The sequence below is a fragment of the Allostigmatella hybrida genome (assembly GCF_020103775.1).
Lineage (GTDB): Bacteria > Myxococcota > Myxococcia > Myxococcales > Myxococcaceae > Hyalangium > Hyalangium aurantiaca.
This window is the reverse complement of record NZ_JAHXBH010000013.1, coordinates 115,343-172,870: the sequence shown is the minus strand read 5'-3', so window position 1 is coordinate 172,870 and position 57,528 is coordinate 115,343. Positions and strand designations below refer to the sequence as shown.

Sequence of the window (57,528 nt, the reverse complement as noted above, 5' to 3'; positions counted from 1 at the left end):
AGCGTCACGAGCGCATCGAGGCTCTGGGGCACTTCGCCCCCGAACCGGGCGAGCAGCTCCCGGCTCATGGTCTGCACCGCCTTCGCCTTCTGCTTGTAGAAGCCCGTGGGCCGGAGGTCCTCTTCGAGCGCCGCGGTGTCCGCCTGGGCGAAGGCCTGGGGCCCCGGGTACTTCTGGAAGAGGGTGGCGGTCACCCGGTTCACGCGCTCGTCCGTGCACTGCGCGGCCAGGATCGTGGCCACGAGCAGCTCGAACGGGGTGCTCCAGTTCAGCTCGTAGCGCGCTTCGGGATGGGCCTGCCGGAGCTGCTGGAGCAGGGGGGGAATGAGGGAGGCTGCGGACATGCCGTGGCACGTATCAGCAAGCGGATGGCGCCTCCAGGACATCGCTGAACCTTCTGTTCCGGCCGGGTTTGTGCAAAGCCTGGGGCGGGGCCGGAAAGAGGAACATCATGAAGTTCGTGAAGCATGTTCGTGTGTGGGTTGCTCTGGGGGTGGTTTCCATGTCGATGGGGTGCGCGGGCGAGGCGGATGTCCCCGCCGAGCCCAGACCGCAAGCCCAGCAGACCGTTCAGGCACTGGAAATCCTGGAGCCCACGGTCGATCTCTCCACCTACACGGTTTACACGGTGGCAGAGCGCCAGGGCCATCCGGAGGCGGGCGAGCCGGAGTACGCCTTCCTCGCGACGGGCTTGGATGCCTTGAAGGTGGACGGGCCTCTCCTCGCGGCGGACAGCGGACTGTTCGTGCTCGACGGGGCGGGGATCCAGAAGCACCCGGAGGCGAAGATGGAGGACTCTCCCTACACCTTCCGCGTCACGGTGAACCCGCGGCTGTCCTTCGACGTGAAGATGTATGACTACGACCATGAGGTGGCGCTGGCCGCGGTGAAGCTGATCCCTCAGGGGGCTTCGTTCCAGAGCGTGTTTGTCTTCAGCACCTCGCAGGTGGATGAAGGCGTCGCGCACGATCTGGTCATCACGCCCTTCATCGACGGCGTGGCGGGGACGCCCACCGCTCCGGTGTCCATCGAGTCCCGCTTCGTGGCCAGCGCTCCGCTGGAGATCTTCAACCCCTCGGTCGATCTATCGGCCTACACGCAATACGAGCCATGGGAACTCACGGGCCACCCCGATGCGGAGAACCCCTGGGAGCCCTACCTTCAGGGGGGCGTGCAGGCCGTGAAGGTGGATGGCCCCGGTCTGGAGCCGGTGGGGTTGTTCGTGCTCGATGGGGCGGAGATCCAGAAGCACCCGGCAGCGGGCTCTGGGGGCGCGCCCTATGCCTTCCGCGTTACGGTGAACCCGCGGCTCTCCTTCGAGGTGAAGTTCAGCGCCTACGGCCATGAGGTAGAACTGGCGGGCGTGAAGCTCTTCACGCGGGGCCCCTATCTCCAGAGCGTGTTCATCTTCAGTGGCTCGCCCGTGGCGGAAGGCGTTGCGCGCAAGCTGGTCATCACGCCCTTCATCGATGGGGTGGCCGACATGCCCACCACGCCCATGACCATCGAGTCCCGCCTCTAGAAAACGGACGCCCACGGGCGAGGCCGCTCAGGGCGACCAGGGGTCCGTCAGGAGGAAGGTGGCGTCCTCCTCGAAGGCCCAGCCGCTGCCCTCGCCGACGTACAGGAAGTCATCGGTGTGGTGGAGGTACATGCCCGGCAGGGCGCAGGACTCGAAGCTGAGCGCGTGCAGGTCCGCCAGTCCCTGCCGGGGGCAGAAGGTGGCGTCTTCCAGGAAGCGCGGATGGGAGCTGCCTTCGTCCAGCCACACCTCGGCGTTCTCCTGCCGCAGGAAGGAGCCCGGGTAGAGGCTCGACTCGAACGAGACACAGCGGTCATCCGCCAGCCCCGGCACCATCCGGAACGTGGCCTCGTCCATGTCCCACCCCGTCCGGATGAGGGAGATCATCCCCCGGCCCTCGGCGGTGCGGACGTAGTAGTCCGCGTAGGTGTACGACTCCATGGAGAAGAAGCCCCCCATTTCGTTGTGCAGGGAGACGCTGCCGTGGATGCCGGAGCCTTCCAGGGCGGGGCACCCCACGTAGGGCCCTGGCTCGTACGGATCATCCGAGTCTTCGATGATACAGCCGGGGAGGGCCGCGACGGCGGCGAGGGTCAGGAAGCGCTTGAACCAGCGAGAGGGCGTGGGGGGCATCATGGGTTTCCTGATGACGCCCCCCCGGCTTGGATATTCACCAGCCGTCCGTGCACGGGGCTTCTGTTCCCGCCTCCGGTGGCCGGAGGGTATAGGGTAGGGGGCGAAAGCCCCCATGAAACTCTACGCCCTCAGCGACCTTCACCTGCGTTACGAGCACAACCGGCAGGCGCTCGAGTCCATCGCCCCGCACCCGGAGGATTGGCTCATCGCCGCCGGGGACATCGGGGAGACGCCGGAGCACATGGACTTCGCGTGGCGCACGCTGACGGCGCGCTTCCGGAAGGTCATCTGGGTGCCCGGCAACCACGAGCTGTGGACGGTGTCCCGTGAGCCTGGCGCGCTCCGGGGCGAGGCGCTCTACCAGCAGCGCGTGGCCGAGTGCCGCGCCCACGGGGTGCTCACCCCGGAGGATCCCTATCCACGCTGGCCAGGAGAGGGGCCGCACCGGGTGCTGGTGCCGATGTTCCTGCTCTACGACTACTCGTTCCGGCCGGACCACGTCGCCGAACAGGACGCCATTCAGTGGGCCATGGACTCCGACGTGCTCTGCACCGACGAGGCCCTGCTGCACCCGGATCCGTACCCCTCGCGCGCCGCCTGGTGCGCCGCGCGCGTGGAGCAGACGATCGCCCGGCTGGAGGCGCTGCCCGCCGATTGCTCCACGCTGCTCATCAACCACTTTCCGCTGCGCTACGAGCACGTCCGCCTGCCGCGCATCCCCCGGTTCTCCCTCTGGTGCGGCACGAAGAAGACGGAGGACTGGCACCGGCGCTTCCGGGCCGAGGTCGTCATCTCCGGGCACCTCCACATGCCCGCCACGCTCTGGCGGGATGGGGTCCGCTTCGAGGAAGTCTCCCTGGGGTACCCCAAGCAGTGGACCTGGCGGGGAGACATCTCGCACCTGCTCCGGGAGATCCTGCCCGGTCCCTTGCCCTGAGCCGCCTGCCGTGAGCAGGCACCTTGGGCGGGGAGGGGGCGCGTCCGGCAGTGGGTAGATGCCTTGGGTGCCAGGGCGAATGGTCGGGAAATCCCGGGTCATTAGGTTCTCCTTGCTTGCGGAGTAGAGGGGGAATCCATGGCTGAAGGGCAATCCAAGGGGACGTGGAAGGCTGTGTTGGGGGTGTGCTTCGGGCTGCTGGGAGGGCCCGCCGTGGCGCAATCGCCGGAGGTGGAGGGCAAGTGGTCCCCCCCGCTGGCGTGGCCGTTGTCCGCCCAGCACGTTCACCGGCGCCACCACAGCACAACGCTGCTGCCCGATGGCACGGTGCTCGTGACGGGAGGCACCCGGGCAGGCGGGTTCGATGACCGCGCGGGCGCCGTGCTCCATGCCGAGCTCTTTGATCCGGAGACCGGCCAGTGGACCTCGCTCGCCAGCGAGCGCATCTATCGCGGCTATCACTCCACCGCGCTCCTGCTGCCGGATGGGCGGGTGCTGAGCGCCGGCGGTAACGGGGAGTCCTCCGCGGAGATCTTCGAGCCGCCCTACCTCTTCAAGGGGCCACGTCCCACCCTCACCGAGGCGCCGGACGAGCTGCTGCCGGGCACGGCCTTCCAGGTGCGCACCCCCGAGGCGGCGCAGATCAAGAAGGTGACCCTGCTGGCCCTGGGCTCCTCCACGCACGCCTTCGATCAGAACCAGCGGCTGCTCACGCTGTCGCACTCCGTGAACGAGGACGGGCTGCGCGTGAGCGCCCCCGAGAGCAACCTCCTGGCGCCCCCGGGGCCGTACATGCTCTTCCTGGTGAGCGAGGCGGGGGTGCCCTCCGTGGCCAAGCGGGTGCAGGTGGGCAAGGTGGCCTCCCGGTTCTCGAGCGTCATCTCCTTCAGCGGCGCGTGGAAGTACGACGACAGCAACGTGGACCGGGGCACGTCCTGGCTCGCCGCGCACTATGACGACTCGGCGTGGAAGTCCGGGCTCGGTCAGTTCGGCCACGGCGATGGCGCCGAGGCCACCGTGCTGGCCGCCACCCGGCCCGCCCGGTCCTCCACCTACTTCTTCGTGGTGGGGGAGAACACCCTCGCCGTGGTGGTGAAACAGGTGGGCGCCACGTCTCCGGATCTCTCGTTTGATCTCGCCCTGGACGTGGGAATCCAAACCCAGACGCCCTAGGCGGCGGCTCGCACGGGAGGCCCGGTCCCCCACGGGCCTCCCTCCGCGCTGGTAGTAGAACTAACTGTCCAATGTTGTGCGATTAGATCGCTTTTAAAGAGTCTGGCACCAAGAAGATCTACGGTGCGGCCCGCTATGGCGCGCATTCGTCCTGTCGATCAACCCCTCCGCCGCGATGTCCGGCTCCTGGGCCGGCTGCTAGGTGAAGTCCTCATCGAGCAGCACGGGCAACCGCTCTTCGAGCTGGAAGAGCAGGTCCGCCATCTGGCCATCCAGCGCCGCCGGGGCCCCAAACCGGGACGCCGGGCGGCGGCCGCGGAGCTGGCGGCGCTCCTGGAGAAGCTGCCGCTGGACCAGGCCGAGCTGGTGCTCCGGGCCTTCTCCGTCTACTTCCAGCTGGCCAACCTCGCCGAGCAGCACCACCGCATCCGCCGCACGCGCGGACACGCCAGCGCTGCGGAGGCCACGGCCCAGCGGGGCTCGATGGAGGCCGCCTTCCGGACCCTGAAAGAGGCCGGAGTCCCCGCCGAGAAAGTCCGCGAGGCCCTGGGCGCCCTGGACGTGACGCTGACGCTCACCGCGCACCCCACCCAGGCCGCGCGGCGCACGCTGCTGGAGAAGCTCTACCGCATCGAGCGGTTGATGGAGGAGCGCGACCGCTGCCAGCTCACGCCCTTGGAGCTGGCCGACAACCTGGAGTCCGTCCGCGAGGAGCTCACCGCCCTGTGGCAGTCGGACGAGCTGCGGCGCATGCGCCCCACCGTGGGCGACGAGGTGAAGAACGCCCTCTGGTACGTGGAGGAGGTGCTGGCCGACCAGCTCTCCCGGCTCCCGGAGCTGTTCGCCTGGGCGTTCGACCGCGTCTATGGCGAGCCCCTGGGGCCCATCGCCTCGCCCGTGCGCGTGCACTCGTGGGTGGGCGGGGACATGGATGGCAACCCGCTGGTGACGCCCGAGGTGCTGGCGGACACCCTGCGCGCCCACCGCGCCCGTGGCCTGCGCCTGCTGCTGCGCGATGTGGAGGCGCTGGGCGCCGCGCTGTCCCAGTCGGACCGGCACACGTCCCCGCCCGAGGCCCTGCGGCAATCTCTGGAGAAGGATGGGGCGGAGCTGCCCGAGGTGGCCGAGCGCCAGGGGTCTCGCACCGCGGGCGAGCCGTGGCGGCGCAAGCTGCGCTTCATGGAGGCCCGGCTCCAGCTCGCGCTCCAGCATGTGGAGGGCCGGCGCGGGGGCCGCACGGGGCCCATGGCCGCCGGGGCCTACCGTTCCCCCTCGGCCTTCCTGGAGGACCTGGGGCTCATCGAGCGCACCCTGCTGGAGGTGAAGGCCTCCCGCGCGGGCGTGCGGCAGGTGCGCCGGGTGATGGAGCGCGTGCGCTCGCTGGGCTTCCACCTGGCGGAGCTGGAGTTCCGCGTGCCCGCGGAGGATGTGCTCAGCGCCCGGGCCTCGTTGAACGGCGGCCCCGCGCCGACGGAGGGCGGGGCGCGGCTGCTCGCGGTGCTGGAGCGGGTGAAGGAGGCCCAGAGCGAGTCGGGCGAGGAGTGCTGCCGCACGTTCATCATGTCCATGGCCAGCACCGCCGAGGACGTGTTGGCCGCATTCGAGTGCGCCAAGCACGCCGGGCTCTGGGATGAGGCGCGGGGCTGCGCCACGGTGGACATCGTCCCCCTGTTCGAGCAGCTCGGCGCGCTGGACGGTGGGCCCGCGGTGCTCCAGACGCTCTTCACGAACCCTGCCTACCGGCGCCACCTGGATGCCCGGGGCGTGCAGGAGGTGATGGTGGGCTACAGCGACTCGGGCAAGGAGGTGGGGCTCTTGGCCGCCTCCGCCGCGCTCCAGCGGGCGCAGGTCGCGCTGTCCCGGGTGGCCAAGGAGGCGGGGGTTCCGCTGCGCCTCTTCCACGGCCGGGGCGAGTCGGTGGCCCGCGGCGGCGGGCCCGCGCAGCAGGCCATTCTCGCCTTGCCCGCGGGCAGCCTCGCCGGAGGGTACAAGGCGACGGAGCAGGGCGAGGCGTTGGACCACAAGTACTCGCGGCCGGACCTGGCGCGGCGCTCGCTGGAGCTGGTGCTGGCCGGGGTGCTCTTGCACCGGATGGATGCCCAGCCCCGGCCCACCGAGGAGGACGAGGCGGCGTTCCGCCAGGTCTTCGACACGCTGGCGGAGAAGGGGCGGCGCGAGTACCGCGCCCTGGTGTGGGAGGATCCCCGCTTCATCGAGTTCTTCACGGCGGCCACGCCCGTGGAGGAGATCTCCGCGCTGCCCATCGGCTCGCGTCCGAGCAAGCGCAAGGCGGGAGGGCTCGAGTCGCTGCGCGCCATCCCCTGGGTGTTCGCCTGGACGCAGAACCGCGCCATCCTGCCCGGCTGGTTCGGCGTGGGCTCGGCGCTGGAGGAGTACGCGGCCAAGCCCGAGGGGCTGGCCATGCTCAAGCGCATGTACCGGGAGTGGCCCTTCTTCCGCACCGTCATCGACAACGTGACGATGGTGCTGGCCAAGAGCGACATCGCCATCGCCTCGCGCTACGCGACGCTGGCCCCGGCCTCCACCCGGCCGCTGTGGCGGCTCATCCGGGCCGAGCACGTCCGGACGCGCCGCCAGGTGAAGCGGCTGACGGGCGAGGAGCGGCTGTTGGACCACAACCCGCGGCTCCAGCGCTCCATTGCCCTGCGCAACCCCTACGTGGACCCCATGTCCTTCCTGCAGGTGGAGCTGCTGCGGCGCAAGCGGGCAGGGGAGCCGGATTGTGACCGGCCCCTGCTGCTCACGCTCAACGGCATCGCCGCCGGGCTGCGCAACACCGGGTGAGGCGGGGCGCACTCCCGCGCCGTCACAGCCCCTTCGCGCGCAGCACGCGGACCGCTTCTTCGGCCATCACCTGATGGCCTTGCTGGCTGGGGTGGATGCCGTCCACGTCGAGCCCGGTGATGAACTGGTGCACGTCCGAGGGGGAGCGCGTCACGGCCTCCAGGTCGATAACTTCGGCCTGGGTCTGCTGGCGCAGCCAGGTGTTGAAGACGATCCGGCTGGCCTTCACGGTCTCGAAGTCGGCGTACTTGCTCCGCTCCCGGGGGATGAGCGTGCTGACCCAGAGCTTGCAGTGGGGCTTGAGCCGGTCGAGCATGAGCGTCATCCGCTCTTTCAGCTGCGCATCCGACGAGGCCCCCAAGTCATTGGTGCCCAGGAGGATGATGCAGTCGGTGACGCCCGTGAGCGCGAGCGCCTCGCGATCCAGGTACTGCAGCGCATCGTAGAAGCCCTGGCCGGACACGCCCGCGTTGACGATGGGCACCCCCAGCGCCTTGCCCGCCAGCGCCGGCCAGGCGTTGCGCGTATCATTATAAGTGGAGATGTAGCCCTCGGTGATGCTGTCCCCGAGCGCCACGAAGCTCCGGCCCGTCTCCGCCTCGGTGTGGATCGCGGTGACGCCGATGGCGCGCTGCCAGGAGGAGCCGCCAAAGGCGGCCGTGCTCCCCGCGTACGCCCCCTCTCTCATGAAGCCGCCGGGGAAGGCATCGATGTCGGAGATGGAGAGCGAGCCCTTCACCTCGAAGGACACGGCCAGCTCCTCCTGGAGGTTCACCGCGAAGGGCACCGGATCCGACACGGCATGGGTCCGCGCCGCCACGGTGAAGCCCGGCTGGCCCCCGAAGGTGAGGGCGATGGGCGCCGAGGCCAGCGCACCGTTCGCGCCCGCGAGGGCCACGGTGGCCTTCTGGAGCGTCAGGCTGCCATCGCCGGCGCGGAAGGTGACGCTCAGCCGCTCTCCCGCGCGGGCCACCGGAAGGCGCAGCCGGAACGTCGTCACGGTGCTGATGCTGCGGGACCAGCGCAGCGCCTGGTAGAAGGCGGGCTGGAAGGACACGGCGGGGGCCAGCGGCGGCGTGGGCCGCACCTCGTCCGCGCCATGAAGGATGAGCGCAGGGGCCACCTCCAGCGGGGCAGGGGGGAGCACCGGCTCACTCACCTCCTGGCCTTGGGAGGGGGCGCTCCCGGACGCCAGGGCCTCCGTGGGCCCCTCCGTCCCTTCACCGCACCCCGCGAGGGCCCCCACTCCCAGCAACGCCCACGCGCACATCCAACGCCCGAGCAGCGAACGTCCGCCCATCCCATCCCTCCCATTCCACCCTGGCTGCAACCTAGGCATTCCTTCCCCGTCTGGGGAGCGCACCCTCCCGGGTGAACTCCCCATTTCTCCGGCACTTACATTCCCGCTTCAGGGAACGCAGGCCCCCACATCCGGATGGCCCTGGAGGGCCTGGCAGCTCCCCTGCACGCAGGAGGGCTGTCCGTCCGGGAGGCGGCAGAGCGGGCGGCAGGCCTTCTGGCTGCCCGTGCCGACACAGGCGCTGCCAGATGGGCACTGGTTGGAGAATTCGCAACCGGCTCCGTCCACCAGGGTCCCCTGGATCGCACAGCTGGGGGTGCCCGTGGTGGGGTAGCACCCCAGGGGGCTCTCGCAGTCCTGGGCGAGCAAGTCGCACGGCTTCGCCTGGCCGCCGCACACGAGGGGCGTCTCCTCCGTGCCGTTCAGCCAGAGCACCTCGTTGCACTGGAGCGAGGCGCCACACTGCTGCGTGCCGTGGCAGAGCTTCGCGCACTGGAACGCGGTGCCCCCGTCCTCCTGGAGGACATCCGTGCAGAACAGCCCCTTCTTGCAGTTGTCGACCCCCTGGCCTTCGGCCGGGCCGCTCAGCCGGCACGGGTTCCCCTCGTCCGCGGTGCCGTCCTCCACGCACGCCCGCTCGGTCTTGTCCGCCGTGCGCACGTAGGTGCACCGCTGTCCGGAGGGGCAGTCCTGCTGGACCGGATCACACGCGCCCGTCAGGCACCGGCTGCCCAGGACGCCGTTCTCCCATCGGTAGAAGAGGCAAAGCTCTCCCGGATTACACCCCGATTGTCGAGGTACATCACAGGTGAAGGCCGACGGGCCCCCATCGGGCCCCGCGTCGCCTCCATCCCCCGGGCCCCCGTCGAGGCCCGCGTCGGGACGCCCGGAAGAGCCGCCCTCACAGCCCAGACTTCCCACCAACACCCCCGCGACGAGGGCGCTCCACAGCCAGATCGGGTGCGCGCGCATCGAAGCTGCCTCCCAAGAAAGAACCTGGCGGGCTTACACGATGCGGCAGATGACAGGGAGCCCTTGAACCTGGGCTGGAAGACAGCCGACACTTGCGCCTCCCCGCGCGGCGGCAGAGGCCCGGTGGCGCACAGTCGCCACGAGGGCCGTTTGATTCGAAGCGCTTTTGCCTGGGAGTGTCCGGTCCGTATGAACACCCATCGCGTAGATGCCCCTGATCTGGACGATGAAGCGCTGGTGAACCGCCGTTCCGAGGAGCGGATCCCCGCGAAGTTCGAGGTCCGGTTCTCCCACAAGCAGGAGGCGGCCCGGGCGCTGCGCGCCTACTCGCTGAACATCTCGGCGGGTGGGTTGTGCCTGCGCACCCAGAAGGCCCACGACGTGGGCTCGCCGGTGTCGCTGGAGATGATCATCGACGGGGAGGCCTTCCAGCTCCAGGGCGTCATCGCCTGGGTGCGCGACGAGTCCGAGGCCATCGGCGTGCGCTTCACGGACGTGAGCGAGGGCGACCGCCTCCGGCTCCAGCGCGTGGTGCAGAACATCAAGCGCTAGGGGCGCGGGCGCTAGGCGCCGCCGTGGTGGAACACCATGCAGTCCTCGACGAAGCCGCAGGCCTGGTAGAAGCGCGCCAGGCCGTCGCCCTGGGTGGAGCGCGCCGCCAACTCCAGCCGCTTCACGCTCAGCACGCGCGTGCGCTCGATGGCATGCAGCAGCAGCGCCCGGCCCACGCCGCGCCGGCGCCAGGTCTCGGTCACCACCAGCTCGTCCACCGTGGCGATGCGGCCCTTGAGCCGCAGCTGGGGCCGGTGCGAGAGGCTGATCATCCCCACGGGCCGGTCCTGGGCATCACACGCCACGAAGATTTCGATCTCCGGGTGGCTGGTGACCCAGTGCACCGTCTGGGTGTCCGAGCCCTCGGGGAAGCCCAGCTCGCGCAGAAGCGAGGCAAGCGCTTCGGCATCGCCCCGGCGGGCGCGGCGGATGCGGAATCCAGGGGCGGTCGCCGTGGGGGGCGATGAAGTCGGGCTGGCGGCGGGGGACGGCGGCATGGCGGCCCGGAGTCTACCGAAAGGGCCGCCGCTCCTCCAACCCGGAGACGGCGGCCTCATGCGAAACAGGGGGTTGGCGGCTCAGGGCTGCTCGGCGGCGAGCGCGCGGAGGGCCTGGGTGATGTCGGAGAGCTGCGGCACGGAGGCCATCTCCAGCGGGTCGGCCAGGCCGATGCCGGGCAGGAACTTGCCCGCGAGCAGCCGGGGCGGGGCGAGCAGCTTGTAGAACAGCTCCTCCACGGTGCGGCGCACCAGGTGCTCGCCGAAGTTCGTCACCTCGGTGTCCTCGTTCACGAACAGCACGCGCCCCGTCTTCTCGATGGAGCGGCGGATGAGCTCCCAGTCGTAGGGCCACAGCGAGCGCAGGTCGATGACCTCCGCGCTCACCCCCTCCTCGCGCAGGGTGTCGGCGGCCTTCGCGCACAGGGGCAGGGTGCGCCCGTAGCTGACCACCGTGAGCTGGGTGCCCTCGCGCACCACCTTGCCCTGGCCGATGGGCACCGCGTACGGCTCCAGCGCGGGCCACTGCGGCTTCCACGCCGAGCGGTCCCCCAGCGGCGCGTCGATCATCTTCGACAGCTGCCGCTCATCCTCGGGCTCTCCGGGGATGCGCTCCTCGCCCTTGACGCGCAGGAGCGCCTTGGGCTCCAGGAACATGACGGGGTTGATCTCCTGGCAGGCGGAGATCATCAGCCCGTAGGCATCCAGCGGGTTGGAGGGGATGACGATCTTCCAGCCCGGGATGTGGGTGGCCGTCGCATCGAACGAGTGCGAGTGGTAGATGGAGCCGCGGATGCCGCTGCCCACGGGCGTCTTCACCACCATGGGCAGGTTCCAGTCGCCGTTGCTGGCCCAGCACGTGTTGCCGGCGACCTTCAGCAGGTCGATGGTGTTGAAGATGTAGTCGGCGAACTGGATCTCCGCCACGGGCCGCTGGCCCGCCATGGCCAGGCCAATGGCGGTGCCGATGATGCCGCGCTCGTCCAGCGGGGTGTTCCAGGCGTTCTTCAGGCCCTGGGTCGCCGTGAAGACGCCGCCCAGGGGCGCGCCCACGTCCTCGCCGAAAATGTCCATCACGCCGAGGTTCTCCTCGGCGTAGTGCAGGGCCATCCGGATGGCCTGTGCCATGTTGGCCATGGTTATTTCTTCTCCGCGTAGACGTGGTTCCAGAGGGTTTCGGGACCGGGCAGGGGCTCGTCCCGGACGAGGCGCGCCGCGGCGGCGAGCTCCTCGGTGTAGCGGTTGCGCAGCGCGTCCATCTGTTCCCGGGTCAGCACGCCTTCGCCTTCCAGCCGGGTCTCGAACTCCTTGAGGCAGTCCACCTCGTGGGTGACGAAGTTGGCCCCGGAGGCGGAGGAGTGGCCGTACAGGCGCGACACCTGGGCCTCCAGCAGGAACGGCTTGCGCTCCTGGCGCACGTACTCCATCGCCTCCTTCAGCTCGCGGTAGGCGGTGACGGGATCATTGCCGTTGATGGTCTTGCTGCGGATGTTGAAGGCGCGCCCGCGGTCGGCGACGTGCGTCTCGCCGTGCTGGTCCTCCGCCGAGGTGGAGATGCCCCAGTGGTTGTTGGTGACGATGATGAGGATGGGCAGCGGGTTGGCGGGGCGGCTGCTCCAGATGAGGCAGGAGGCGAAGTCTCCCTCGGCCGTGCCGGCGTCGCCGCCGGTGACGATGGTGATGCCGTCGCCGCCGTGCCGCTTCTGGGCCATGGCCGTGCCGGGGGCGATGGCGTACTGCACCTCGATGGGGGAGGAGACGGGGGCGATGTTCCACTCCCGCTTGGAGAAGTGGCCCGCGAAGTTGCGCCCGCCCGAGTACGGGTCCGAGGCGGTGTTCTTCATCTGCCGCAGGGCCCCGATGGGGTCCTCGCCCAGCGCTAGCATGGTGGCCGACTGCCGGTAGTGCGCGTGCAGGTAGTCGAAGGCGGGCCCCTGGCCCTTCTTCATCAGCAGCCCGAGCGGGACGTTGAAGGCTTCCTCGCCGGGGCCGCCGATCCAGAAGAACCCATGGCCCTGCTTGTACATCTGGATGAGGCGCTCCTCGAGGACGCGCGCCTTCACCATCAGATCATGGATGCGGACGAGCAGCTCCCGGTCGAGCGTGAGGGCGGAGGCTTCTTCGCGATTGAGCAGGCGGGGTCGTGACACGCGCGGCTTCCTCTCGAATGGGAGAGCGCTCCCTATAACCCAAAGCCGGCCGGTGCACTCAAGCGCCGCGCGCACGGAGATGTTTTTGGATCGACGGAGCCCGGTGCCGCGTTGCGGCAAGCGGCACGGCCCCGTCAAGCCCTGCCCGTAGGGCCCGCGAGGCCCGCCCGGACAGCAGGCAGGCGGAGGCCCTCCCCTGCGGGAGAGGCCCGGGATCTGTGACAATTCCGTGGGGGAACCGGTGAATCCGGGGGAGAGGCCCCTGTCTGCGAGCCTGGAAAGCCCGGGGACTCGCACTTGTGAACAAGTGCGCTAGAGTCACGCAAACTTTTTCTTCAGATGGGCCGCGTTCCCCTCCCGCGGCCTGCAGCCAGGTGGGTCCTTGAAGACGAATACACGCCTTGCCCCTGTCCCTGAGGACACCGCTTCCGAGCCGCTGCCATCCCGGGCGACGGGCACCGTCCCCCGCTACGAGCCCACCGGCACGCATCAGCACGCGCAGTTCACCAGCACGACCGTCGCCGCGCCGGTGGCCGGAGAGATGACGGGCACCATCGTGGCGCCGCTCGAGGCGGGCGAGCTGCCCGATGTCGCCTCCATCCGCGGGTTGCGGCTGGATCAGATCCTCCTGCTCACCACCGCGGCGCTCGTGCTCGTCATCGTCGGCCTGCTGACGGCGCTCTCGGCGGTGTCCACCACGTCCCAGTTCGAGGAGGCCTCGGCCACCTTCACCGAGCGGACCCAGAACCACGCGCGCGAGCTGGGCCAGACGGTGAGTCACACCCTGGCGCTCACCTCCGCCACGTCCCTGCGCGACAACAACTACGCGTTCCTGACGGACGTGGCGCGCGCCATCATCGCCGCCAACCGCAACATCCTCCGCGTGCAGATGTTCGACGCGGACAGCCTGCTGGTGGCCGACTCGGATCCGGACGCCAAGCTGGGCACGGCCTCGGGCGGCCGCAAGGCCGAGCGGGCCATCCAGGGCGCGGTCTTCAAGAACCGGCCCGTCTACGAGTTCCAGGAACCCCTCGACTACGGCTCCCAGAGCGGCAAGGGGCTCATCGTCATCAGCTACTCGCTCGACGAGCTCCAGCACCAGCTCCACGTGCTCAAGGAGAACAAGGACGACGCGCTGCGCACCACGATTCGCAACGCGCTCATCCTGGGGCTGGGCTTCGTGCTGCTGGCCAGCGTGGTGGCCGCCATCCAGAGCCGCCGCATCACCCGCCCGCTGGGCGTGCTGACGCGGCGGGTGATGCAGCTGGCCGCGGGTGACTTGAGCGCCCGCGCCGGCCAGGCCACGGGCGCCGGGCGCGAGGTGCGCACCCTGAGCCTCGTGTTCAACCACATGGCCGAGCGCATCAAGGTCCTCCTGGAGGACGTGCGCTCCAAGGCGCAGCTGGAGCGCGAGGTGTCGCTGGCGCGCACCGTCCAGGAGACGCTGCTGCCGGGCCGCGAGGCGTTCCAGATGGGCACCATGCGCATGGCGGGCGTCGTCGTCACCGCGGATGCGTGCGGCGGTGACTGGTGGTTCCGTGCGCCCCTGGACGAGCAGCGCGTGGTGGTGGGCGTCGGAGACGTCACCGGCCACGGCCTGTCCACGGCGCTGGTGGCCACCAGCGCCACCAGCGGCTTCGCCTCGGCCATGACGATGCGCGAGCCGGACCAGCTCAACTCCCAGGTGCTCATCAGCGCGCTCAACATCACCCTGGCCCACCTGGGCCGCGGCGAGTACCAGATGTCCAGCGCCCTGGCCGTCATCGACGTGCACACGGGCCTCATCGACTACGCGGCGGGCGGCCACCCGGCCGCGTGCGTCTACAACCGCCTGTCCGGGCAGTTCGCCTCGCTGCCCGCCCGCGGGCCGCTGCTGGGCGCCTCCGTGTCCTCCCAGTACTCCTCGCGCCAGGCCCAGCTCCGGCCCGGCGACATCATCGTCTGGTACACGGACGGGCTCACCGAGGCGCGCGATGCGGCCGGCAAGCTCTACGGCACCCAGCGCCTGGGCGCCGCCGTCCAGACCAACGCCCAGCTCACCGCCGAGGGCCTGCGCGACGCCATCCTGGCGGACGTGCGCGCCTTCAGCGCGGGTCAACCGCAACGCGATGACATCACCGTCGTCGTCGCCGAGTTCAGCACTGCCTCCTAAGCCTGGAAACCGAATGAGCCGCATGTCTAGACCCCCCTCGGCGCGCCGCCTTGCCGCGGCGCTGGCGCTCACCTCTTTGCTCTCGGGCCCGGTGGCCTTCGCCCAGTACCGTCCGCCGCCGCTCACCGAGTCCCAGCTCCTGGTGAAGGAGGCGGAGACCGTGCAGGTGGCGGCCAGCGCCGCCGTCGCCTCGGGCAACAAGAAGGAGGCGGAGGAGAAGCACCGCAAGGCGCTCCAGCTCTTCGAGCAGGCGCTGGCCATTGATCCCAACTCGGCCGCCGCCGGCGCGGGCCTGGGCGCCTCGGCCAACGCGCTGAACGACTATGCCCGCACCGCCGCGAAGCTGCCGGTGCTGAGCGCCGCCAACCCGGAGGACCTCTCGCTGACGTTCCCGCTGGGCGTGGCCTTCTTCAAGCTGCGCCGCTTCCAGGAGGCGGTGCCGCTCCTGGAGAGGGTGTCGGAGAAAAACGCCCCCGAGCACCTCATCGTCAACTACTACCTGGGCTCGTACTATCTGCACGGCCGGCGCGGGGACCTGGCCATCGCCAAGTTCCAGCAGTACCTGGCGCAGCGGCCCGCGAAGCTGGCCGTCAACGACTACCAGATCCACGAGCTCATCGGTCAGGGCCAGCTCCTGCGCCGGGACGTGGCCGCCGCGCGCGCGGCCTTCCAGCAAGCCCAGAAGGGACGGCCCGAGTCCGTCACCGCGCAGATGGGCCTGGCCTCCGTGCTGGAGCTGGAGGGCAAGGAGGAGGATGCGCTGACGCTGGTGGAAGGGCTCGTGGAGCGCTTCCCGCAGGCCAAGGAGCCCAAGGAGCGCCTGGGCCGGATGTTCCTGCGCGAGGGCAACGTGGCGGGCGCGGAGAAGCAGGCCCTGGCGCTGGTGAAGCTGGAGGGCACCGCCTCGGCGCACCTGCTGCTGGGCGACGTGCGGCTCGCGCAGAAGCAGCCCAAGGAGGCCGAGGCCCAGTTCCGCAAGGTGCTGGAGATGGCGCCTGGCGTGGTGGCCGCGCAGATCGCCGTGGGCAAGGCCCTGCAGGCGCAGGGGCGCAACGAGGAGGCCATCAAGTACCTCGAGGCCGCGCTGGAGAAGGACGGCGGCAACCTGGAGCTGTGGGCGTCGCTGGGCTCCGTCAACCGCCGCGCGGGCCGCTTCCAGCGCGCGGTGGAAGTGCACCGGCGCCTCGTGGAGCTGGCCCCGCAGCAGGCCCTGGGCCACGTGCTGCTGGGCGCGGACCACTTCGCCACCGGTCAGTGGGACCAGGCCATCGAGGACTACGCCAACGCGCTCCGGGTGGAGCCCAACCACGCGGGGGCCCAGCACTGGCTGGCCCAGGCGCTGGCGCACCGGGCGCGGGGCCGCGCGGACACCAACCGCCTGGATGACGCGGCGCGGGACCTGCGCCGGGCGTTCGATCTCGAGCGCAGCGCGGCCATGTCCCGCCGGCTGGGCGCGGCGCTGCTGGAGCAGCGCGCCTTCGCGCAGGCCCGGCCGGTGCTGGAGCAGGGCGTGACGCTGGAGGGCGCCACCTGGCGCGAGCACTGGCTGCTGGGCTACGCGTACCTGGGCGAGGGCAACGCCGAGGCCGCGCTGCGCGCCTTCATCCAGGCCGAGAAGCGCACCGAGGAGCCCTCGGACCTGGCGGATGTGTCCGTGGGCGCGGCGCTCGCGGAGGTGGAGCTGGGCCGCGTGGACGACGCGGTGGAGCGCCTCACCGAGCCCGGCCCCTCCAAGGCGGCCCGGCAGCTGGCGGAGGCCAACCTGCCGCTCATGCTGCTGCGCCGCGCGCTCACGCGCCTGGAGTCCGGGGACGTGGAGAACGCGCGCAAGGACGTGGACCTGACGGAGAAGTTCAACCTGGCCAAGCAGCAGGACCTGGCCAAGCTGGCGCTGCTCACCCGGGCGCTCGTCCAGGCCGAGCAGGGCCGCTTCGCCGAGGCCAGTCCCCTCATCAAGCGCGCGCTGACGCCCATGCCCACCTGGGCCGAGCCCAACACGCGCGCCCTGGCGGAGGCGTATGTCCTCTACCGCAAGGGCCAGGTGCCCTTCGCGCGCAAGGCGCTGGCCGCCGCCTCGAAGAAGCCCTCGTCCTGGCAGGCCAAGTGGATCGCCTCGCTGGCCAACGCGCTCCACCGGCTCGAGGGGGAGCGCGCCTACGCCACGGGCAACTTCAAGCTGGCCGAGAAGGCCTTCAAGGCCGCGCTGGCCAGCGCGCAGGAGGACGCCGCGCTGCAGAACAACCTCGCGTGCGTGAACTACGGCAAGCGCAAGTTCGCCGACGCCACGGCCGTGTGGCGCAAGCTGGAGTCCTCGGTGCCCATGGCCTCGTTCAACCTCGGCATCGACGCCCAGCGCCGCAATGAAATCCCCGAGGCGGTGGAGTCCTACCGCCGATACCTGACCGCTGGTGGCCCCCGCGTGGCGGTGGCCCGCGAGTGGCGTGACCGGCTGATGGCCCTGCACGGCCTGGGCGGCGCCGCCGCCCCCGAGGCCAACGAGGCCACCGCCACGGAGACCCTGCCATGAAGACCCCCCGTTTCCTGATGCTTGGACTGGCCGTACTCTGTGCCTGGACCCCCGCCGCGTGGGCGGAGAAGAAGGCCACGCTCGGCGTGTTCCTGCCCACCACGCTGACCGATGGCCAGGAGCGCTTCACCTTCGCCGAGAGCCTGGCGTCGCAGCTGAGCACCGTGCTCGGGCAGCCCGTGGCGGCCAAGAGCTTCGGCCGCTACGAGGACTTCGACAAGGCGGTCAAGGATGGGCTCGTCGACTTCGCGGTGGTGGACGCCCTGTCCGCGGTGCAGATGGAGGAGAAGGCCACCCCCCTGGCCTTCGCCGCGCTCGCGGGGGAGACGGCCCAGCGGTGGGCCCTCATCTCCAACATGAAGGGGAGCGTGAAGGACCTGAAGGGCAAGCGGCTGGCGCTCACCCGAAGCGCGGGGGGCCTGGATGCGAAGTTCGTCTCCCGCGTCGTCTTCGGAGGAGACCTGCCTGAGGACCACTTCGGGAAGCCCATCCTGGTGCCCAACGTGGAGTCGGCGCTGAAGATGCTGGAGGCCAAGGGGGCGGAGGCCGCGCTGGTGCCGCTGTCGCACGTGCCCAAGGACGTGCGCGTGCTCTTTCGCAGCATCAAGGTGCCAGGGGCGGTGCTGGTGACCCTGCGGCCCGGCGAGCTGGCCGAGAAGCTGCCGAAGCTGGAGCCCGTGGCGCCCTTCAGCGGCTTCTTGCGGGTGCAGGGCAAGGAGTTCGAGGACTTCCGCAAGCTGGTCCAGAAGGGGCCCGCCCCGCGCCAGCCGGCCCTCGTCGAGTCGCCGCAGCTGCGCGTGGACACCGACGCGCTGGTGCGCTCCGGGCAGCTCACCCCCGTGCTGCCCTCCTTCACGAGCGTGATGGACGTCTCGTCCGAACAGCCGGACGACTGAGGATCCAGGCCTCAGAACAGGGCAGGGCGCCGGGGCGGCGCATCGCTCCGGGGCAATCCCTTGGCGCAAGTGAAGACAGTAGGGTAACTTGAATTCAACAGTCTGGGTGTTTACGAGCGGACCCTTGGCGCAGAGGGCCTCCTCCCGCACCCGGATGCCGTACGGGCCTCACCCGGTTTGGCTGCTCCACTGGCGGATGTGAGAATGATGCACTCGACTGTATTCGACTGGCCGCGACGCATCGCGGCAAGGGCGTTCCTGCAGTTTCCCCTGGTCGTTGGCGTATGCGTAATCATGGGCCTCGCCGCCGGCAATGCCGAGGCACAAACAAAGCCGAAGCCCACCAAGCGCCGGCCGGGGACATCCAAGAAGGCCCCGCCGCCACCCCCCGCGCCCGTCGTGGCCCCTCCGGCCGACGATTTCGGCACCGATGAGCCGATGACGGGCGGTGACGCGCCGTCCTCCACGCCCGCCGCGAACACGGGCAGCGTGCCGCCCCCGTCCGACTACCGGGCGCGCGAGCCCATTCCGGACTCCGTGCTGGCGGATCCGGCCCCCGTGCCGCCGCCCCCGGCCCCGGTGGCCGCGCCCAAGCAGACCGCGGTGAAGCCCGCGCAGCAGGACCGGGTGCCCCCTTCGGCGCCCTTCACGGATCCCGCCTCGTCGCGGGCGCTGCCGCCGCCCTCGGGCCTGGCGGGCCTGGACCTGCCGGATCCCGCCGGGGATGCCTCCTCCATCGAGGACTCGGTGAACGCGCTGCTCAGCGAGGCGGTGGTGACGACCGCCTCCAAGCGCCGCCAGCGCATCAAGGACGTGCCCATGACGGTGGCGTGGATCCCCGCCGAGGAGCTGGAGGGCACGGGCGCCTTCACGCTCTGCGAGGCGATCCAGTACTTCCCCGGCCTGGAGTGCCGGCGTGGCTCCATGCGCAAGGCGGCGGTGAGCGCGCGCGGCCTTGGCTCCAACTACCTGTCCAACCGGCTGCTGCTCCTGAAGGACGGCCGGCCGCTGACGGACCCCTGGACGGGCCAGTTCTACGCGGATGAGACGACGCCGCTGTCGAACCTCAAGCAGGTGGAAGTGATTCGCGGCCCCGGCTCCTCGCTCTACGGCTCCAACGCCTTCAGCGGCGTCATCAACCTCATCGAGCGCCAGCCCTCGGACCTCATCAAGGAGGGCCGCAACGTGGGCTTCGACGGCCGCGTGCTGGCGGGGCAGGACAGCACCTTCCGCGTGAACGCCACGGCGGCGGGCCGGGGTGGCCCGGTGGAGGCGCTGGCCAGCTACTACGGCTTCGGCTCGGATGGCCCGCAGCTCTTCAACAACCCGCAGACGGGCTTGGTGGACACCAACCAGGACTCGCAGGTGCACCAGATCAGCGGCAAGGTGAAGGTGGGCGCGTTCGCGCTCGACGCGGACTTCACCGACGCGGAGATCGGCCGTCCCGGTGGCACGCAGATCTCCACCGTGGGCAACTGCGGCCGGTGCCACTACACGCCGAGCGACACCGAGAACGTGCAGAACCTCAACGCCGCGGCCCAGGTGGACAAGCAGGTGTCCGAAAACCTGCGCGTCTTCGGCCAGGCCTACACGCTCTACAAGCGGCGCGTCGTGGACCAGATGAACATGATCACCGGCAAGCTGGAGCCGGCGCTGGGCAAGCGCCGCCGCTACGGCGCCGAGGCGCGCGCGCTGCTCACCGCGGGCAACTTCAACGTCACCTTCGGCGGCGACGTGAAGGACGATCTCGTCAACAACCAGAACGTCCTGGCCGGGCTGACGATGGATGACACCACGCAGAGCATCCTCGGCGGCTTCGTGGACGCGGAGTACCGGCCGATGAGCCGCCTGGTGCTGGGCGCCGGCGTGCGCTACGACGCGTACCTCATCCCCGAGCAGGTGTGGACCGAGCGCACCAACCAGCTCTCGCCCCGCGCCAGCGTGGTGTTCCACGCGCTGCCGGAGCTCACGCTGCGCACGAACTACGGGCGCGCCTTCCGGGCCCCCACGCTCGCCGAGCTCGCCATCAACCAGCAGATGTACGCGGCCACGCTCCTGGGCAACTCCGCCCTCCGGGCCGAGACGCTGGACACCTACGAGGCGGCGGTGGACTACTGGGCCTTCGACCGGCGCATGCGCCTGACGGCCACGGGCTTCTACAACCGCGCCAAGAACTTCATCAACCAGAACCTCGTCTTCGGCTCCACCTCGCAGTTCCAGAACATCGGCGATGCGCAGGTGGTGGGCATCGAGGCGGAGGTGGCCGCGCAGCTGCCCGCCGCCAACTCCTCGTTCGACGTGGCCTACCAGTACCTGGATGCGAGATCCCAACCGTACGGGGACGGGCCGTCCGCCCAGCTCGACTACGCGCCGCGCCACCGCGTCTACGCGCGCGCCCGGACCAACATCGGCAAGGTGGGCTTCGCCGAGGTGTACGCCCTGTACGTGGGCCAGCGCTTCGATCCGGGCTTCCTCGTGGAGTCCACCGGCGAGGTCAGCCGCGTGAAGCTGCCGGACTACGTGACGGCGAGCGCCCGGGTGGGCGTGAACATCAACGAGGGCGTCTCCGTGTCGCTGCTGGGCACCAACCTGTTCGACTCCCAGTACGAGGAATCGCACGGCTTCCCGGCGCCGCCCCGCGGCGTCTACAGCGAACTCAAGCTTCGCTACTAATGCCCTTGAGAGCCCCGACCCAGGTGGGGCCCCCCCGCGGGCTCCTGCTGATTGCCGACCCCTCGCTGGCGCCCACGGTGCTCGAGCAGGTGGCCCCCACGCTCGCGCGCGGGGGGGTGGCCCTTCAGACGGGCCTCGACGGGGCGGAGGCGGCGCGCCATGCCCGGAGGCTCGTGCTGTTCGACGGGCTGCTGGGTCCGGCGCACGCCGACCTCCTGTCGCGTGAGCCGCCCGCGCTGCTCCTGGCCACCCGGGGCGCGGAGCGGGGGCCGACGGACTGGGAGGCGATGTTGCTGGGCGCGGTGCTGCGCGGGGGCTCCCTGGTTCCTGAGCAGGGGAGCGTGGTGCGCCAGCGGCTGACGCGCCTGGTGGACATCCAGCACGCGGCGGAGGCTGCCTCCATGGTGGTGGAGGAGGCAGGCGGCACGCGGACGGCGGCCACCCTGGCGGCGGATGTGCTGCACGAGCTGGCCGTCAATGCGATGTTGGATGCGCCCGTGGACGCGCAGGGGCAGCCGAAGTATGCCCACCGGCGCACCGAGGTGAAGGAGATCGACGCGGAGGATGCCTGCGAGCTGGCGCTGTCGGTGGCCGAGGGCCGCATCTATCTGGAGGCGGTGGACCGGTTCGGGCGGCTGACGCCCCGGCCGTTCGTGCAGGCGCTGGCCTCGTATGGCAAGCGGGTGCAGGTGAATGCCTCCGGCGGAGGCGCGGGACTGGGATTGCGGCGGATGATCGAGCACAGTGATGCCATTGCCGTGCACGTGAGCCAGGGGCGGGAGTCTCGGGTATTGTGCGCGGTGGACCTGGGTGAGGCGCGCCGCCGGGCCGCGCTCCCCAAATCGCTGCTGTTCTGCATGGAATGAGGGTAGGGACGGTGGAGAACCAGGGTTCGAACGCAAGCATCAGCCGATCCCGGGTGGGGAACATCTCCCACGTCCGGGTTTCTGGCGTCATCGACGAGACGTTCCCGCTGTCGTCCACCTCCCCGGACCTCACCGGCATCGTCATCGTCGATCTCGGGTGCGTGGACCGGATCAGCTCATTCGGTGTGCGCAAGTGGATCGAGTTCGCCTCCAAGCTCCCCAACGGCGCCATCAGCCTGTACGTGGTCTACGCCCCCCCGGTGGTGGTGGACCAACTCAACATGGTGGAGGGCTTCTCGGGCGTCTCGCGCGTCCTGTCGGTGCTGGCGCCCTACACCTGCCGCACGTGCAGCGAGGACCGGCTGCGCGCCATCAACCTCGTGGATGACGCGCAGCTCATCTCCGAGAACCGCGCCCCGGAGCACACCTGCCCGGTGTGCGCCCAGTCCCTGGAGTTCGCGGACCTTCCCAGCGAGTTCTTCGACTACGCGCGCAGGCAGCACCTGGGCACCGTGGACCCGGTGGTGCTGCGCTACCTGCGCCTGGCCGCCGCCTCCGAGCCCCTGGACCTGCCCTCGCACCTGAAGACGGTCCAGGACGACATCACCTACATCACCCTGGCGAGCGTCATCCGGGGCGACCTCAACGTGCGCCGGCTGGCCTCGGGCCTGGAGGGGCGCGTCGCGTTCGACTTCTCGCACGTGGCGAAGGTGGAGCTCGAGGGCGTGGTGAAGCTGGAGCAGGTGCTGGACACGGCCGCCAAGGGCGCCCAGGTGGTGCTCTGCCGGGTGCCGCCCTTGGTGATGGCCCCGCTGGCCAAGTCCGGCAAGCCGCTGCCGGCGCGCCTGCACTCCCTGTGGCTGCCGTACGAGTGCCAGAACTGCGGCCAGCTGCACCACCAGCGCGCCCACGCCGCGGACTTCGTCGAGCAGCTGCGCGCCAACGAGGGCCAGGAGCGCCCCTGCGTCATCTGCGGCGGCGCCTCGCGGCTGTCCAACATCCCCAACCTGACGCAGATGCTCGCGCGCCTGCCGATGACGGATCAGCCCCTGGAGGACGTGGAGGCGCTGGAGGCCAAGGCGCTCACCCAGTTCCTCTTCGGCGCCGTCAACGCCGAGGCCCAGGCCGCCGGCGGCGGCAACCACACGGACATCAGCAGCTCCCACGGCGGCAGCAAGCTGCAGATCATCCGCCGGCTGGGGCAGGGCGGCATGGCGGAGGTGTTCCTCGCCAAGCAGGTGGGCGTCAAAGGCTTCGAGAAGTTCGTGGTGATGAAGAAGATTCTCGCGCAGTTCGCCGAGAATCCCGAGTTCGTGGACATGCTCTTCGCCGAGGCCCGGGCGAACGCGCGGCTCACGCACCCCAACGTCGTGCAGACCTTCGACGTGGGCGTCACCGATGGCGTGGCGTACATCCTCATGGAGTACGTGCGCGGCCCGGACCTCAAGCGGCTGATGAACGACTTGCGGCGCAAGGGGCTGGCCCTGCCCATGGAGCACGCGCTGCGCATCGTCGCGGAGACGGCCGCGGGCCTGCACTACGCCCACAGCTACGTGGACCCGGCGGGCAACGCCCACCCGGTGGTGCACCGCGACGTGAGCCCTCACAACGTCCTCATCTCGCTCGATGGCGCCATCAAGCTGAGCGACTTCGGCATCGCCAAGGTGCAGGGCGAGGACCACACGCAGGCGGGCGTGCTCAAGGGGAAGATTTCCTACATCTCCCCGGAGGCGGCCGCGGGCCGTCCGCTGGACGCGCGCAACGACGTGTTCGCCCTGGGCGTGGTGCTCTTCGAGCTGCTCACCGGCACGCTGCCGTTCCGCCGGGACCATGACGCGGCCTCGCTCAACGCGGTGGTGCGCGAGCCGGCGCCCGTGCCCTCGCAGCTCAAGCCGAGCATTCCCCAGGACGTGTCGGACCTCATCCTGCGCGCCCTGGTGAAGGACCCCTCGCGGCGCACGCCCTCGGCGGCGGCGCTGCGGGAGGAAATCGAGGCGGTGATGGCCCACCACCGCCTCAACTCCTCGCCGGCCGCGGTGGCCCAGTTCTTCAAGGACACGCTGGCGGACCGGCTGGCCGAGTACGCCCCGGCCGTGGCCTCCTCGGGCTCGGGCTCGCACCCGCGCATCCCCTCGGGCGCCACGGATGCGTCCTCGGCGCGGCTCGCCGGGGCGGTGGCCAACTCGGGCACGGGCTCCGGCTCGCGCCAGAACCTGACGGGCTCGCGGCCCGGCACGGGGGCCACCGGCTCGCGCGCCTCGGGCAGTGGTCCCCGGGCCATTCCCCCCCCCGCGCCGCAGGCCGCGCCCACCGAGGGCGCGCCGAGCGCCTCCCGGGGCGAGGCCCGGTCCGCCGCGAGCCCCAGCCGTCCCAGCCAGGTCGCCATGCGCCCGGTGTCCCCGGCCACGGGGGCGCACCCCCCGGTGAGCAGCTCCACCCGCTCGGGCATCCGGGCCATGCCGCCCGCGGCCCCGCCGCCGCCCGCGGCCCCGGCCCGGCCGTCCACGATGGTGCCCTCGGTGGCCCCGCCGCCCGCCCGCGCCAGCACGCAGATGCCCTCCGTTCAGGGGAGCGTCCCGCGTTCCACCCAGCAGATCCCCACGCAGTCTCCCCCCTCGCGGATGGCCATCCCGGCGGTCGCGCCCGCCCCGGCGCCCCTGCCGCCCCCGGCCCCGGTGCCCGCGGCTTCTCCCCTGTCCCAGGTGTCTCCGGCCGCCGTGGCGGCCCCGCGGCGCTCGCCCCGCCTGTGGATCGCCCTGACCGTGGGGGCCGTGGTGCTGGCCGCCGTGGGGGTGGGCGCCTTCTTCCTCTTCCCTTCGGAGGAGGGCATCCGGGTGGTCAACCTGCGGCGCGGCGAGCACCTCTACATCGACGGGCACCGGATCGAGGGCAACCTGCGCCTGACGCAGCCCGAGGAAGTGCTCGTCTCCACCGTGCTCCGGGGCCGGGTCCAGCGCTTCGGCCGGATGACGATCGAGGACCGCCTGGACGTGTACTCCATCCCCGAGGTGCCGATGATTTCGGGCAATACCCCCGGCACGCTGCTCTCGGAGCCCCTGCCAGGGTGCCAGCTGAAGGCGGGCGATAAGACGCTGTCCGGGGATGCGCCCCTGAAGCTGTCCATCGAGGCGAGCAAGGAGCTGCAGGTGCTCGTCTCCTGCCCGGGCCAGCCGGAGCGCTCGCAGTGGGTGATGGCGGTGCCCGGCCAGGAGGTCCAGCTGAAGCTCCGGGGCCAGCCGTGAGGCGCCCTATCCAGCAGGTGTGGTGCTCAATTCTCCAGGTTGGAGAAGTTGTGTTAATGTCCGTAACTCGACGTTCTGACGCATGGACTCGCCCGGGGCTCACGGCGGTCCGGTGGTCCTCGGGTTTGGCGCATCTTCTTTAGGGCAGGGTATGGTTAAAAAGATCCTGATCGGCATAGGTGGATTGGTCGCGCTGGTGGTGGTGGCGGCCGTGGCGTTGTTCCTGGTGGCGAGCTCGAAGCTCTCGGCGACCGTCGAGGCGCCGCTGCCCCCCATTACCGCGGCCACGGACGCGCAGAGCCTCGCGCGCGGCAAGCACATCTTCGAGACCATCTGTTACGACTGCCACGTGCAGGACAGCAGCAACCGCGCCGCGGGTGGCGTGATGCCGGACCTGCCGAAGGCCTTCGGCGCCGTCATCACGGCGAACCTGACGTCGCACCCGACGGCGGGCATCCAGGGCGTGTCGGATGGGCACCTTGCCCGGGCGATCCGCTTTGGCGTCCGCCGGGATGGGCATCGCATGGTGACGATGCCGCTGTTCGGCATGTCGGACGAGGATCTCTCGGCGGTGCTGGGCTTCCTGCGCTCCAACGACGAGATTGTCGCCCCGGATGAGCGGGTGCAGCCCGCCCCCCAGCTGTCGCCGGTGGGCAAGCTCGCGCTCGGCATGGGCCTGGCGCCGGTTCCTACCTGGCCCGCCTCGGGCATCAAGGCGCCTCCCAAGGGGCCCACCGTGGAGTACGGCGCCTACCTGGCCAACGAAGTCTACGTGTGCGCCGAGTGCCACACGCCCGGCGTGGACGGCGCGAAGGCGCGCGGGCCGGACGCCTTCAAGGGCGGCTTCAAGTTCGTGGACACCCCCGAGGGCGGCATCTACTCCACCAACATCACCTTCGGGGAGACGGGCCTGGCGAAGTACACCCTGCCGGAGTTCTCCCGCGCGCTGCAGCACGGCATCAACCGGGAGGGCATCCCCCTGCGCCTGCCGATGGTGCGCGTGCGCAACCTGGACGACGTGGACGTGCAGGCGCTCTACACCTTCCTCCAGTCGGTGCCCAAGGCGGAGGCCACGCTGCCCGCGGACGCCGCGCCGCGCGTGAAGGCCAACCTCAGCGCCGGGCCCGAGAAGCTCTTCAGCCAGCTGGGCTGCGAGCTGTGCCACGGCCAGGGCGCCAAGTACCACGAGCGCATCAAGCCCGCGGTGGGCAAGCCCGCCGCCGAGGTGGCCCGGTGGATCCGCAACCCGGAGGCCACGCTGCCGGGCACCCAGATGCCCACCTACCACGATCTGCTCAACGACGAGCAGGCGCTGGAGCTGGCCACCTGGGTCCAGACCTACGCCGCCAAGATTCCGTAAAGGGCAGGGGAGCCTCGCACTCCCCACCGCCCCCCCGCTTCACTGAACCTTTCCCCTCCCGCAGTCCGCAGTCTCAGTGCTCATGAAACGCTCCTCTCTGCTGACCGGTGCACTCTGTGCACTTCTGGTACCTGCTGCCGGTTGTGATCTGCTCTCGGTGAGTGACAACGAGAATGCCTCGGGACGGGGAGCCAAGGTGTTTGACCCCTACCAGGCGGCCGCCTCGGGGGCCATCCGCCTGAGCCTGCAGCAGTTCAACGGCTGCGCGGTGATGCCCGATGGGCAGATGGGCGCCAAGGGCGACTCGCCCGTGCCGGACAGCTACCCCACGCTGTGCCCCAGCCTGGCCACGCCCCTGAACGAGCCGACGGCCACGCTGGTGCCCCCCACGGGCCGGCTGCGCATCCAGGGCCGCACGAAGTACTTCCTCAACCAGTTCACCATCACCGACACCGTCGTGGATGTGGAGTCGCACAAGAACGCCGGGGACCTGGCCGAGCCCGTGCGGTGGATCAAGACGCAGTCCCGGTTCAAGAACCTGAACTGGAGCAACCTGGGCCAGGTGGCGGACGAGTGGAAGTTCATCCCCGCGGTGCCCGGCTCCACCCAGGACTCGTGGGCGCGCCAGGTGCTCTTCGACAACGCGGACTGGCGCAAGGTGCGGGGCGACGGGTTCAAGGTCGAGATCCTCAACGCGGACGGCACCGTGGTGGGCACGCCGGTGAGCTACGAGCGCGCCGAGTTCGTCACCGACACCTCGTCGGCCGGCCACTCGCGCATCATGTGGCGCATGGAGCGGGTGATGCCGCCCCAGTTCCCCGGCGATACGGCGGTGCACCCCACGCCGCAGCTGCCGGGCTGGCCGCCGTCGCCCCCGGTGTTCCGCACCATGGTGCGCCTGGACTTCGTGGGCAGCACCAACCCCTTCAAGACCTTCGACGTGCCGGACCTGCGCGGCCCGGGCGCCCTCCGCGTGACGTGGAGCCAGCTGCCGGACGAGCCGTTCTACTTCCCGGTGGACTTCGTGCCGCCCTCCGAGGTGGAGCCGGGGTGCACGGATGACGCGGGCAACCCCACCACGTGCGGCTTCGGTCTGGATCCGCGCCTGAAGCTCTCCAAGCCCGCCAACGGCAAGTTCTACATGCCGGGCGAGACGATGAACCTCTTCGTGGACATCCGCGACAACGAGGGCAACCGCCTGCACAACGCGCAGATGCTGCCCAGCGGCTTCGAGGCCATCACCGGCAAGAGCAACGGCCTGCTCTACACGCAGATCCCCTTCCTGGACACCCTGCTCGAGTACGACATGGTCCCGGCGGTGCAGATCGCCGGCCCCCTGCACAAGATGACGCCGCGCAGCAACCCCACCGAGAAGTCCCCGTTCTTCGGGCCGGACTTCTTCTGGGCGCTGGTGGATGAGCCGGCCACGGTGCGGCTGCCCACCGGCCAGCACTTCATGCAGTGGCCCACGCGTGTCACCCGCACGCTGCCCACCACCGCGGAGCCCGGCACGTACGTGGCCCTCATCAAGAGCAACCGCTACTTCATGGGCGAGCGCACCTCGAAGTTGAACCCCTTCTTCTTCCAGGTGGGCCAGGAGGAGCGCACCACCTATCCGAACGCGGTGGGCAACTGCCAGATCTGCCACCGCGGCGTGCTGTCGCTGGACAACCTGCGCCACGGCCTGTCGGTGGACCACGTGGAGAGCTGCAAGGTGTGCCACTCGTTCAACAACGACCTGTACAACCGGCCCCAGGACTTCGTGCACAAGATTCACATGAGCTCGCCGCGCTACCCCTCCGACAAGGGCGACTGCACCATGTGCCACCTGACGCGGGAGAGCGCGCTGCGGCCCAGCATCACCGTGTGCGCCTCGTGCCACCCCTCGGCGCACGACAACCAGTACTTCCAGGTGAAGTTCTCCAACACGGGTGAGCCGAGCCGCTTCGGCAACTGCGCCCAGAGCTGCCACGTGGACACGCCCCCCAAGGGCCACATCCTCCCCGCGAACTGATTGAAGGATTCCTTCCCGCCATGAACCGAACCCTTCGCTACGGAACCCTCCTGGCCGGCTCGCTGCTGCTGGGAGCCTGCGGCTCGGATGATGCGCCGCCCGACTCCACCCTCTACCCCACGCCGGAATACGTCGATGACGATCCGGCGCAGTCCACCTCGCAGCTGTCGGGCTTCGCGTGGGACCCGGAGGCCTTCTTCCTCAACCTGGTGAGCTGCCCGTTCCCGGACATCCGCTGCGCGCCGTTCCTGCTGGACCAGGGGCCGCTGTACGGCTTCTCCGCCATGCAGAAGTCCTCCATCGTCGCGTTTGATCCCGTCACGGGCGGGCCCACCGGCGAGCCGGTCCAGTCGGATGACCTGGGCGTGTGGTCGCTGTACGGCGTGCCCAGCCGCTCCACCGTGCCGTACTTCGTGACGGCGATGCCCACCGGCTCGCTGAGCCCCGCCGCCCAAGTCCCCAAGGGCAGCTACTTGACCACCGTCACGCTGCGTCCCGTGGTGACCCACAACAGCGTGTGCCACGTGCAGGAGGCCGCCAGCATCAGCACGGTGGGCATCCTGGAGGCGGTGGCCAAGCGCCTGACCGCTAACGGCACCAACACCACGGTGGCGGACTTCGTCAACCCCCGGCGCTTCGCGAGCGTGGTGGTCTTCTGGAACTACCAGCCGGGCTCGCCGCTGCTGCGCGCACCCGCCAGCTGCACCACCGTCAAGGCCACCGTCAACAACACCCCCGTGGGCGAGTCGTACAACGTGAACTGGGCGCCTCCGGGCGTGCTGCCCCCGTTCCTGCAGCAGTCCACGCGCGGCTACTTCGTGGATGATCAGCCCGCCACGGATGGCTCGGGCACCAAGGTGAGCGGCATGGGCATCACCGTGTTCCTGCTGCGTGCCAGCACGAGCGCGCCCCCGCAGGAGATCACCTTCAACCTGGTGGATCCGACGCCGCCGTATGATCCCGCCAACGACACCCTGGTGCCGGACCCGGACCCGACGGCGAATCCGTGCGCCCTGAAGAACCGGGTGAAGGACAAGGGCCAGATCAAGGGCGAGCAGTTCAACCCGTGGCGCTTCCAGACCATCGCCGCGCCGCCCATGCCCGGCGTCATCACCTTCGCGGGCAACCAGCTGTGGCGCAAGGACCAGCCCAACGGGCCCGAGGGCGCCGTGTCGCCCAACCTCTGCCTGCCCCTGCCGGCCCCCTGAGCGGGGGCCCCACTGGGGCGTAGGCCAGGCCTGTCCGCTCGCGCGGGCAGGCCTGTTTCATTTCCGGGAACCGCCGCGCGAGGTGCTCAGGAGGGGCGCGGCTTGTCGAACCACTTCGGCCCTTCGTCGGGCACCTCGGCCGGCGCGGACTGCGCGGCGCCGGTGCGCTCCTTCCAGCGATGCACCACATCGATGCCCTGGCGCTTGCGGCTGGCCAGGTGCTTGAACCACCGCTCGTCCATCTGCGTCAGCTCGATGTAGTTGCCGTCCGGATCCCGGATCGCCGTCATGCGGATGAAGTCCTCGGCCTGCATGGGCGGGTACGTCACCTCGACGCCGCGCTCGCGCAGCGCCTTCACCAGCCCATCCAGGTCGAACACGGTGAAGGCGAACTTCACCTGCCCGTGGCCCACCCGGGCGCCGCGGTCCAGGTGCTTCTTGGGCTCGGGGAAGATGGCGAAGTGGATGTCGCCGATCTCGCAGGCGTAGTGGACGTCGGAGTCCGGGTGGATCTCCTCCTCCAAGGGCAGGCCCAGCGTGTCGCGGTAGAACGCGGCCAGCCGGCGCGTGTCCTTCGAGACGAGCACGATGGCCGAGAAGAACTCCAGCTTTTCCATGGGGGTCAGGGGGGGAGGGCTCATGCCGGGCTTGCCTCGATGATGGAGACACCCGAGGGGGTGGCAATCACCCGATCGAGCGTCAATCCGTTGTCTGCCATCAGTGACTTCCAATGCTCCAGGGTCCGCTCTTGCCCCCCACAGACCACCAGCATCTCGAGGTCCAATAGCTTGCCGGGGGAGAACGTGTCTCCGGCCGGGAGCACGTACTCGATGGCGAGCAGCCGGCCCCGGTGCGGGAGCTGGGCCCGGCAGGCGCGGAGCACCTTGCCCGCCTGGGCATCATTCCAGTCATGCAGGATGTGCTTCAGCAGGTAGGCATCTCCTCCGGCGGGGACCGTCTCGAAGAAGCTGCCGCTCTGGTACTCGATGCGGCCCTCCAGGCGCGTGCCCTTCAGCCGGGCGCGCGCCTGCTCCAGCGCCGCGGGCCGGTCGAAGAGCACGCCTTGGACCGAGCCATGGGCCTCGAGCACGTGCTGGAGCAGTACGCCTTCGCCGCCCCCGACGTCCACCACGCGCCCGAACGCCGAGAAGTCATAGCTCTGCACGATGGCCTTCACCGCCAGGGAGGACATCTCCGCCATCGCCGAGTTGAAGAGGGTGGAGGCCTCGGGCTGCCGGTCCAGGAACTCGAACAGCGGCAGCTGGTGCGCCACCTCGAAGGCCGTTTGCCCCGTGCGAACGTTCTCGGAGAGGCCCCCCCACGCGTTCCAGTGCCAGGCCTCGCCCTGCATGACGGCCCAGTGGTACAGGCTGTCGGGGCGGTCCGAGCGCAGGTGCTCGGACATGGGCGTGAGCGTGAACTGGTCCGGCTCCACTTCGCTGAAGACCCCGAACATGGCCAGGCTGCGCAGCAGCCGGCGGGTGCTCTGCGGGTCGGTCCCAGCACGCCGGGCCAGCTCGTCCACCGGCAGCGGCCCCGCCGCCAGAAAGTCCGCCAGCCGCAGCTTCGCGGCGGCATGGAGCGCCTGGGTAATCCACGCGCCATTCAGCAGTTGGAGCAGGGCCACTCGCGGCCGGGGGGAACGTTCTCCCATGCAGGATTCCTGACGCGACGAGGGCCGCCGTCAAACGATGCAAGACAAGTATAAGCCAAGGTCAACGACGCTGAACAGGCCACTGCTGCATCGGAAGGGTCCGAATGGCACGCATCGCGGTGATTCCAGGCGACGGGGTGGGGGCCGAGGTGATGGCTCCCACGCTGCGCATCCTCCAGGCGCTGGATGTCTCGGAGGGGCTGGGGCTGGTGTTTGACACCTTCGACTTCGGGGCGGAGCGATACCTTGAAACAGGGGTGGGGCTGCCCGCGGGGCAGCTTGAGACATTTCGCCGTGAGTACGACGCCATCCTGCTGGGGGCCATCGGGGATGCGCGCGTGCCGGACGGGGCCCATGCGCGGGAGATTCTCCTGGGCCTGCGCTTCGGGCTGGACCTCTACATCAACTTCCGGCCGTGCCGTCTCTACGCGGAATCCCTCAGTCCCCTGAAGGGCAAGCGCGAGGGGCAGATCGACTTCGTGGTGTTCCGGGAGAACACGGAGGGGCCCTACACCGGCATCGGGGGCTTCCAGAAGCCCGGGACGGGGGATGAGGTGGCGGTCTCCACGGAGCTCAGTACGCGCAAGGGGGTGGAGCGCATCATTCGCGCCGCATTCGCGTGGGCCCAGAAGAAGGGCAAGCGCAGCGTGGTGCTCGGGGACAAGTCCAATGCCATCCCCGCCCACCAGCTCTGGCTGCGCGTGTTCCGGGAGGTGGCCGCCGGGTACCCGGAGCTCGAAGCGCGCCACCTGTACGTGGACAACCTGGCGCTCCAGCTCGTGCAGCGGCCCGAGACCTTCGAGGTCATCGTCACCACGAACCTCTTCGGCGACATCCTCACGGACCTGGGGGCCGCGCTGGTGGGCGGGCTGGGGCTGAGCGCCTCGGCCAACCTCAACCCGGACTCCACGCCGCTCTTCGAGCCGGTCCACGGCTCCGCGCCGGACCTCGTGGGCCAGGGGCGGGTGAACCCCATGGCCATGTTCCTGACGGCCGGGTTGATGCTGGAGGAGCTGGGCCATCCGCGGACGGCGGCCCGGCTGGAGAACGCCGTCCTCCGGGCGATCCGCGCGGGGCAGGTGACGAGGGACCTGGGCGGGACGCTCTCCACCACCGGGGTGATGGAGGCGGTGCTGCGGCACCTGGAGACCCCCGCGTAGGGGCTACCCGGCGGTCTGCTTCCGGTAGTGGCAGGCGTCCACCGCCTGGAGAATCTCCTCCTCGCGGGGGAGGCTGTCGCGGCCCTTGGCCCAGGCGAGCAGCTCCTGGCAGAGCGGCTCGTCCGAGGGCAGCCCGCGCGACTCGAGCCAGAAGCGCACGTTGCTCAGCCCGCTCATGAAGCCCACCTCGATGCGCTGCTCGCGGCCGAACTCCCGGGCGGGGATGCTGGAGTAGAGGTGGTCGGCGAGCCGGCCATCGTCCCGCCCCAGGGCCTTGATGATGGCGGAGGCGTGGACGCCCGTGCCGGTGCGGAAGGCATCCCGGCCGGAGAGGGGGTGGTTGAAGGGGATGGGGATGCGCAAGGCCTCGGAGACCTTGCGCGTGTAGTCGGCCAGCCGGGACAAGTCGTGCTCGTACCAGCCCAGCAGCTTGAGGTTGAGCAGCAGCACGTCCATGGCGGTGTTGCCCACGCGCTCGCCCACGCCCAGCCCGCAGGCCTGGAGCCGGTCCGCCCCCGCGCTCAGCGCCGCCAGGGCGTTGTCCAGGCTCAGCCCCCGGTCATTGTGGCCGTGCCACTCCACCTGGCCCGGCACGCCCGTGCTGGCGATGAGCCGCCGGGTCCACCGCACCAGCGCCCGGGCCCCCGCCGGGGTGGCATGCCCCACGGTGTCGCAGAGCACGAGCCGGCGGGCCCCGTGGCCCAGGGCCGTGCGGAAGAGCGGGTCTAGGATCTCGGGGGACGCGCGGCTCGTGTCCTCCGTGACGAAGGCGACCTCCAGGCCCTCGCGCACCGCGAGGCTGATGGCGCTGGCGGAGGCCTTGGCCAGGAAGTCCAGGTTCCACCCCTCGGCCCACTGCCGGAGCGTCGAGGCGCCGATGAAGACGTAGAGCACCACCGGCATGCCGCCCTGCTGGACCACGTCCAAGGCCTTCTCGACATCGCCGAGCACCGTGCGCGCCGCCACGGCGGGGGTGAGGGTCAGCCGCCGTGCCTGGATGTGGCGGCTCATCGCCACGGCGTCCGCCAGGGCCCGGGGGCTGGAGCAGGGCATGCCGAGGTTCACCGAGTCCACGCCGATGGCCTGGATGAGCTCCAGCAGCTCCAGCTTGTCCTCCAGGGAGGGGTGGGTCGCGGAGGGCGACTGGATGCCGTCGCGCAGCGTCTCGTCGATCAGCCCGAAGGGCTGCGGGGGACGGGGGGCCGCCTCGGCCTGGTTCCAGTCGTAGATGAGCGACTCCGGAGACGCCGGAGGGCTGCCATCCGGGGCCGGAGCGCGAGGGCTGGAAGGGGTGGACGGTCCGCTCATGGTGGCTCTCGATTCACTGCGTGCTCAGGGCCTCGAAGACCCGGGGGCCGTGCCGCTCGATGGCCGCGGTGAGCCCGCCTTCTTGGTGCAGCGCCTGCACGATGGCGCTGGGCCGCTCCGCCTCGAAGGTCTGCCCCGAGGCCAGGTGGCGCACGGTGCCGGCCGCGAGGTCCACCTCCAGCGCCGCGTCTTCCTCCACGAGCGCGTGGAACGCGGGCGCCTTCACCACGAGGTAGGGGAGCCCCTCGTTGACGAGGTTTCGCTTGTGGATGAAGCCATAGCTGCGCGCGATGACGGCCTGGATGCCCGCGCCCTGGAGCGCCCACACCGCGTGCTCGCGGGAGCTGCCCGAGCCCCAGCCCTCGCCGGCCACCACCAGCGTCTGGCCCGCCTGCGCCCGCGCGTGGAACTCCGGCCGGACGTGGTGGAAGGCATGGCGGCCAATCTCCTCCATGTCCATGAGGTGGCAGAACTCGCCGGGGATGATGGCGTCCGTGTCCACGTGGTCGCCGAACCGCTGCACCCGGCCCGCGAGCCGCGTGCGCCCCTGTGAGGACGGTGAGGACGCCGGCGCCAGGGCGTTCTCCACGGCCACGGCGGGCTCGGTGAGGCGCACCTCGATGGGACGGGACGGGTCCGGGCGTCCCAGGAGCTGAAGGAACCGGCCGCGATCGATGCGCGCCAGGAGGGGACGGGGATCGGCCACCGCCATCGTCACCGAGGAGGCCGCCACGGTGGCTGCCGAGGCCAGCCACGCCAGCGAGCCTGCCCCCATGCGGTTCTCGTAGTTGCGGTTCTGCGAGGTCAACCACACCTCGCCGGGCCGGGCCTTCTCGGAGGCGACGCCCAGGCACATGGAGCAGCCGGGCGCGCCCGTGCGGAAGCCGGCCCGCTCGTAGACGGCCCAGAGCCCGGTTTGGCGCAGGCGCGCGGCGATGGAGAGATCTCCCGGCACCATCAGCTTCCGGGGGGAGACAGGCAGCGGCGAGCGGCCCTGGAGGGCCTGTTCGAGGACGAGCGCGGCCAGCACCAGCTCCTCCTCCGAGGTGGTGCAGGCGCCGATGAAGCAGCCATCCAGCGCCATGCCCACCGCCCCCTCCACCTCCATCACGTTGTCGGGGGAGAAGGGCTTGGCCAGCAGCGGCCCCAGCCGGTCCAAGTGGATGCGGTGCCGCGCCACGTAGGGCGCATCCGGGTCGGCCTGGAAGTAGAGCGCCTCGTCCTTGTGCCTGCTGCGCTGGGAGAGCCAGCGGGCCGCCGTCTCGTCCGCCTCGAAGATGCCGTTGAGCCCGCCGAACTCCGCCGTCATGTTGGCGATGGTGAAGCGCATGTCCGTGGAGAAGGCGCGCACGGCGGAGCCCCGGTACTCCACGCTGCGCTCCAGGGCCACGGTGTTGCGGCCCAGGTCCCCCAGCGTCTTCAGGATGATGTCCTTGCCGCCGATGCCGAAGGCGGGCGCGCCCTCGTATTCGACGGCGATGGCCTCGGGGACTTCGAGCCAGGATTGGCCCAGCACCAGGGCCGCCGTGACGTCCGCGCCCCCCAGGCCGATGGAGAACGCGCCCAGGCCGCCGTGCGAGGAGGTATGGGAGTCGGCGCCGAGCACCACCTGGCCCGGCTGGACCAGCTCCCGGTAGAACTTCGTGTGCAGGATGGTGACGTTGGCGTCCTGGAAGTGCCGCAGTCCCGCCTCCTGGGCGAACGCGCGGGCCTGGGCGGTGAGCCGCTGGGCCTTCGCATCCGTGCGCAGCGTCACCTCGTCCACCGTGTGGTCCACCGCGAGGAAGAAGCGGTCCGGATCATGAACCCCCGGGCGGCCCAGCCGCTGGTAGGTCCGCTCCATGCCGTTCCAGGCCAGCTCGCTGGCCAGCGTCCAGTCCACCCGGAGCTGGAGGATGTCGCCCGCCTGCACCCAGGGCCGGGACAGCCCCCGCGCATGGTGCGCGAGGATCTTCTGGGTGAGCGTCATCGGGGGACGGTGGGGCGCCTGGTGCATGGCCCTAGCCCTCACTCCGGGAGCCGCGCAGGGCCCGCCGGAGTTCCTCTCGCTGCTCGGCGAGGTGCCAGGGCTCTTCCGCGTAGACATCGTCGAAGAGGGACTCCGGCGGCACCGGGGGCAGGGCTTCCGCCTCGCTCAGGGCCGCGTGAAGCTCCGAGAGCAGCTCGCCACGCAGGGCCTCGTCCCGGGCCGCGTCCCACGCCTGGCGCTCGATGAGGCGGGCCCGGAGCCGCTCGATCGGGTCCTTCGCCTTCCAGGCCTGGACCTCCTGGGGGTCCTGGTAGAGCGTGGGATCGTCCGACGATGAGTGCGCGCTCACCCGGTAAGTGAGCGCCTCGATGAACGTGGGCCCCTGACCCGCCCGGGCGCGGGCCACCGCCGTGGCCGTGGTGGCATACACGGCCTCCGCGTCATTGCCATCCACGCGCACGCCCGGGAAGCCGTAGGCGGAGGCCTTGAGGGCAAGGGTCTCGCTGCGCGTCTGCTGGGAGACGTGCAGGGAGATGGACCAGTGGTTGTTCTGGCAGAGGAAGATGACGGGGGCCTGGAGCACGCCGGCGAAGTTCATCGCGGAGTGGAAGTCGCCCGTGGAGGTCGCCCCATCGCCGAGGCAGGCCAGCACCACCGTGTCATGCCCCTTGCTCCGGGCCGCCCAGGCCGCGCCCACCGCCTGGGGCAGCTGCGTGCCGATGCACGAGGACCAGCTCACCTGATTCACCCGGCGCGAGGACTGGTGGGCGGGCATCTGCCGGCCCTTCGCCTCGTCTCCCGCGTTGCCGAAGAGCTGCGCGAGGTAGGGCACCAGTGGGTAGCCCCGCAGCAGCATGGCCGCGTTCTCCCGGAGCCCCGGGAAGAGCCAGTCCGAGGGCCGCAGCGCGAAGGCGCTCGCGATGCACGTGGCCTCCTGGCCGATGCCCGTACCGTAGAAGGAGATGCGTCCCTGCCGCTGCAGGGACACCATGCGCTCGTCCAGCAACCGGCTCTGGATCATGGCCCGGTACACCGTGACGAGCTGGGCTTCGGTGAGTTCGCGGGGCTCGAAGGGCGTCATGAGAGGCTCCGGGCGCGAGGGGACCTCAGGCCTGGAAGGCCACGGTCTCCTGGATGCCTTGGAGGATGCGGGGGGCGCGGGGGAGGTAGTCCTGCTCCAGGGCGTAGGGAAAGGGGGTGTCCCAGCCGGTGACGCGCCGCACGGGGGCTTCGAGCGACAGAAAGCAGCGCTCCTGAATCAACGCCACCAGCTCCGCGCCCAGGCCACACGTCCGGGGCGCCTCGTGCACGATGAGGGCGCGGCCCGTCTTGCGGACACTCTCCTGCACACACGCGATGTCCAGCGGCCAGAGCGTCCGCAGATCGATGAGCTCGCAGTCGATGCCCTGGGCCAGGGCCTGCGCGGTGGCTGCCTCCGCCTCGTGGATCATGGCCCCCCAGGCGATGACGGTGAGCGCGTGTCCGGGGCGGAGCACCTGGGCCTTGCCAAGCTCCACGGTGTAGTCGCCCTCGGGCACCTCCTGCCGCTGCGAGCGGTAGAGGCGCTTGGGCTCGAAGAAGAGGATGGGGTCCGGCTGGCGGAGCGCCGCGAGCAGCAGCCCCTTGGCGTCATACGGGCTGGAGGGCACCACCACCTTCAGGCCCGCGGTGTGGATGAAGAGCGCCTCGGGGCTCTGCGAGTGGTAGAGCCCGCCCTTGCCGGTGCCGCCATAGGGTGCGCGGATGACCATGGGCGCGGCGTACTGCCCGCCCGAGCGGTAGCGCAGCTTCGCCAGCTCATTGACGAGCTGATCCATGGCGGGGAACAGGAAGTCGGCGAACTGGATCTCCGGCACGGGCTTCAGCCCGTAGAGCGCCATGCCAATGGCGGCGCCGATGATGCCGCCCTCGGACAGCGGGGTGTCCACGACGCGCCCGGGACCGAACTCCTCCTGCAAGCCCGCGGTGGCGCGGAAGACGCCACCCAGGCGCCCCACGTCCTCGCCCAGCACGACGAGGTCGGGGTTGCGCCGCATCTCCAGCTTGAGCGCATCGTTCACGGCTTGGACGAGGCTCAGAAGGGGCATCGGCTGCGTCAGCTTACCGCGCGGCGAGGCGGCAAGGGCCCTCCGGTCGCAGCCGCCGTTCAGTCATGGACAGGACGCGCGCACCAGCGACCAGTCGAGGCAGGAGAGCAGGGTGGAGAGGAAGCGCTGCGTCTGCTCGGACGTCCCCACGGTCACGCGCAGCCAGCCGCGCATGCCGTACTCGGTGCCCGGGCGCACCCGGACGCCCTGCTCCGCGAGCCGCTCCACCAGCGACACGTCATCGCCCCCGCACTGAATCATCACGAAGTTGGTGACCGAGGGGATGTAGTGCAGCCCCTCGCGATCCAGTGCGGCGCACAGCTCCGAGCGGACCTGCTCGTTGAGCACGCGCACGGCGGCCACGTGCGTCCGGTCATCGAGCGCCGCCTGCGCGGCCACCTGCGCCAGGGAGCTGACCGCGAACGGATCCCTCAACTGGCGCAGCATGGCGGCCACCTGGGGCTGCGCAATGCCATAGCCGATGCGCAGCCCCGCGAGGCCGTGCACCTTCGAGAAGGTGCGCAGCACCACCAGGTTGTGCCCCTTGCGGATCCAGTCGATGCCGTTGGGCAGCCCCGGCCCCTCGGCATACTCGTAATAGGCCTCGTCGATGACGACCATGACGTGGGGAGGGACTTGATCCATGAAGGCATTGAGCTCCTCGCGCGACACCGGCCGCCCCGTGGGGTTGTTCGGGTTGCAGATGATGACGAGCCGCGTGGCAGGCCCGATGGCCTGGCCCATGGCCGTCAGATCATGGCGGTGATCCGCGGTGAGGGGTACCGCGATGGGCCGGCCGCCTACCTTGTGAATCAACGCGCGGTACATGGGGTAGCTGGGCTCGGCGTGGATGGCCTCGCTGCCCGCGGGCATGCACGCCTCCACCAGCAGCCGCAGCACGCCGAAGGAGCCCGGCCCCAGCACCACGTGCGACGGGGTGAGCTTGTGCAGGCGCGCCAGGCGCTCCTCGGTGGCGAAGCAGTCCCGCTCTGGATAGCGGTTGATGCGCAGCAGTGCGTCCTGGATGGCTTTGCTGGCGCGGCGCGAGGGCCCGAGGGGGTTCTCGTTCGAGGCCAACTCCAGGGTGAGGGGAACGTCCAGCGGGGGAAGAAGAACAGGCTTCATGGAGCTCCCAGGACGCGGAGGGCACTGTTTGGAATTCTCATCCAAACAAACCTTTGTTCAAGTCATTCTTGGAAGGGAAGAACAGCCAGGAAGGCGGGGGCCCCCCTGGCCCGCGCGCTGGCCGAATGCGTCAATCGTGTGTGCCGATGTGCTGTTCTCCATGGTGCGTACAGACCCAGAGGAAGGCACAGGAGCACGCCACCGCTCTGGCTTGAGGACAGCACCGGCCGCCGAAGTGCTCCGGCAAAGAGTCGTTGGTACTGGGGTCCTCTGAACCCACCTGAAACACGCGTGACCCAGGGGGGGCGGAGGAGTCCCGAGGTGAACCGCTGGAACCGCGCTCCGCGACGCTCCACGCTTGCTGCGCACCAGTCTCGAACATCGCTCCACCTCCCGACGGATGCGGAACAAGGTAAAGGGGATGTCCGACATTCGTTTGGCCAGGCAGGGGCATGTTCCAGCGCAGAAGGGTCATCGGCGTGATGGGCTCGGGCACCGCGGCGCACCGGGATCGGGTGGTGCCGCTCGCGAGGTGGATCGCCGAGCATGGGTATGACTTGCTCACCGGTGCGGGCCACGGGGTGATGCGGGCCGCGGCGGAGGCGTTCGTCGCCGTGGCGGGGCGCACGGGCATCTCCATCGGCATCGTCCCCGGCAAGGTCACCGCCCGGGGCTACCGGCCCCGGCCGGGCTATCCCAACCCGGGCATCGAGCTGCCCCTCTTCACTCACTTGCCGCTGAGCGGCAAACAGGGCCAGGCGCTGTCGAGCCGCAACCACCTCAATGTCCTGTCCGCCCAGGCGCTCGTCGTGCTGCCGGGCGGGGAGGGAACGCGGGCCGAGGCGGTGCTGGCGGCGCGCTACCGCCGGCCCACCATCCTGTTCGGCGAGGCGCGGGAGTTCCGGAGATTTCCGGAAGGGTTCGAGCGGGCCCCCTCCTTGGAGCGGGTTTGTGACTGGCTGCTGGGCGCGATGCGCTAGGGTGGCCCCGGGCGCCCCAGGCGGGGAGGCTCGCGGAGAACCTCCCAGGTGGGCGGTAGGGAACGGGGCCTGATATGATAGAGAGCGGACATTTCCGCTCCAGCGCCTCGGAGGTGGCATCTCGCCACCCTGGTTCTGGGCCGCGCCATGATCAGCTCAGACTATCCGCTGGCCAGTTGGTTTCTCGTCTTCGCCACCAGCTTCTTCCTGGTGGTGGTGGCGCTCCCGCTGCTGTTCATTCCGTTGACGTGGGCGCGCGTGTTCAGGTGGAAACTGCCCGAGGAGGGCAAGGACCTGACGGTCTACTTCGGCCGTTGCCTGGGGGCGGTGTCCCTGGCGATCATCATCGTCGTGGCCCAAGGCATCCCGGAGCCGAAGAGCAACCTGAAGCTGTTCGACCTCGTGGCCCTGACGGCCGGGCTGATGGTGGCCGTCCACGTGTGGGGCGCCCTCCGGCGCATCCAGCCCATGACGGAGACCATCGAAACGTTGTTTTGGGCCGCGGTGGTCTTCATGGCGCTCTGGCTGCGTTACTCCACGCTGGCGTGAGTGTATGAGCCTGGGCATGGACACCGGCCAGGCCCTGCGGCCCGCCAGCGAGCGGATGACCCTGGCGTCGCTGGCGCCCTATGTGCCGGCGGCGATCGTCCGGAAGCTGGCCCAGGGGGGCGGGGCGCCGCCTCCGCCCGTGGAGCCGGTGCGGGGGGCGAGCCTCCTGCTGGACATCGCGGGCTTCACGCCCATCGTGCTCTCGCTGAGCAGCGCCGGCCCGCGGGGCATCGACGCGCTCCAGCGGCTCCTGTCCAGCTACTTCTCCGCGGTGGTGGAGGGCATCCGGGACTTCGGCGGTGACATCTACCAGTTCGCTGGGGACTCGGTGCTGGCGCTCTTCGAGCCGGAGCGCGCCGAGCGGGACGAGGACGTGGTGCGCCGCGCAGCGCTCTGCGGGGCCTTCGTGCAGCGGAAGCTGGCCAGCTTTGGCAGCGTGGAGCTGCTGGGCAAGCACTTCACCCTGTCCTCGCGCGTGGGCGTGGGCTTTGGCGAGTGCCACCGCGTCACGCTCGGGGAGTCCGAGCAGTGGCTGCACCCGGCCCTCATTGGCCAGCCGATGGAGCAGGCCGTGGCCGCGGAGAAGAAGTCCCGGGGCGGCGAGGTATTCCTCAGCCAGGAGGCCAGCGCCCTGCTGCCGCCGGGCCTGCTCGGGGAGGCGCGCGGGGGCTCCTTCCAGTTCGTTCCCTCGTCGGCCATCGCCACGCAGCCTCCCCGGAACCTGTCGGTGGGCAGCGCGCTGATGCTGGGGCCCCGGGCGCGGATGATGCACCCGGAGCTGCAGCGCACGGCCATCAGCGCGCACCAGGGCTTCAGCGCGGACTTCCGCGAGCTCACCTGTGTCTTCGTGCGCGTGGGGACGCGGCGCTCGCATGACGAGGCCACGGAGTTCGTGCGCGAGCTGAACGCGTTCTTCACGTTCGCCCAGCGCGAGAGCAGCCTGCACGGCGGCGTGCTGCTCATGACGGACTTCACGGACAAGGGCAACGTCCTCTACATCGTCTTCGGGGCGCCGACGGCACAGGAGAACAAGGAGCTTTTGGCCTGCCACTTCGCCTCCAAGCTCCTGAAGGCGCAGGTGGCCTTCCCGTTCATCGAGGCGCTGCGCGTGGGCATCGCCACCGGGCATGCCTACTGGGGCGAGATGGGGGCCCCGTCCCGCAAGGGCTTCTGGGCCCTGGGCGAGGTGGTGAACCTCTCCGCCCGGCTGATGGCCTCGGTGCACGAGTCCGGCGTCCTGCTGGATGCGCAGACGGAGCGGAAGCTCCAGCGGGAGTTTGTCACCACGCACGTGGGGGATCTGGCGCTGCGGGGGATTCCCCGCCCGGTGCCGGCCTACCAGCTCCAGCCCGCGTCGCGGCAGGTGCGCAGCCTGCTGCTCAAGGGCAAGGGCGAGATCGTCGGCCGCCGCTCCGAGATGGAGCTGCTGCTCAAGGCGGTGGAGGAGTCTATCGCCGGGGCGGGGCGCGTCTGCATCGTCTCGGGCGAGGCGGGGATCGGCAAGTCCCGCCTGTCCAGCCGGCTCGTGGACGAGGCCGAGGCGCTGGGCGCGCGCACGCTGTACGGCATCTGCTACTCGTACGAGATGTTCACCCCCTTCTTCCCCTGGAAGGAGGTGCTGCTGCAGCTCTTCCAGCTCCACGGGGTGGACGAGCCCTCGGAGCAGCTCGCCCACGTCGAGCGCGAGTTCCAGGAGCTGGAGGGCGTGGGGCCCGAGTGGATTCCCGTGCTGGCGGGCATCATGGGCCTGTCCGTGATGGAGGACGAGCGGACGGCGGCGCTGGACGCGCGGCAGAAGAACCAGCAGGTCTTCCACATCATCCACCAGCTGCTGGACCGGCGCACGCAGCTCACCCCGCTGCTCCTGTTCTTCGAGGATCTGCACTGGGCGGACCGCATCTCGCTGGATCTCATCGAGTACGTGGCCACCCGGCTGGGGCCCTTGCGCCTCACGGTGCTGGTCACGATGCGGCCGAGCGAGGCGCTGCGCGCGTTGCAGTCCCTGGACAGCCTGCGCCGGGTGGACTTGTCGCACCTGAGCGAGGAGGACACGCGCGAGCTGCTGCGGCTCCACCTGAAGCTGGAGCCCCCCAACCTGGCGCTGGAGAGCCTGCTGCAGGCCAAGGTCCAGGGCAACCCGTTCTTCATCGAGTCGCTGGTGGAGGGGCTGGTGGAGGAGGGGCACCTGGAGGAAGGGCCGGACGGCAAGCGGGTGCTGCGCCGGGCGCTCCAGGACATCCGGATTCCGGACTCCATCCAGGACGTGGTGCTCAACCGCATCGATCTGCTGCCGGACATGGAGCGGCTCATCGTGAAGGTCGCCTCCGTCATCGGGCGCATCTTCTCGCTGGATGCCGTGCACGCGCTCCTGCCGGGCGCCATCGATCTGGACGAGGCGAAGCGGGCGATGAAGGCGCTCACCCACCTGGGGATGATTCTCCTGGAGGTGGAGGAGCCCTACACCTGCCTCTTCAAGCACATCGTCATCCGCGACGTGGCCTACAACACGCTGCTCGTGCGGCAGCGGGAGGATCTGCACCGGCGGCTGGCGCGATACCTGGAGCAGAAGGCGGCGGACAACCCCGTCAAGCCCGCGGGCATCCTCGCCTACCACTACCTGGCGGGGAACGACGAGAAGAAGGGCCTGGAGTACACGCTGGCCGCCGCGCGCGCCGCCAAGCGGCAGTACGCGAACGAGGAGGCCATCCACCACTACAACCGCGCCCTGGACTTGTTCTTCACCTCCGAGACGGGCGAGCGGGAGGAGATGCTGCTGCACACGCGGCAGATCATGGTGGAGCTGGCCGAGACGCTCCTGCAGGCGGGCCAGTACGCCTCCGCCATCCAGATGTTCGAGCAGTGCCTGTTCGACGAGACGCGGGATGACCGGCGCGCGGACATCCACATCGGGCTGGGGCGCGCCTTCCAGGAGAAGGGGGACTCCAGCCGGGCCATCCCCGAGCTGGAGCACGCGCTGAAGCTGCTGGGCAAGGGCGCCCCGCACACCAAGGTGGGGCTGGCGCTGCGCACCGGGGTGCAGTTCAGCATGCACGTGCTGAGTCAGGCGTTCCCGTGGCTCATCCGGCCCGTGCCGCAGCAGCGCCTGCCGCTCTACATCAAGCAGCTCAACACGCTCATCTCGCTCATCCGCATCTACTACTTCGCGGACCTGGCGAAGCTCTCCTGGGCGACGCTGGTGGCCATCAACATGGCCGAGCGCCTGCACTCGGACTACGGCCTGAGCCAGGCCAGCGGCTACTACGGCACCATGCTCTTCGGCGCAGGGCTGCTGGGGCGCTCCACGCGCTACCTGGACCGGGCCCTGGAGCACGGCCGGCAGTCGCGCGACGCGGTGGCCGAAGGCATCGCCCTGAGCCGCGTGGGCACCAACGCGCTCTTCCGCAACGAGCTGGATCAGGCGGTGAAGCTGCAGGAAGAGGCCGTGGGCGTGCTGCGCCAGGTGGGCGAGCGGTGGGAAGTCCAGACCGCGATGATGATCCTGGCCACCAGCCACTTCTTCGCCTCGCGCTTCGAGACCGCCGAGCAGGTGTTCCGGCAGATGGGCGAGCTGGGCTCGGAGCTCAACGCGCTGATGCACCAGGGGTGGGCCCACGCGTGGGTGCCGTTCTGCCAGTACCTGCGGGGCGAGGGCGAGGTGGAGGCGCTGAGCGCGGAGATGGAGAAGGGGCTGCGCATCAGCATCGAGGTGAAGGACCTGGCCAACCAGTGCGCGAGCCTCAACCACCTGGCCCAGCTCGCCGTGCGCGAGCACATGGTGGAGGAGTCAGCCCAGATGGCCGTGCGGGCCTTCGAGACCGTCTGGAGCTACCAGGTGCTCGTGCCGTTCCTGCAGATCGGCCTGGTGGACGCGGTGGAGGCGGCGCTCTTCGCCCTGGAGGAGGGCGCCACGTCGGTGCCCCGCGCGAAGCTGCTGCGGATTGTCCGGCTGGGCGGCTTCAAGGCGCGGGCCATCTCGCGGCTGTATCCTTATATGCGGGGCCCCGCCCAGCGGGTGACGGCCCGCGCGTTGCGGCTGCGCAAGGGCGTGGCCGCCGCCGAGCCTGCCTTCCAGCAGGCCCTCGACCTCCTGGAGAAGGGCCCCAACCGGTGGGAGACGGGCGTGGCGTGCTTCGATGCGGCGGTGGCCCTGCCGCACCGCCGCGCGGAGCTGCTCGCTCGCGCGCGGGAGATCTTCACCGCCATTGGCGCCCGGGCCGAGCTGCGCCGGGTGGAGCGGCTGGAGCAGGCGGATACCCCCAGCCTGCCCCGTCCCCGTCCGGCGCTCCCGGCCTCCTCGGAGCGCTCAGCTGAGCCGTTGGGGCTGTAGCCCCAGGGCCTTCATCTGCTGGGCGTCCCAGTCCTCGAGGGAGTCCATGCCGGCGATGTAGCGGCGCTCCTTGTTCTTCACGGGGTTGCGGATGCTGAGGATCTCCGGCCCGGAGAAGAACAGGGTGCTGCGGTAGCGCGGCATGTCGCTGCGCATCAGCCAGGCGCCGTAGTGCCGGACGATGTTGGGCAGCGTGCCCAGCGTGTCGCACAGCCGGGTGAAGTGCTCCACCACCTCGGAGGGGTGGAGGTTCTTCGGCCGGTGGCACAGGGTATAGCCGTCGTAGTCCCGGCTGATGCTGCCTGGCAGCAGGCGGCCCTCGGACTGCACCTCACGGAAGAAGGGCGTCTCCGGGTAGGGGCAGACGATGCCCAGGAACGTCACCGCGAAGTACTTCAGATCCGAGAGGTACTCGGGGAGCCGCTCCAGGTACTCGTTGGTGTCCCCGTCCGAGCCGACGATGAGGCCGAAGGACAGGACGATGCCGTGCGAGAAGGTGCGCCGGATGATGGCGTCCACCTCGCTCAGCTTGTTCTGGCCCTTGTTCATGGCCTTGAGCGACTCGGGGTTGAGCGACTCCATGCCGGTGTAGATGTAGCGGCACCCGGCCTGGGCCATCAGCCGCACGAGCGACTCATCCTTGAGGATGTTGAAGGTGAGCGCGCAGCCCCAGATCTTCTTCAAGGGGATGAGCGCCTCGCACAGCTCGCGCAGGTACTTGGGCGAGCCGCCCAGGTTGTTGTCCAGGAAGATGAAGACGTTGTCCATCGCCCCGAAGAAGTTCTTGTTCCACGTCATCTTCGTGCGGATCTCCTCGATGACCTGAGGAATGGCCCGGTAGCGGTAGCGCTCGTGGCCGGTGAGCACGCAGAAGTTGCAGCGGAAGGGACAGCCGCGCGAGGCCTCGATGCCTGCAAGGCGCACCCGGTTGTTCTTGAAGTCGATGAGATCATACCGGTACGGCTGGATGGCGTCCGGGCCCGAGGAGGGCAGGCTGTAGCGCTTCTGGAGCGTTCCCTTCTCGAAGTCCCGGAGGAGCGCCGGCACGTTGGGCTCCGGCTCGCCGGTGATGACGGCATCGAAATACTGCTCCGCGTCATCGGCGAAGTGGCCCGCGTGGCGGCCTCCCGCCACCGTCACCATGCCGCGCTGGCGGAAGAGCGTGGAGAGCACCTTCGTGTGCTCGTAGTAGGAGTGCAGATAGGAGAAGAAGACGAGATCCCAATGCCGGTCGAGCGGGATGTCCTGCTCCTTCTCGTTGAAGAGCTCGATCTCCGCGCCGGGAGGGCACAGGCCCGCGATGAGCTCCGGCACGGCCGATTGCATGATGGACGGCTCTTTGACGCGCCGCCGGGTGGGGTGGGTGTACGTCGCGATGATGGCGATCCGCATTGGAGGACAATGAAGGATGTTTCACGGGTGGCAAAAAGATGCGGCCCCCGTCCCTGGCGGAATGCCAGGACGGGTGTGGCAAAGTGCCAGGGTTCAGAAGGGTCTAGGGCGGGGGGGCTTCCGGGAGCATCCGGGTACGCAGGTTGCTAAGGGCTGGATGGACCGCCATGCGTCACACGCTGATTCCCATCCTTCTGTTGTGCGTGGCGCTGGCAAGCGTGGGAGCAGGCGTCCTCACGGTCATCCGGCATAACCGGGCCGAGCTGGTTCGGCAATTCACTGTGGATCGCCAGGCGCAGCTCACCGAGGCGACCCGGGGCGTGACGGACTCACTGGAGCAGATTGGCGAGGACCTGAACTTCGCCGGAGAGCTGCTCTCCCAGCCGGGCCCGCTGGAGGAGCACCGCCGGGAGCTGCGGGCGCTGCTGGAGGTCGTCGGGCAGTTCAAGGCCATCGCGGTCTACGACGCGCAAGGCACGGAGCGGCTGCGCCTGGTGGACCGGCGCGCGGAGCCCCGGGTGGCCCAGGGGCAGCTCTTTCCCCGGATGGCGGAGCTGGTGCCCCTGGCGCTCCAGAGCCTGCCGGGCGACATCACCAGCTCCCCGCCGCTCGAAGAGGCGGGGGGCGCCTGGCTGCGCGTCCTGGCCACCGCCATCCCCCGGGATGAAGGGGGCCCCGGGGGCGTGGTGGCGGTGCTGGTGGACATGGAGTCCTTCTTTCTCCCCTTGCGGATCGTCACCTCGGATTCCGAGGCGCGCCTGCTGCTCATCGGCGCCCACGGCCGCCCCAGCCCCGCGAGTGATCCGGTGCTGGCGGACTGGTACCAGCGGGTGGCGGGGGACACCGGGCCCATGACCCTGTATGCCTCGCTTGCTGAGAAAATGAGGAAGGGGGAGCGGGGCACGCTCTTGCTGGGGGAGCAGGAAGCGTTCCGGCTCGGGCTGGGCACCGCTGAGGCGGTGGCGGCCTTCACGCCCATTCCTCTCAAGGGGGGCAGTCACTGGTCGGCGGCCACCTTGGTGTCCACGGCCGCGCTGCGCTCGCATGAGCGGGGGCTCGTGCTGCGGCTGTCGCTGGCGGCGCTGCTGGTCGCGCTCTTTCTGGTCGCCTTTGGCGTCTACGTCGTGGTGGCCCAGCGCCGCGCGGTGGCGCTGCGGGAGAGCCGCCGGCACGCGGACCGGCTCGCGCACCTGCATGACAAGACGCAGAAGATCCTCGACCACATTCCCACCGGGGTGCTGGCGCTCACCGCCGAGGGCCGGGTGAGCGCGGTGAACCAGCCGCTGCGGGCCCGGCTGCCCCCGGACGCGATTGGCTCCCCGCTGGCCTCCACGTTTCCGCAGGCGCCGGAGCCGGTGGTGGCCCGGCTGACGGCGCTCGTGGAGGCCGCCGCGGGCGAGTCGCGGGTGCGCAGCCTGCTGGGCGAGCCGCTCACGCTGTTCGGCGAGGAAGGGCAGTACAACCTTCACGCCGTGCCGCTGGAGGCGAGGGATCCCGAGGTCCGCACGCTGCTGGTCATCGAGGATTTGAGCAACGTCCGGGCCCTGGAGACCCAGCTGCTGCGCGCCGAGAAGCTCGCCACGGTGGGGGTGCTCGCCGCGGGCATCGCCCACGAGATTGGCACGCCGCTGGGCGTGGTGCGGGGCCGCGCCGAGTATGTGCTCGGCAAGCTCGGCGCCGCGCATCCCCAGGCGGCGGGCGTGGGCGTCATCGTCGATCAGATTGACCAGGTGAGCCGGACCATCCGCCAGCTCCTGGACTTCTCGCGGCTGCAACCGGCGGTGGCGCGGCCCGTGGCCCTGAGCAGGCTCCTGCGCGACGTGTATGAGCTGCTGCGCCTGGAGGCGGAGCGGCGGCAGGTGGTGCTGGCGCTGGACGTGCCCGAGGGGCTGCCCCTGCTGGCCGCGGATCCCGATCAGCTCCAGCAGGCCCTGGTGAACCTGGTCCTCAACGCGTGCGACGCCTGCAGCGCGGGCGGGAGGGTGCAGCTGTCCGCGGCGGCTCCGGATGGCTCCCCGGCGGGGGCGTGGGGCTTCGTGACGCTGTCGGTGCGGGACGATGGGTGCGGCATCCCCGCAGAGAGCCGCAACCAGGTGTTTGATCCGTTCTTCACGACGAAGAAGCGGGGCCAGGGCACGGGGCTCGGCCTGGCGATCGTCGCGCAGATTGTCCGCAACCACGGGGGCCGCTTGGAGCTGGAGAGCGAGCCGGGCCAGGGAACCTGTTTCACGTTGCTGTGGCCCGTGGCCGGGCCGGCAATCGGAGAGGAGCGGCATGTCAACCCAGGCACGCATCCTGGTGGTGGATGACCATCTGGAGATGGGGCGGATGTTGCAGGAGCCCCTCACGGACGAAGGCTACGCGGTGGAGCTCGCCACGAGCGGGGCGGAGGCCATCCGGCTCTTCCGCTCGGGCCCGTTCGACGCCGTCCTGAGCGACTTGCGGATGGAGGAGGTGGACGGCTTCGACGTGCTGGCCGCCGTGCAGGCGGTGGACCCCGAGGTGCCCGTGTTGCTGATGACGGCCTTCGGGGGCGTGGAGAACGCCGTGGAGGCGATGAAGCGGGGGGCCTGGCACTACTTCACCAAGCCCTTCCGGCTGGACGAGGTGCTCATCTACCTGCGCCGGGCGCTGGAGGACCGGCGGCTGCGCCGGGAGAACCGCACCCTGCGCCAAGTGGCAGGTCGCACGGGGCTGGGAGCCCTGGTGGGCCACAGCGCCCCCATGCGAAGCCTGTACGAGCTCATCGAGCGGGTGGCCCACTCGGAGGCCTCGGTGCTGATTCGAGGCGAGAGCGGCTGCGGCAAGGAGCTGGTGGCGCGCGCGCTGCACACCGAGGGCGAGCGGGCCTCCGCGCCGTTCGTGGCCGTCAACTGCACGGCGCTGCCCCCGGCGCTGCTGGAGAGCGAGCTCTTCGGCCACGTGAAGGGGGCGTTCACGGGGGCTACCACGGCCCGGCGGGGCCTCTTCGTCGAGGCCGATAAGGGAACGCTCTTCCTGGACGAGATTGGCGACATGCCCGCCGAGCTTCAGGCCAAGCTGCTCCGGGTGCTGGAGGACGGCGAGGTGCGGGCGGTGGGCGCGGACGCCAGCCGCACGGTGGATGTGCGCATCGTGGCCGCCACGCACCAGGAGCTGGAGGCCCGGGTGAAGGAGGGCAAGTTCCGGGCGGATCTCTTCTACCGGCTCAACGTCGTCACCCTGCGGCTGCCCACCCTGCGCGAGCGGCGGGAGGACATTCCCCTGCTGGCCGAGCACTTCATCGCCCGGTCCCGGGCGCGCAATCCCCGCTCGAAGGTGACGGGCTTCTCCCCGGAGGTGATCGCCGCGCTGGGGGGCATGCCCTGGCCCGGCAACGTCCGCGAGCTGGAGAACCTGGTGGAGCGGCTGGTGGTGCTCGTGCCGCGGGAGACGGTGGAGCTGGCGGACCTCAAGCTGCACGCCCCCGAGATGGAGCCCGAGGCCCACCCGCTCGTGCTGGCCCAGGACTCCCTGTGGCCGCTGCGCCGGCTGGAGGGCGAGTACATCGCCTGGGTGGTGGCCCGCTGTGGCGGCAACAAGACGCGCGCGGCGGAGCTGCTCGGCATCGACGTCTCGACCATCCACCGCCGGGATCGCGAGAAGGGAAGTGGCAATCCGCCACGATAGACTGGCGGGATACCCCGGAGCGGGGGCGCCCTGGAGGAGCCTTCCGAGGGAAGACGGATGGGCATGGAGGTTGCTTGAGAGGGACGCATGCGCTCTTTCCTGCTTCCCTGCATCGTGCTCGCGCTCGGCGCGAGTGCGTGTGCCACGAAGTCCGTGGCCACGGTCTCCTCCAACGAGGGCCTCTCGGGCCGGGTGTCACCCCCCCCGCCGCCTGCGCCGGTGCCCCCCAAACCGTCCGTTTCCGGCGAGGACGCCGGGCTGTCGTCGCTGACGTTCGGCCCCATCTATTACGAGCTGGACTCCACCACGTTGCGGCCCGAGTCGCGGGACACGCTGGACCGGCTCGCCGAGGCCTTGCGGCGGCGGCCTGGGGCCCAGGTGACGATCTCCGGGCACACCTGTGAGCTGGGCACCACGGAGTACAACCTGGCCCTGGGGCAGCGCCGGGCGGCGATGGCGAAGGACTACCTGGTGAAGCTCGGCGTGGGGCGCAACGCCATCACGGTGGTCTCCTACGGCGAGGAGAGCCCGGCGGCGCAGGGGAGCGGTGAAGACGTCTGGTCCCGGAATCGCCGCAGCGAGTTCAACTTCTCGGTGGCCCAGGCGAGGCTGGATGCGCGCTGACGCTTGCGAGGTGGCCCGGAAGGAGGACACTCCACGTCCCGCCCAGGTCCTGCTGCTGGGGGCCGACGGCTCGCTCGTCTCGCTCCTGTCGGATGTGCTCGGGGAAGCGGGCATCACCGTGCGCACGGAAGACGCGCGCGGGGAGCGGCCCAAGGCGGTGCTGGTGATGGTGCAGCGGGGCGGCAACATCCTGAGCGCCCTGCAATGCGCCCAGGACACCTTCAGCCCTGCGCCCATCTTCATCCTGCTGCCGTTCGCCGATGAGCGGCTGACGCAGCTCGCGTTGCGGCTGGGGGCCCACGGCTGTTTCGCCCTGGGGCAGCCCATGGAGGAGCTGCGGCGCATGGTGCTCGTGGGGCTCTCGGGCGGGGCGGGGGAAAGGCCATGAGCGGCGCCAGCCCAAGCCCAGCGGCCTCCCAGGCCGAGAACACGCTGTTCCAGGAGGACGGGGTGCTGGTGACCACCGAGCGGCTGGTCGCGGGGGGCCGGGCCTGGCCTCTGAGGGAGGTGCTGCGCGTGGAGGCCATCCACCAGTCGCCCCGGGTGGTGCCGCTCCTGATCCTCCTGGGCGCGAGCATGGTGCTGGGGCTTCCCGCCATCATGACCGCCATGGTGGCCCGCGATGCGCTCGGCCAGGGCATCTACGAGGCGGCCCTGGGGTGCATGGCGGTGGTGGCCTTCGGCTCCATCGCGGGCCTGCTCCTGGCGCAGGACCAGTACTGGCTGGTCTTGCGGACACGGGGCAGCGCGCGGCGGGTCCTCCTCAGCCGGGACCCCGAGCACATCTCACGGCTCGCGCAAGGCGTGACCGAGGCGCTCCGGGTGGCGCGTCCACGGTCCTGAGCGAGGCCTTCAGCGGTACGTGAGCAGGCCCGGCTCACCGGCCAGCTCCAGGTGGGTCACGTTGTTGAAGCCAGCCAGCGCCAGGCCATCCCGGCGCACCCTCAGCTCGGTGACCGAGGCGTTGTAGATGCTCCAGTTGAGCGCCAGGGTCTTCTCCAGGGACAGGCCCAGCGCCACCTGCACGGCGAGGGAGATGGGGCCTCCAGAGCTGACGGCGACGATGCGCTCGTGGCCGGAGCGGGCCAGCCGCTCCAGACCGGCCTGGACGCGGGCCTGGAAGGCATGCCACGTCTCGAACGCGGGCTGCTCATGCGGGGTGCCGTCCACCCAGTGCTGCATCACCTGCGTGAAGAGGCCCTGGAACTGGCGGTTTTCTCCGAGCAGGGGGGCGAGCGTCTCCTGGGTGAGCCCCCGGTCCGCCATCACCCGGGGCAGGTAGGCGCCCAGGATGGCCTCGTGGTCATACTCGTTGAAGCCCTCGTGGGCCTCGGCGGGGGAACCGCCCTCCAGTCCCTGGAGCATCGCAGCGAGCGTGGAGCGCTGCCGGTCCAGGGATCCGCTGAGCCAGGTATCGGCGCGAAAGCCAATGCGCCGCAGGTGCTGGCCGAGCAGGAGGGCCTGGCGCTCGCCCAGGGGGGAGAGCCGGTCATAGTGGCCGGTTCCGAAGGAAGCCTGGCCGTGGCGGACGAGGTAGATGCGCGTCATGGGGGCAATTCTCGACAATACCGCCTGCTCCGAAAGGAAGGGGAGCCGGCAGAGCGAAGCAGGCAGGTGTGACTTCAATCCCCAGGAGGCAGCGACGGTGCTACAAGCCCCTTCACCGTGAAAGAAACCTCCGCCAATACCACGTTTGAGTCGCTGGGCCTGGTGCCCCCCCTCGTCGAGGCGCTGAGCGCCCTGGGGTACGAAGAGCCCACGCCCATCCAGCGCGCCGCGCTCCCCCCCCTGCTCGAGGGCAAGGACCTGCTGGGAATCGCCGCGACGGGCACGGGAAAGACGGCGGCCTTCTCGCTTCCGCTCCTTCAGCAGATCACCCCGGGGGCGCACGCCCCGTTCACCGCCTCGGCGCTGGTGCTGGTGCCCACGCGGGAGCTGGCCATGCAGGTGGCCGAGGCCATTCACCGCTACGGCCAGAAGCTCGGCATCAGCGTGGTGCCGCTGTACGGCGGCCAGGTGATCAGCCAGCAGCTCCGGGCGCTCAAGCGCGGGGTGGACGTGGTGGTGGCGACCCCGGGCCGGGCGTTGGACCACCTCCAGCGCAAGACGCTCAAGCTGGAGCAGGTGCGCGTCGTGGTGCTCGACGAGGCGGACGAGATGCTCGACATGGGCTTCGCCGAGGACCTCGAGGCCATCCTGTCCGCCACGCCGGCGAAGCGGCAGACGGCGCTCTTCTCCGCGACGCTGCCCCCGCGCATCGCGAGCATCGCCGAGCGCCACCTGCGCGAGCCGGTGCGCGTGCGCATCGCCCGCGAGAAGGTGGAGTCGGGCGAGCTGCCGCGCGTGAGGCAGACGGCCTACATCGTCCAGAGGCCCTTCAAGGTGCCCACCCTGAGCCGGGTGCTCGACGTGGAGGCGCCCACGGCGGCCATCGTCTTCTGCCGCACCCGGACCGAGGTGGACGAGCTGACCCTCTCGCTCAACGGCCACGGCTGGAGGGCCCTCGCACTCCACGGCGGCATGAGCCAGGAACAGCGCGACCGGGTCATCAAGCAGCTGAAGTCCCACTCGGCGGACTTGCTGGTGGCCACGGACGTGGCGGCGCGGGGCCTGGACATCTCCAGGCTGTCCCACGTGGTGAACTTCGACGTGCCCAATGCGCCCGAGGCGTACGTGCACCGCATCGGCCGCACGGGCCGGGCCGGCCGGGAGGGCGTGGCCATCACGCTCGTGGAGCCCCGGGAGCACCGGCTCCTGCGCAACATCGAGAAGCTCACGGGCCAGCGCATCGAGGTGGCCACGGTGCCCACCGTGGCGGACCTGCGCGCCAAGCGGCTGGAGCTCACCCGGGCCTCGCTCCGGGAGGCGCTGGAGGCGGGCGGGCTCGACTCCTTCCGGGGACTGGTGGAGGGGCTGGCCGCCGAGTTCGACGTGATGGAGGTGGCCGCCGCGGCGGTGAAGTTGCTGCAGGAGGCCCGGGACGCAGGCCACTCCCAGGCCGAGGAGGAGATCCCCTTGGTGGCGCCGCCCACGGAGAAGCGGAGCCGGACCGACAAGCCCTCGAAGGGCGCGCCCCCCGAGCGGAAGGGCAAGGGAGAGGCGCCCGCGGACCGGCCCCGTTCGGCAGAGAAGGGCCCGCCCAAGCGTGGAACCTCGCCCGACTGGGACATCACGCGGCTGTACATCGGCGCGGGCCGGCGCCTGGGCATCCGCCCGGCGGATCTGGTGGGGGCCATCGCCGGGGAGGCGGGGCTGGAGTCCTCGCAGATCGGCGCCATCCAGATCGCCGACACCTTCTCGCTCGTGGAAGTCCCGGAGGCGCACGCGAACGAGATCGTCACCGCCCTGCGCCAGGCCACGTTGAGGGGCCGGAAGATCACCGTTCGCAGGGACCGCGGGTAACGGGGCTCCAGAGCGCTCTTCTTGCGTTTCACGGTTAAACCCGAAGAAGATAGAAGGGGTAGACCTCTCAGGAGGGGTACCCCTTACCGATGAACGAAGAGCTGGCGAGCCGAATTGGAAGTGCCGCCCGTGATGCCCGGACGCACCTGGGGCTCACCCAGGCGGAGGTGGCCGAAAAGCTGGGCATCGCGCACATGGTCTACAGCCGCCTGGAGCGGGGGAAGATGCTGCCCAGCGTCCAGACGCTCCTGAGAATGTGCGCCGTGCTGCACATCTCCGCGGACGAGCTGCTGGGGATCGCGGAAGCCGAGCGGGGGAGCCGTCAGGCACGGGGGCCTCGCTCAGAAACGGAGCTGCCCCGGGTGCGTCAGCTTCTGGGGCTCGCACGCAAGATGGACGAGGACAAGCTCGATGCCCTGGTGACCGTGGCCCAGGTGCTGCTGCGGTAATCCTCAAGCGTCCTGCGGAGGGGCAGCCTCTGCCATCATGAGGGCCAGCTCTTCGCTGGCCTCGAACCGGCCGAAGGGCTGTGCGTTCGCCCTGAGCACGGCTCTCAACTCATCGTGCATCTCGGAGGCGGAGGCGTAGCGGCCGGCGGGCTGAAGCTGAAGCGCCCGGTGCAGAATGGCCCGGAGCGCCTCGGGCAGGTGCCCGGCGGCGCGCTCCAGGTCGTCAGTGCCCTCGCGATTGATGAACGTCATCATCTGCAGCAGGGGCGTCGAAAGGGTGTCCTCGGCTCGGCTGTTCTGGGCGGGAGCCTGGGCGTCCTCCAGCTCGAAGAGGCGCCGGTTCGTCAGCAACTGCAGCAGCACCAAGCCCAAGGAGAAAAGGTCCGAACGGCCATCCATGGGCCGACGGTGCAGATACTCGGGCGAGGCATATGCCACATCGTCCTTGAGCAGGAGGCCAGGGGTCTCCTCGCGGCCCACCAGGTGGGAGTAGGCGGCCCCGAAGTTCATCACCTTCACGTCCCCGTTCCGGTCCATGCGGATGTTCCGGGGGCTCACGTCGCGGTGGACGATGCCCAGCGGCTGATGGTCCTCGCCCCGGCGGGTATGGGCGTGGTGGAGGGCGTCGGCGGCCTCCGCGGCGACATACAGGGCGAAGGGGAGGGAGACGGGCTTCTCGCGCGCGGCGGCCAGGTGGATGACCGTGTCCAGGGAGGGGCCCTCGACATACTCCTCGATGACGTGGGGCATCCCATCCCGGAGCATCAGGTGGTGGACCGGAGCGATGGCCGGATGGCTCAGCCGGAAGGCGAGCTCCACCTCCTGGATGAGCCGCAGGCGGCGCTCGAAGGAGGCCGGAGCCTTCATTCGCTTGATGGTGACGGGGTCCGAGGGGCCATGACGGAGGCGGCGCTCCGCCAGGAAGATCACCTCCCCATTCTCCCGCTGCTCCAGGGGACGAACGGTCTCGTAGGTGATGTCGCCGAGGACGAACTGGATCCGTTCGTTGGGCGGCGTCTTGGCATCGGTCATGGAGGCGTCCGGGAAGGAGGGCATGTCCCGCGGTTTGTGCGGTCCAAGGGCTACTATCTATAAACCCTCCAGGTCTATCAAGAGCCTACCCGTGGGGTCATCCTCCACCCGAACGTGAAGAAATTACTGGGGCATCCGGAAATGGTCCTCGATCCGGCCTGCGAAGCGGTCCGCCGCCTCAGGGGGAAGCTGGGAGCACGTCTGCAGGTGGAGGCTGCCATCGAGCACGTAGCTGTAGACCGCGAGGGCAGGGATGTCCTGGAGCACCTTCACTCCCCGCAGCTTGAAGCTCCCGAAGCCGGACTCAATGACGCCCAGGTTGACCAAGAAGAGGCGGCCCGGCGCGGTGAACATCTCCCACAACCCGGGCGCCCAGAGCAGCTTCGCGATCACGCCAAAGCCACCCGCCATCTTGTTGTAGTACTCGGGCTCGATGCCCGCGTAGGCCCGCTTGTCGATATAGGCCTGGTGTTCCTGATGGAAGTGGCGGGCCAGCTCCCAGAAGCCAGTCTCCGGGCGCAGGTCCAGCAGGAACTTCGGGTAGGTGGCGTAGTAACCCAGCGTGTCCGTCGGGAGGTTCAGCAGCGGCCGGGCGTCGAACGAGCCCACGAGCATCAAGCGGTGGGGCTTGGGGGCCGGGCAGAAGAGCTCCCGCGCGGTGAGACACAGCGCCGCCGACACGGCCCCCGTCACCGAGCTTTGCCCGCGGGCCATGGTGCCAAGGAAGTGCCGCGTCGCGTCCCGGCCTATCGTCACCATGCGGGAGGTGCCAGCCACCGAGATCTCCGTACCCCGCTTCTTCTGGGCCCCGAACGGCACCTTGAACTTGTTCACCCGGAAGACCTCCAGGCTCGAGAAGACCTCCTGGCCCGTCTTGGCGACGATGGCATCGGAATGCGGCGCCGACGGAGCGAGGCCCATCCCCGGCAGCCGGGAGAACAGCTCCTCTCGTGCCACCGGGAGCGCCTGGGGCTTCACCTCCACGGGGGCCCCGGTGCTCAACTGGTCATGGAGCTCGAACAGATCCCGCACCAGCCGCAGGAAGGCGTGAACCTCCATGTAGCAGTGCCAGATGATGGGAATGACCTGGTAGGCCTCGGGCTCGCCCTTCTCGCGGATGAACAGGATCTTCTTTTGCCCTGGGTCGCGCAGGTGGCGGGCGACGAGGCTTTCGAGGGTCTCTGTCCCAAGCTCGGAGAGGAACACGAGCTCCAGCTGGCGTCCTGGCTGGTACTCCAGGAAGAACTCGCCTCGCTTCTTCTCGACGATGGAGGCTCCCAGATAGGGGTAGCGCCTCTCCAGCAGCGCCGCCGCTTGCCTCATCCGCGCTTGATCAATCGAGCCCTCGATGTGCAGCACGGGGTTGATGTGCAAGTGGCCCAGGCGGTTGGCCTGGTAAACCAGGGACTCGAAGGCACCGAGACGCCGCTGCACGGTCGCGTTCCAGGAAGTCAGAAGCGCATCGTTCAGGAGCGGAGGGGCCTCCTGGCGGGCCGGCTCGGTCCCCTGTGGCTCGGCTGGAGCCTGCGAGATCGCGTGGGCGATCTTCTCGATGGTGTTGTGCTGGACGAGGAAGTTCGGGTCCAGCTTGAGCTGAAATTCCTTCTCGAGTTCCCGCAGGAGCGTGAGGGACAGGATGGAGTCCAGGCCCAGGTTCCACAGGGTCACCGTGGTGGGCAACGGCCCCTCCTGCGACACGCTGATCTCCCCGATGATCTTCAAGACACTTTCGATGACCGCGGTGCGGGGACGGGGGCCCGGGGCAGGGGGGCGCGCTCCCGGCAACGCTCCTGGCCGGGGGGCGTGAGGGGCCTCCCGGCTCTTGAGGCGGAGCTTGTCCACCTTGAAGGTTCCGGTCATCGGCATCTCGTCGATGAACTCCACCTCCACGGGGACCTTGTAGCCCGCGAGCTGCCCCCGGCAGAACGCGGTCACCTCTCGCGCTGACAGCGAGTGCCCGGCCCGGAGGCGGATGACCGCCTTGACCACTTCTCCCGCCGTGGGGCTCGCAATGCCGTAGACCGCCGCCTGCTGCACCGCCGGGTGGAGGCCGAGGACGCGCTCGACCTCGCTCGGGTACACGTTCTCTCCGTAGGAGATGATCATGTCCTTCTTCCGGCCGGCGATCGTCAGGTACCCGTCGGGCCGGATCGTCGCGAGATCTCCCGTCTTGAACCAGCCGTCCTGGAAGGACTCCCGGGTCGCGGCGCTGTCATTGAAGTAGCCGCTGAAGACCGTCAGCCCGCGGATCCACACCTCTCCCATCGACTGGTTGTCGCGAGGGACGTCCGCTCCCCGATCGTCGACGATCCGCACCTCCATGAGCTTGAACGGCCGGCC

43 protein-coding genes (2 of these 43 only partly in view) are annotated in these 57,528 nt (G+C 69.9%); 25 read left to right on the top strand and 18 right to left on the bottom strand.

What is annotated here, in order from left to right; genetic code table 11:
• Window positions 1-344: the 5' portion of an endonuclease III gene (gene nth / locus KY661_RS20875; protein WP_225411890.1), read on the bottom strand. Its footprint begins 301 nt before the window's first position; only the first 344 of its 645 coding nucleotides appear in the window; it begins with the start codon at window positions 342-344; its stop codon lies beyond the left edge, outside the window.
• A gap of 107 nt (window positions 345-451) precedes the next feature.
• On the opposite strand from nth, the gene KY661_RS20870 reads away from it, so the two are divergent.
• On the top strand, window positions 452-1,522 hold the full coding sequence (locus tag KY661_RS20870) for a hypothetical protein (protein ID WP_225411889.1): 1,071 nt from the start codon (window positions 452-454) through the stop codon (window positions 1,520-1,522).
• Window positions 1,523-1,549: 27 nt separating this feature from the next.
• Here the strand turns inward: KY661_RS20870 and KY661_RS20865 are convergent, their stop codons facing one another.
• Window positions 1,550-2,158, bottom strand: a complete 609-nt coding sequence (locus KY661_RS20865) for an AbfB domain-containing protein (protein ID WP_225411888.1) — start codon at window positions 2,156-2,158, stop codon at window positions 1,550-1,552.
• Between the two features lie 112 nt (window positions 2,159-2,270).
• Between KY661_RS20865 and KY661_RS20860 the strand changes: the two genes are divergently transcribed.
• The 3 genes from KY661_RS20860 (at window position 2,271) to KY661_RS20850 (ending at window position 7,073) form a co-directional block, all read left to right on the top strand.
• Complete coding sequence (locus KY661_RS20860) at window positions 2,271-3,095, top strand: metallophosphoesterase family protein (protein ID WP_225411887.1); 825 nt, start codon at window positions 2,271-2,273, stop codon at window positions 3,093-3,095.
• A 138-nt stretch (window positions 3,096-3,233) separates the two neighbouring features.
• A complete protein-coding gene (locus KY661_RS20855; protein ID WP_225411886.1) occupies window positions 3,234-4,268 on the top strand; it encodes a galactose oxidase-like domain-containing protein in 1,035 nt (344 codons plus the stop codon).
• Between the two features lie 135 nt (window positions 4,269-4,403).
• Window positions 4,404-7,073, top strand: a complete 2,670-nt coding sequence (locus KY661_RS20850; protein WP_225411885.1) for a phosphoenolpyruvate carboxylase — start codon at window positions 4,404-4,406, stop codon at window positions 7,071-7,073.
• A gap of 22 nt (window positions 7,074-7,095) precedes the next feature.
• On the opposite strand, the gene KY661_RS20845 is transcribed toward KY661_RS20850, so the two are convergent.
• On the bottom strand, window positions 7,096-8,373 hold the full coding sequence (locus KY661_RS20845; RefSeq protein WP_225411884.1) for an SGNH/GDSL hydrolase family protein: 1,278 nt from the start codon (window positions 8,371-8,373) through the stop codon (window positions 7,096-7,098).
• A gap of 108 nt (window positions 8,374-8,481) precedes the next feature.
• Window positions 8,482-9,345 carry a hypothetical protein gene (locus KY661_RS20840; protein ID WP_225411883.1) on the bottom strand — a complete coding sequence of 288 codons (864 nt, stop codon included), beginning with the start codon at window positions 9,343-9,345 and terminating at the stop codon, window positions 8,482-8,484.
• 189 nt (window positions 9,346-9,534) lie between these two features.
• On the opposite strand from KY661_RS20840, the gene KY661_RS20835 reads away from it, so the two are divergent.
• Window positions 9,535-9,897: a TIGR02266 family protein gene (locus KY661_RS20835; protein ID WP_225411882.1), complete on the top strand. Its 363-nt coding sequence runs from the start codon at window positions 9,535-9,537 to the stop codon at window positions 9,895-9,897.
• An 11-nt stretch (window positions 9,898-9,908) separates the two neighbouring features.
• On the opposite strand, the gene KY661_RS20830 is transcribed toward KY661_RS20835, so the two are convergent.
• From KY661_RS20830 to KY661_RS20820, 3 genes are all read right to left on the bottom strand, one after another.
• Window positions 9,909-10,394 (bottom strand): GNAT family N-acetyltransferase, encoded by a 486-nt coding sequence (locus KY661_RS20830; RefSeq protein WP_225411881.1) that lies wholly within the window; start codon window positions 10,392-10,394, stop codon window positions 9,909-9,911.
• 81 nt (window positions 10,395-10,475) lie between these two features.
• Complete coding sequence (locus tag KY661_RS20825; protein ID WP_225411880.1) at window positions 10,476-11,531, bottom strand: alpha-ketoacid dehydrogenase subunit beta; 1,056 nt, start codon at window positions 11,529-11,531, stop codon at window positions 10,476-10,478.
• A 2-nt stretch (window positions 11,532-11,533) separates the two neighbouring features.
• A complete protein-coding gene (locus tag KY661_RS20820) occupies window positions 11,534-12,544 on the bottom strand; it encodes a thiamine pyrophosphate-dependent dehydrogenase E1 component subunit alpha (RefSeq protein WP_225411879.1) in 1,011 nt (336 codons plus the stop codon).
• A 541-nt stretch (window positions 12,545-13,085) separates the two neighbouring features.
• Here KY661_RS20820 and KY661_RS20815 point away from each other — a divergent pair.
• The 9 genes from KY661_RS20815 (at window position 13,086) to KY661_RS20775 (ending at window position 29,482) form a co-directional block, all read left to right on the top strand.
• Window positions 13,086-14,696, top strand: a complete 1,611-nt coding sequence (locus KY661_RS20815) for a PP2C family protein-serine/threonine phosphatase (RefSeq protein WP_225411907.1) — start codon at window positions 13,086-13,088, stop codon at window positions 14,694-14,696.
• A 13-nt stretch (window positions 14,697-14,709) separates the two neighbouring features.
• Window positions 14,710-17,223: a tetratricopeptide repeat protein gene (locus KY661_RS20810; RefSeq protein WP_225411878.1), complete on the top strand. Its 2,514-nt coding sequence runs from the start codon at window positions 14,710-14,712 to the stop codon at window positions 17,221-17,223.
• Window positions 17,220-18,119: a PhnD/SsuA/transferrin family substrate-binding protein gene (locus tag KY661_RS20805; protein WP_225411877.1), complete on the top strand. Its 900-nt coding sequence runs from the start codon at window positions 17,220-17,222 to the stop codon at window positions 18,117-18,119. Before KY661_RS20810 ends, KY661_RS20805 begins: the two co-directional genes overlap by 4 nt.
• A gap of 294 nt (window positions 18,120-18,413) precedes the next feature.
• The gene (locus KY661_RS20800; RefSeq protein ID WP_225411876.1) at window positions 18,414-20,792 is read left to right on the top strand and encodes a TonB-dependent receptor plug domain-containing protein; all 2,379 of its coding nucleotides are present in this window, start codon (window positions 18,414-18,416) and stop codon (window positions 20,790-20,792) included.
• Window positions 20,793-20,797: 5 nt separating this feature from the next.
• Window positions 20,798-21,658: a hypothetical protein gene (locus tag KY661_RS20795; RefSeq protein ID WP_225411875.1), complete on the top strand. Its 861-nt coding sequence runs from the start codon at window positions 20,798-20,800 to the stop codon at window positions 21,656-21,658.
• Window positions 21,655-24,900, top strand: a complete 3,246-nt coding sequence (locus KY661_RS20790) for a serine/threonine-protein kinase (protein WP_225411874.1) — start codon at window positions 21,655-21,657, stop codon at window positions 24,898-24,900. Before KY661_RS20795 ends, KY661_RS20790 begins: the two co-directional genes overlap by 4 nt.
• Before the next feature lie 151 nt (window positions 24,901-25,051).
• Window positions 25,052-26,260: a c-type cytochrome gene (locus tag KY661_RS20785; RefSeq protein WP_225411873.1), complete on the top strand. Its 1,209-nt coding sequence runs from the start codon at window positions 25,052-25,054 to the stop codon at window positions 26,258-26,260.
• Between the two features lie 157 nt (window positions 26,261-26,417).
• Complete coding sequence (locus KY661_RS20780; protein ID WP_225411872.1) at window positions 26,418-28,274, top strand: hypothetical protein; 1,857 nt, start codon at window positions 26,418-26,420, stop codon at window positions 28,272-28,274.
• Window positions 28,275-28,294: 20 nt separating this feature from the next.
• Window positions 28,295-29,482, top strand: a complete 1,188-nt coding sequence (locus KY661_RS20775; RefSeq protein WP_225411871.1) for a hypothetical protein — start codon at window positions 28,295-28,297, stop codon at window positions 29,480-29,482.
• Between the two features lie 86 nt (window positions 29,483-29,568).
• Here the strand turns inward: KY661_RS20775 and KY661_RS20770 are convergent, their stop codons facing one another.
• Together KY661_RS20770 and KY661_RS20765 are read right to left on the bottom strand one after the other, a co-directional pair.
• Window positions 29,569-30,123 carry a VOC family protein gene (locus tag KY661_RS20770; RefSeq protein ID WP_225411870.1) on the bottom strand — a complete coding sequence of 185 codons (555 nt, stop codon included), beginning with the start codon at window positions 30,121-30,123 and terminating at the stop codon, window positions 29,569-29,571.
• Window positions 30,120-31,136: an acetylserotonin O-methyltransferase gene (locus KY661_RS20765; protein WP_225411869.1), complete on the bottom strand. Its 1,017-nt coding sequence runs from the start codon at window positions 31,134-31,136 to the stop codon at window positions 30,120-30,122. Before KY661_RS20765 ends, KY661_RS20770 begins: the two co-directional genes overlap by 4 nt.
• A gap of 104 nt (window positions 31,137-31,240) precedes the next feature.
• Here KY661_RS20765 and KY661_RS20760 point away from each other — a divergent pair, with 104 nt between their 5' ends.
• On the top strand, window positions 31,241-32,296 hold the full coding sequence (locus tag KY661_RS20760; RefSeq protein WP_225411868.1) for an isocitrate/isopropylmalate dehydrogenase family protein: 1,056 nt from the start codon (window positions 31,241-31,243) through the stop codon (window positions 32,294-32,296).
• 3 nt (window positions 32,297-32,299) lie between these two features.
• Here KY661_RS20760 and KY661_RS20755 read toward each other — a convergent pair whose 3' ends face one another.
• The 5 genes from KY661_RS20755 to hisC form a co-directional block, all read right to left on the bottom strand.
• Entirely contained in the window at window positions 32,300-33,604 is a 1,305-nt protein-coding gene (locus KY661_RS20755; RefSeq protein ID WP_225411867.1) for a LeuA family protein, read from the bottom strand.
• Window positions 33,605-33,617: 13 nt separating this feature from the next.
• Window positions 33,618-35,600: a LeuD/DmdB family oxidoreductase small subunit gene (locus tag KY661_RS20750; protein WP_225411866.1), complete on the bottom strand. Its 1,983-nt coding sequence runs from the start codon at window positions 35,598-35,600 to the stop codon at window positions 33,618-33,620.
• 4 nt (window positions 35,601-35,604) lie between these two features.
• The gene (locus KY661_RS20745) at window positions 35,605-36,654 is read right to left on the bottom strand and encodes a thiamine pyrophosphate-dependent dehydrogenase E1 component subunit alpha (RefSeq protein WP_225411865.1); all 1,050 of its coding nucleotides are present in this window, start codon (window positions 36,652-36,654) and stop codon (window positions 35,605-35,607) included.
• A 25-nt stretch (window positions 36,655-36,679) separates the two neighbouring features.
• On the bottom strand, window positions 36,680-37,660 hold the full coding sequence (locus KY661_RS20740) for an alpha-ketoacid dehydrogenase subunit beta (RefSeq protein ID WP_225411864.1): 981 nt from the start codon (window positions 37,658-37,660) through the stop codon (window positions 36,680-36,682).
• Between the two features lie 63 nt (window positions 37,661-37,723).
• Entirely contained in the window at window positions 37,724-38,785 is a 1,062-nt protein-coding gene (hisC, locus tag KY661_RS20735; protein ID WP_225411863.1) for a histidinol-phosphate transaminase, read from the bottom strand.
• Window positions 38,786-39,237: 452 nt separating this feature from the next.
• On the opposite strand from hisC, the gene KY661_RS20730 reads away from it, so the two are divergent.
• The 3 genes from KY661_RS20730 (at window position 39,238) to KY661_RS20720 (ending at window position 44,641) form a co-directional block, all read left to right on the top strand.
• Window positions 39,238-39,765: an SLOG cluster 4 domain-containing protein gene (locus tag KY661_RS20730; RefSeq protein ID WP_225411862.1), complete on the top strand. Its 528-nt coding sequence runs from the start codon at window positions 39,238-39,240 to the stop codon at window positions 39,763-39,765.
• Between the two features lie 147 nt (window positions 39,766-39,912).
• A complete protein-coding gene (locus tag KY661_RS20725; RefSeq protein WP_225411861.1) occupies window positions 39,913-40,314 on the top strand; it encodes a hypothetical protein in 402 nt (133 codons plus the stop codon).
• A 4-nt stretch (window positions 40,315-40,318) separates the two neighbouring features.
• A complete protein-coding gene (locus KY661_RS20720; protein ID WP_225411860.1) occupies window positions 40,319-44,641 on the top strand; it encodes an AAA family ATPase in 4,323 nt (1,440 codons plus the stop codon).
• Here the strand turns inward: KY661_RS20720 and KY661_RS20715 are convergent.
• Window positions 44,618-46,033: a B12-binding domain-containing radical SAM protein gene (locus KY661_RS20715; RefSeq protein ID WP_225411859.1), complete on the bottom strand. Its 1,416-nt coding sequence runs from the start codon at window positions 46,031-46,033 to the stop codon at window positions 44,618-44,620. The two genes, KY661_RS20720 and KY661_RS20715, sit on opposite strands and share 24 nt — an antisense overlap.
• A 167-nt stretch (window positions 46,034-46,200) precedes the next feature.
• Here KY661_RS20715 and KY661_RS20710 point away from each other — a divergent pair, with 167 nt between their 5' ends.
• From KY661_RS20710 to KY661_RS20685, 5 genes are all read left to right on the top strand, one after another.
• A complete protein-coding gene (locus tag KY661_RS20710) occupies window positions 46,201-48,342 on the top strand; it encodes a sensor histidine kinase (protein WP_225411858.1) in 2,142 nt (713 codons plus the stop codon).
• Window positions 48,308-49,681, top strand: coding sequence for a sigma-54-dependent transcriptional regulator (locus KY661_RS20705; RefSeq protein WP_225411857.1), 1,374 nt, complete (start codon window positions 48,308-48,310; stop codon window positions 49,679-49,681). The genes KY661_RS20710 and KY661_RS20705 overlap by 35 nt, the downstream gene beginning before the upstream one ends.
• Window positions 49,682-49,768: 87 nt before the next feature.
• Window positions 49,769-50,305: an OmpA family protein gene (locus tag KY661_RS20700; protein ID WP_225411856.1), complete on the top strand. Its 537-nt coding sequence runs from the start codon at window positions 49,769-49,771 to the stop codon at window positions 50,303-50,305.
• Window positions 50,295-50,693, top strand: coding sequence for a DNA-binding transcriptional response regulator (locus tag KY661_RS20695; RefSeq protein ID WP_225411855.1), 399 nt, complete (start codon window positions 50,295-50,297; stop codon window positions 50,691-50,693). Before KY661_RS20700 ends, KY661_RS20695 begins: the two co-directional genes overlap by 11 nt.
• The gene (locus tag KY661_RS20685) at window positions 50,690-51,148 is read left to right on the top strand and encodes a DUF6232 family protein (protein ID WP_263437226.1); all 459 of its coding nucleotides are present in this window, start codon (window positions 50,690-50,692) and stop codon (window positions 51,146-51,148) included. Before KY661_RS20695 ends, KY661_RS20685 begins: the two co-directional genes overlap by 4 nt.
• A 9-nt stretch (window positions 51,149-51,157) precedes the next feature.
• Here KY661_RS20685 and KY661_RS20680 read toward each other — a convergent pair whose 3' ends face one another.
• Window positions 51,158-51,853, bottom strand: coding sequence for a histidine phosphatase family protein (locus tag KY661_RS20680; RefSeq protein WP_225411854.1), 696 nt, complete (start codon window positions 51,851-51,853; stop codon window positions 51,158-51,160).
• Between the two features lie 117 nt (window positions 51,854-51,970).
• Here KY661_RS20680 and KY661_RS20675 point away from each other — a divergent pair, with 117 nt between their 5' ends.
• On the top strand, window positions 51,971-53,707 hold the full coding sequence (locus KY661_RS20675; RefSeq protein ID WP_225411853.1) for a DEAD/DEAH box helicase: 1,737 nt from the start codon (window positions 51,971-51,973) through the stop codon (window positions 53,705-53,707).
• Between the two features lie 89 nt (window positions 53,708-53,796).
• Complete coding sequence (locus KY661_RS20670) at window positions 53,797-54,156, top strand: helix-turn-helix transcriptional regulator (protein WP_225411852.1); 360 nt, start codon at window positions 53,797-53,799, stop codon at window positions 54,154-54,156.
• Between the two features lie 3 nt (window positions 54,157-54,159).
• On the opposite strand, the gene KY661_RS20665 is transcribed toward KY661_RS20670, so the two are convergent.
• Window positions 54,160-55,188, bottom strand: coding sequence for a serine/threonine protein kinase (locus KY661_RS20665; RefSeq protein WP_225411851.1), 1,029 nt, complete (start codon window positions 55,186-55,188; stop codon window positions 54,160-54,162).
• Between the two features lie 123 nt (window positions 55,189-55,311).
• A protein-coding gene (locus tag KY661_RS20660) for an AMP-binding protein (RefSeq protein ID WP_225411850.1) crosses the window boundary here: on the bottom strand, window positions 55,312-57,528 show its end. It continues 3,789 nt past the right edge of the window; only the last 2,217 of its 6,006 coding nucleotides appear in the window; its start codon lies beyond the right edge, outside the window; its stop codon occupies window positions 55,312-55,314.

Excerpts from the sequence above, each read along its gene's own strand:
- KY661_RS20870 (WP_225411889.1), top strand. The coding sequence starts at position 452 with ATGAAGTTCGTGAAGCATGTTCGTGTGTGGGTTGCTCTGGGGGTGGTT.
- KY661_RS20865 (WP_225411888.1), bottom strand. The coding sequence starts at position 2,158 with ATGATGCCCCCCACGCCCTCTCGCTGGTTCAAGCGCTTCCTGACCCTC.
- KY661_RS20860 (WP_225411887.1), top strand. The coding sequence starts at position 2,271 with ATGAAACTCTACGCCCTCAGCGACCTTCACCTGCGTTACGAGCACAAC.
- KY661_RS20855 (WP_225411886.1), top strand. The coding sequence starts at position 3,234 with ATGGCTGAAGGGCAATCCAAGGGGACGTGGAAGGCTGTGTTGGGGGTG.
- KY661_RS20850 (WP_225411885.1), top strand. The coding sequence starts at position 4,404 with ATGGCGCGCATTCGTCCTGTCGATCAACCCCTCCGCCGCGATGTCCGG.
- KY661_RS20845 (WP_225411884.1), bottom strand. The coding sequence starts at position 8,373 with ATGGGCGGACGTTCGCTGCTCGGGCGTTGGATGTGCGCGTGGGCGTTG.
- KY661_RS20840 (WP_225411883.1), bottom strand. The coding sequence starts at position 9,345 with ATGCGCGCGCACCCGATCTGGCTGTGGAGCGCCCTCGTCGCGGGGGTG.
- KY661_RS20835 (WP_225411882.1), top strand. The coding sequence starts at position 9,535 with ATGAACACCCATCGCGTAGATGCCCCTGATCTGGACGATGAAGCGCTG.
- KY661_RS20830 (WP_225411881.1), bottom strand. The coding sequence starts at position 10,394 with ATGCCGCCGTCCCCCGCCGCCAGCCCGACTTCATCGCCCCCCACGGCG.
- KY661_RS20825 (WP_225411880.1), bottom strand. The coding sequence starts at position 11,531 with ATGGCCAACATGGCACAGGCCATCCGGATGGCCCTGCACTACGCCGAG.
- KY661_RS20815 (WP_225411907.1), top strand. The coding sequence starts at position 13,086 with ATGACGGGCACCATCGTGGCGCCGCTCGAGGCGGGCGAGCTGCCCGAT.
- KY661_RS20810 (WP_225411878.1), top strand. The coding sequence starts at position 14,710 with ATGAGCCGCATGTCTAGACCCCCCTCGGCGCGCCGCCTTGCCGCGGCG.
- KY661_RS20805 (WP_225411877.1), top strand. The coding sequence starts at position 17,220 with ATGAAGACCCCCCGTTTCCTGATGCTTGGACTGGCCGTACTCTGTGCC.
- KY661_RS20800 (WP_225411876.1), top strand. The coding sequence starts at position 18,414 with ATGGGCCTCGCCGCCGGCAATGCCGAGGCACAAACAAAGCCGAAGCCC.
- KY661_RS20790 (WP_225411874.1), top strand. The coding sequence starts at position 21,655 with ATGAGGGTAGGGACGGTGGAGAACCAGGGTTCGAACGCAAGCATCAGC.
- KY661_RS20785 (WP_225411873.1), top strand. The coding sequence starts at position 25,052 with ATGGTTAAAAAGATCCTGATCGGCATAGGTGGATTGGTCGCGCTGGTG.
- KY661_RS20775 (WP_225411871.1), top strand. The coding sequence starts at position 28,295 with ATGAACCGAACCCTTCGCTACGGAACCCTCCTGGCCGGCTCGCTGCTG.
- KY661_RS20770 (WP_225411870.1), bottom strand. The coding sequence starts at position 30,123 with ATGAGCCCTCCCCCCCTGACCCCCATGGAAAAGCTGGAGTTCTTCTCG.
- KY661_RS20765 (WP_225411869.1), bottom strand. The coding sequence starts at position 31,136 with ATGGGAGAACGTTCCCCCCGGCCGCGAGTGGCCCTGCTCCAACTGCTG.
- KY661_RS20760 (WP_225411868.1), top strand. The coding sequence starts at position 31,241 with ATGGCACGCATCGCGGTGATTCCAGGCGACGGGGTGGGGGCCGAGGTG.
- KY661_RS20755 (WP_225411867.1), bottom strand. The coding sequence starts at position 33,604 with ATGAGCGGACCGTCCACCCCTTCCAGCCCTCGCGCTCCGGCCCCGGAT.
- KY661_RS20750 (WP_225411866.1), bottom strand. The coding sequence starts at position 35,600 with ATGCACCAGGCGCCCCACCGTCCCCCGATGACGCTCACCCAGAAGATC.
- KY661_RS20745 (WP_225411865.1), bottom strand. The coding sequence starts at position 36,654 with ATGACGCCCTTCGAGCCCCGCGAACTCACCGAAGCCCAGCTCGTCACG.
- KY661_RS20740 (WP_225411864.1), bottom strand. The coding sequence starts at position 37,660 with ATGCCCCTTCTGAGCCTCGTCCAAGCCGTGAACGATGCGCTCAAGCTG.
- hisC (WP_225411863.1), bottom strand. The coding sequence starts at position 38,785 with ATGAAGCCTGTTCTTCTTCCCCCGCTGGACGTTCCCCTCACCCTGGAG.
- KY661_RS20730 (WP_225411862.1), top strand. The coding sequence starts at position 39,238 with ATGTTCCAGCGCAGAAGGGTCATCGGCGTGATGGGCTCGGGCACCGCG.
- KY661_RS20725 (WP_225411861.1), top strand. The coding sequence starts at position 39,913 with ATGATCAGCTCAGACTATCCGCTGGCCAGTTGGTTTCTCGTCTTCGCC.
- KY661_RS20720 (WP_225411860.1), top strand. The coding sequence starts at position 40,319 with ATGAGCCTGGGCATGGACACCGGCCAGGCCCTGCGGCCCGCCAGCGAG.
- KY661_RS20715 (WP_225411859.1), bottom strand. The coding sequence starts at position 46,033 with ATGCGGATCGCCATCATCGCGACGTACACCCACCCCACCCGGCGGCGC.
- KY661_RS20710 (WP_225411858.1), top strand. The coding sequence starts at position 46,201 with ATGCGTCACACGCTGATTCCCATCCTTCTGTTGTGCGTGGCGCTGGCA.
- KY661_RS20705 (WP_225411857.1), top strand. The coding sequence starts at position 48,308 with ATGTCAACCCAGGCACGCATCCTGGTGGTGGATGACCATCTGGAGATG.
- KY661_RS20700 (WP_225411856.1), top strand. The coding sequence starts at position 49,769 with ATGCGCTCTTTCCTGCTTCCCTGCATCGTGCTCGCGCTCGGCGCGAGT.
- KY661_RS20695 (WP_225411855.1), top strand. The coding sequence starts at position 50,295 with ATGCGCGCTGACGCTTGCGAGGTGGCCCGGAAGGAGGACACTCCACGT.
- KY661_RS20685 (WP_263437226.1), top strand. The coding sequence starts at position 50,690 with ATGAGCGGCGCCAGCCCAAGCCCAGCGGCCTCCCAGGCCGAGAACACG.
- KY661_RS20680 (WP_225411854.1), bottom strand. The coding sequence starts at position 51,853 with ATGACGCGCATCTACCTCGTCCGCCACGGCCAGGCTTCCTTCGGAACC.
- KY661_RS20670 (WP_225411852.1), top strand. The coding sequence starts at position 53,797 with ATGAACGAAGAGCTGGCGAGCCGAATTGGAAGTGCCGCCCGTGATGCC.
- KY661_RS20665 (WP_225411851.1), bottom strand. The coding sequence starts at position 55,188 with ATGACCGATGCCAAGACGCCGCCCAACGAACGGATCCAGTTCGTCCTC.